The organism is Massilia sp. Root335 (assembly GCF_001425685.1).
Taxonomy (GTDB): domain Bacteria; phylum Pseudomonadota; class Gammaproteobacteria; order Burkholderiales; family Burkholderiaceae_D; genus Telluria; species Telluria luteola.
Genome location: NZ_LMCY01000039.1, coordinates 1 through 49,141 on the forward strand (window position 1 = coordinate 1; position 49,141 = coordinate 49,141).

The 49,141-nt window shown below is 65.7% G+C and carries 47 protein-coding genes; 19 read left to right on the forward strand and 28 right to left on the reverse strand.

All coding sequences use genetic code 11. The annotated features are described in order from the left end of the window. Positions 1-160 precede the first annotated feature (160 nt). The 3 genes from cysK to tcdA are packed head-to-tail and all read right to left on the reverse strand — an operon-like array spanning position 161 to position 2,596. Positions 161-1,093, reverse strand: coding sequence for a cysteine synthase A (cysK, locus tag ASC93_RS21030; protein WP_056447050.1), 933 nt, complete (start codon positions 1,091-1,093; stop codon positions 161-163). A 31-nt stretch (positions 1,094-1,124) separates the two neighbouring features. Then, entirely contained in the window at positions 1,125-1,664 is a 540-nt protein-coding gene (locus ASC93_RS21035; RefSeq protein WP_056447052.1) for an FKBP-type peptidyl-prolyl cis-trans isomerase, read from the reverse strand. A 35-nt stretch (positions 1,665-1,699) separates the two neighbouring features. Then, positions 1,700-2,596 (reverse strand): tRNA cyclic N6-threonylcarbamoyladenosine(37) synthase TcdA, encoded by an 897-nt coding sequence (gene tcdA / locus ASC93_RS21040; protein ID WP_056447055.1) that lies wholly within the window; start codon positions 2,594-2,596, stop codon positions 1,700-1,702. Between the two features lie 97 nt (positions 2,597-2,693). Here tcdA and pdxH point away from each other — a divergent pair, with 97 nt between their 5' ends. Both pdxH and ASC93_RS21050 read left to right on the forward strand, forming a co-directional pair. After that, on the forward strand, positions 2,694-3,884 hold the full coding sequence (gene pdxH / locus ASC93_RS30105; RefSeq protein WP_082548227.1) for a pyridoxamine 5'-phosphate oxidase: 1,191 nt from the start codon (positions 2,694-2,696) through the stop codon (positions 3,882-3,884). A gap of 37 nt (positions 3,885-3,921) precedes the next feature. After that, positions 3,922-5,139, forward strand: a complete 1,218-nt coding sequence (locus tag ASC93_RS21050; protein WP_056447060.1) for a cyclopropane-fatty-acyl-phospholipid synthase family protein — start codon at positions 3,922-3,924, stop codon at positions 5,137-5,139. A gap of 24 nt (positions 5,140-5,163) precedes the next feature. Here the strand turns inward: ASC93_RS21050 and msrA are convergent, their stop codons facing one another. After that, on the reverse strand, positions 5,164-5,703 hold the full coding sequence (gene msrA / locus ASC93_RS21055; RefSeq protein WP_056447061.1) for a peptide-methionine (S)-S-oxide reductase MsrA: 540 nt from the start codon (positions 5,701-5,703) through the stop codon (positions 5,164-5,166). A gap of 121 nt (positions 5,704-5,824) precedes the next feature. Here msrA and ASC93_RS21060 point away from each other — a divergent pair, with 121 nt between their 5' ends. Both ASC93_RS21060 and ASC93_RS21065 read left to right on the forward strand, forming a co-directional pair. Next, complete coding sequence (locus tag ASC93_RS21060) at positions 5,825-6,325, forward strand: flavin reductase family protein (protein ID WP_056447065.1); 501 nt, start codon at positions 5,825-5,827, stop codon at positions 6,323-6,325. 150 nt (positions 6,326-6,475) lie between these two features. Next, positions 6,476-7,669 carry an acyl-CoA dehydrogenase gene (locus ASC93_RS21065; protein ID WP_056447067.1) on the forward strand — a complete coding sequence of 398 codons (1,194 nt, stop codon included), beginning with the start codon at positions 6,476-6,478 and terminating at the stop codon, positions 7,667-7,669. A 127-nt stretch (positions 7,670-7,796) separates the two neighbouring features. On the opposite strand, the gene ASC93_RS21070 is transcribed toward ASC93_RS21065, so the two are convergent. The 12 genes from ASC93_RS21070 to ASC93_RS21125 all read right to left on the reverse strand — a co-directional run bounded on the left by ASC93_RS21070 (position 7,797) and on the right by ASC93_RS21125 (position 20,782). Further along, positions 7,797-8,474, reverse strand: a complete 678-nt coding sequence (locus ASC93_RS21070) for an OmpW family protein (protein WP_056447070.1) — start codon at positions 8,472-8,474, stop codon at positions 7,797-7,799. 56 nt (positions 8,475-8,530) lie between these two features. Next, positions 8,531-9,901: an SGNH/GDSL hydrolase family protein gene (locus ASC93_RS21075; RefSeq protein WP_056447073.1), complete on the reverse strand. Its 1,371-nt coding sequence runs from the start codon at positions 9,899-9,901 to the stop codon at positions 8,531-8,533. A gap of 192 nt (positions 9,902-10,093) precedes the next feature. Continuing rightward, positions 10,094-11,605: a S9 family peptidase gene (locus tag ASC93_RS21080; protein WP_056447076.1), complete on the reverse strand. Its 1,512-nt coding sequence runs from the start codon at positions 11,603-11,605 to the stop codon at positions 10,094-10,096. Between the two features lie 172 nt (positions 11,606-11,777). Further along, positions 11,778-12,815 (reverse strand): L-threonylcarbamoyladenylate synthase, encoded by a 1,038-nt coding sequence (locus ASC93_RS21085; protein ID WP_056447079.1) that lies wholly within the window; start codon positions 12,813-12,815, stop codon positions 11,778-11,780. Continuing rightward, positions 12,812-14,008 (reverse strand): 5-(carboxyamino)imidazole ribonucleotide synthase, encoded by a 1,197-nt coding sequence (locus ASC93_RS21090; RefSeq protein WP_056447082.1) that lies wholly within the window; start codon positions 14,006-14,008, stop codon positions 12,812-12,814. Before ASC93_RS21090 ends, ASC93_RS21085 begins: the two co-directional genes overlap by 4 nt. Then, positions 14,008-14,511 (reverse strand): 5-(carboxyamino)imidazole ribonucleotide mutase, encoded by a 504-nt coding sequence (gene purE, locus ASC93_RS21095; RefSeq protein ID WP_056447085.1) that lies wholly within the window; start codon positions 14,509-14,511, stop codon positions 14,008-14,010. The genes ASC93_RS21090 and purE overlap by 1 nt, the downstream gene beginning before the upstream one ends. Positions 14,512-14,513: 2 nt before the next feature. After that, positions 14,514-15,410, reverse strand: coding sequence for a phosphoribosylaminoimidazolesuccinocarboxamide synthase (locus tag ASC93_RS21100; RefSeq protein ID WP_056447088.1), 897 nt, complete (start codon positions 15,408-15,410; stop codon positions 14,514-14,516). 285 nt (positions 15,411-15,695) lie between these two features. Next, positions 15,696-16,760, reverse strand: coding sequence for a class II fructose-bisphosphate aldolase (fba, locus tag ASC93_RS21105; RefSeq protein WP_056447092.1), 1,065 nt, complete (start codon positions 16,758-16,760; stop codon positions 15,696-15,698). A 165-nt stretch (positions 16,761-16,925) separates the two neighbouring features. Continuing rightward, entirely contained in the window at positions 16,926-18,374 is a 1,449-nt protein-coding gene (gene pyk / locus ASC93_RS21110) for a pyruvate kinase (RefSeq protein WP_056447095.1), read from the reverse strand. 57 nt (positions 18,375-18,431) lie between these two features. Then, positions 18,432-19,637, reverse strand: a complete 1,206-nt coding sequence (locus tag ASC93_RS21115) for a phosphoglycerate kinase (protein WP_056447098.1) — start codon at positions 19,635-19,637, stop codon at positions 18,432-18,434. A 40-nt stretch (positions 19,638-19,677) separates the two neighbouring features. Further along, on the reverse strand, positions 19,678-20,022 hold the full coding sequence (locus ASC93_RS21120; RefSeq protein WP_056447101.1) for an AzlD domain-containing protein: 345 nt from the start codon (positions 20,020-20,022) through the stop codon (positions 19,678-19,680). Continuing rightward, a complete protein-coding gene (locus ASC93_RS21125; RefSeq protein ID WP_056447105.1) occupies positions 20,015-20,782 on the reverse strand; it encodes an AzlC family ABC transporter permease in 768 nt (255 codons plus the stop codon). The genes ASC93_RS21120 and ASC93_RS21125 overlap by 8 nt, the downstream gene beginning before the upstream one ends. A 323-nt stretch (positions 20,783-21,105) precedes the next feature. On the opposite strand from ASC93_RS21125, the gene ASC93_RS21130 reads away from it, so the two are divergent. The 3 genes from ASC93_RS21130 to ASC93_RS21140 are packed head-to-tail and all read left to right on the forward strand — an operon-like array spanning position 21,106 to position 22,973. Then, on the forward strand, positions 21,106-21,300 hold the full coding sequence (locus ASC93_RS21130) for a zinc-finger domain-containing protein (protein WP_036236204.1): 195 nt from the start codon (positions 21,106-21,108) through the stop codon (positions 21,298-21,300). Positions 21,301-21,325: 25 nt separating this feature from the next. Then, positions 21,326-22,366 (forward strand): YheT family hydrolase, encoded by a 1,041-nt coding sequence (locus ASC93_RS21135; RefSeq protein ID WP_056447109.1) that lies wholly within the window; start codon positions 21,326-21,328, stop codon positions 22,364-22,366. A gap of 4 nt (positions 22,367-22,370) precedes the next feature. Next, positions 22,371-22,973: a DUF2946 family protein gene (locus ASC93_RS21140; protein ID WP_056447112.1), complete on the forward strand. Its 603-nt coding sequence runs from the start codon at positions 22,371-22,373 to the stop codon at positions 22,971-22,973. Between the two features lie 172 nt (positions 22,974-23,145). On the opposite strand, the gene ASC93_RS21145 is transcribed toward ASC93_RS21140, so the two are convergent. Further along, positions 23,146-24,741, reverse strand: coding sequence for a M48 family metalloprotease (locus tag ASC93_RS21145; protein ID WP_056447115.1), 1,596 nt, complete (start codon positions 24,739-24,741; stop codon positions 23,146-23,148). A 96-nt stretch (positions 24,742-24,837) separates the two neighbouring features. On the opposite strand from ASC93_RS21145, the gene moaC reads away from it, so the two are divergent. Continuing rightward, positions 24,838-25,338, forward strand: coding sequence for a cyclic pyranopterin monophosphate synthase MoaC (gene moaC, locus ASC93_RS21150; RefSeq protein ID WP_056447118.1), 501 nt, complete (start codon positions 24,838-24,840; stop codon positions 25,336-25,338). Positions 25,339-25,367: 29 nt separating this feature from the next. Here the strand turns inward: moaC and ASC93_RS21155 are convergent, their stop codons facing one another. Both ASC93_RS21155 and ASC93_RS21160 read right to left on the reverse strand, forming a co-directional pair. Then, positions 25,368-26,117 carry a serine protease gene (locus ASC93_RS21155; protein ID WP_056447121.1) on the reverse strand — a complete coding sequence of 250 codons (750 nt, stop codon included), beginning with the start codon at positions 26,115-26,117 and terminating at the stop codon, positions 25,368-25,370. Positions 26,118-26,140: 23 nt separating this feature from the next. Beyond that, on the reverse strand, positions 26,141-26,533 hold the full coding sequence (locus tag ASC93_RS21160; RefSeq protein ID WP_056447124.1) for a VOC family protein: 393 nt from the start codon (positions 26,531-26,533) through the stop codon (positions 26,141-26,143). Between the two features lie 114 nt (positions 26,534-26,647). Here ASC93_RS21160 and pqqA point away from each other — a divergent pair, with 114 nt between their 5' ends. From pqqA to pqqE, 5 genes are read left to right on the forward strand one after another with little or no spacing between them, the layout of a single operon-like run. Next, the gene (pqqA, locus tag ASC93_RS31765; RefSeq protein WP_082548228.1) at positions 26,648-26,797 is read left to right on the forward strand and encodes a pyrroloquinoline quinone precursor peptide PqqA; all 150 of its coding nucleotides are present in this window, start codon (positions 26,648-26,650) and stop codon (positions 26,795-26,797) included. A 50-nt stretch (positions 26,798-26,847) separates the two neighbouring features. Continuing rightward, positions 26,848-27,756, forward strand: a complete 909-nt coding sequence (gene pqqB, locus ASC93_RS21165) for a pyrroloquinoline quinone biosynthesis protein PqqB (RefSeq protein WP_056447127.1) — start codon at positions 26,848-26,850, stop codon at positions 27,754-27,756. Beyond that, a complete protein-coding gene (pqqC, locus tag ASC93_RS21170) occupies positions 27,753-28,442 on the forward strand; it encodes a pyrroloquinoline-quinone synthase PqqC (protein ID WP_056447132.1) in 690 nt (229 codons plus the stop codon). Before pqqB ends, pqqC begins: the two co-directional genes overlap by 4 nt. Positions 28,443-28,453: 11 nt before the next feature. Further along, positions 28,454-28,717 carry a pyrroloquinoline quinone biosynthesis peptide chaperone PqqD gene (gene pqqD / locus ASC93_RS21175; RefSeq protein ID WP_056447134.1) on the forward strand — a complete coding sequence of 88 codons (264 nt, stop codon included), beginning with the start codon at positions 28,454-28,456 and terminating at the stop codon, positions 28,715-28,717. 18 nt (positions 28,718-28,735) lie between these two features. Next, entirely contained in the window at positions 28,736-29,899 is a 1,164-nt protein-coding gene (gene pqqE / locus ASC93_RS21180) for a pyrroloquinoline quinone biosynthesis protein PqqE (RefSeq protein WP_056447136.1), read from the forward strand. Here the strand turns inward: pqqE and ASC93_RS21185 are convergent. Beyond that, a complete protein-coding gene (locus tag ASC93_RS21185; protein ID WP_056447140.1) occupies positions 29,877-31,346 on the reverse strand; it encodes a DUF4214 domain-containing protein in 1,470 nt (489 codons plus the stop codon). The genes pqqE and ASC93_RS21185 overlap by 23 nt on opposite strands. 287 nt (positions 31,347-31,633) lie before the next feature. Between ASC93_RS21185 and ASC93_RS21190 the strand changes: the two genes are divergently transcribed. Together ASC93_RS21190 and ASC93_RS21195 are read left to right on the forward strand one after the other, a co-directional pair. Then, positions 31,634-33,691, forward strand: coding sequence for a S9 family peptidase (locus tag ASC93_RS21190; RefSeq protein ID WP_056447142.1), 2,058 nt, complete (start codon positions 31,634-31,636; stop codon positions 33,689-33,691). Between the two features lie 124 nt (positions 33,692-33,815). Beyond that, a complete protein-coding gene (locus tag ASC93_RS21195; RefSeq protein WP_056447145.1) occupies positions 33,816-34,532 on the forward strand; it encodes a flagellar brake protein in 717 nt (238 codons plus the stop codon). Between the two features lies 1 nt (position 34,533). On the opposite strand, the gene ASC93_RS21200 is transcribed toward ASC93_RS21195, so the two are convergent. From ASC93_RS21200 to recA, 7 genes are all read right to left on the reverse strand, one after another. Further along, a complete protein-coding gene (locus ASC93_RS21200; RefSeq protein ID WP_056447148.1) occupies positions 34,534-35,973 on the reverse strand; it encodes an O-antigen ligase in 1,440 nt (479 codons plus the stop codon). Positions 35,974-36,088: 115 nt separating this feature from the next. Next, positions 36,089-36,517 (reverse strand): pilin, encoded by a 429-nt coding sequence (locus ASC93_RS21205; RefSeq protein WP_056447151.1) that lies wholly within the window; start codon positions 36,515-36,517, stop codon positions 36,089-36,091. Positions 36,518-36,840: 323 nt separating this feature from the next. Continuing rightward, the gene (gene sucD / locus ASC93_RS21210) at positions 36,841-37,722 is read right to left on the reverse strand and encodes a succinate--CoA ligase subunit alpha (RefSeq protein WP_056447154.1); all 882 of its coding nucleotides are present in this window, start codon (positions 37,720-37,722) and stop codon (positions 36,841-36,843) included. A 17-nt stretch (positions 37,723-37,739) separates the two neighbouring features. Then, positions 37,740-38,909: an ADP-forming succinate--CoA ligase subunit beta gene (gene sucC, locus ASC93_RS21215; RefSeq protein WP_056447158.1), complete on the reverse strand. Its 1,170-nt coding sequence runs from the start codon at positions 38,907-38,909 to the stop codon at positions 37,740-37,742. Positions 38,910-38,997: 88 nt separating this feature from the next. After that, the gene (locus ASC93_RS21220; RefSeq protein WP_056447160.1) at positions 38,998-39,555 is read right to left on the reverse strand and encodes a DUF2889 domain-containing protein; all 558 of its coding nucleotides are present in this window, start codon (positions 39,553-39,555) and stop codon (positions 38,998-39,000) included. A gap of 270 nt (positions 39,556-39,825) precedes the next feature. Then, complete coding sequence (gene recX / locus ASC93_RS21225; protein ID WP_056447163.1) at positions 39,826-40,284, reverse strand: recombination regulator RecX; 459 nt, start codon at positions 40,282-40,284, stop codon at positions 39,826-39,828. A 9-nt stretch (positions 40,285-40,293) separates the two neighbouring features. Beyond that, positions 40,294-41,370, reverse strand: a complete 1,077-nt coding sequence (recA, locus tag ASC93_RS21230; RefSeq protein WP_056447166.1) for a recombinase RecA — start codon at positions 41,368-41,370, stop codon at positions 40,294-40,296. A 202-nt stretch (positions 41,371-41,572) separates the two neighbouring features. Between recA and ASC93_RS21235 the strand changes: the two genes are divergently transcribed. The 4 genes from ASC93_RS21235 (at position 41,573) to ASC93_RS21250 (ending at position 46,236) form a co-directional block, all read left to right on the forward strand. After that, the gene (locus ASC93_RS21235) at positions 41,573-42,295 is read left to right on the forward strand and encodes a response regulator transcription factor (protein WP_056447169.1); all 723 of its coding nucleotides are present in this window, start codon (positions 41,573-41,575) and stop codon (positions 42,293-42,295) included. A 74-nt stretch (positions 42,296-42,369) separates the two neighbouring features. After that, entirely contained in the window at positions 42,370-43,869 is a 1,500-nt protein-coding gene (locus tag ASC93_RS21240; protein WP_056447178.1) for a sensor histidine kinase, read from the forward strand. Next, a complete protein-coding gene (locus ASC93_RS21245) occupies positions 43,841-44,152 on the forward strand; it encodes a DUF4212 domain-containing protein (RefSeq protein WP_082548229.1) in 312 nt (103 codons plus the stop codon). The genes ASC93_RS21240 and ASC93_RS21245 overlap by 29 nt, the downstream gene beginning before the upstream one ends. Next, on the forward strand, positions 44,149-46,236 hold the full coding sequence (locus ASC93_RS21250; protein WP_056447172.1) for a sodium:solute symporter family protein: 2,088 nt from the start codon (positions 44,149-44,151) through the stop codon (positions 46,234-46,236). Before ASC93_RS21245 ends, ASC93_RS21250 begins: the two co-directional genes overlap by 4 nt. Positions 46,237-46,259: 23 nt before the next feature. Here the strand turns inward: ASC93_RS21250 and ASC93_RS21255 are convergent. Continuing rightward, positions 46,260-49,141: Ig-like domain-containing protein (locus ASC93_RS21255; protein WP_162251939.1), on the reverse strand; the 2,882-nt coding region annotated here is incomplete at its 5' end.

Consider the following 49,141-nt stretch of genomic DNA (forward strand, 5'->3'; position numbering starts at 1 on the left):
TAAACCAGTCCCTGCAACACCTTCAGCGATTTCCCCTCAAATTATTCCGGACAGCAGTGCGCGGAGGCGGGGACCCAATCTTGCCGGCATCTCGACGACGCAGGTAGAACTTGGGTCCCCGCCTTGCGCAGGGACGACGTATTGATAAGCTTACGAACGTTCAACCCGCCAGGTTCGCATACAACGCCGTACTCAGATACCGCTCGCCGAACGAGGGAATGATGGTGACGATCAGCTTGCCCGCATTCTCCGGCCGCCTGGCGACCTGGATCGCGGCCCACAACGCGGCGCCGGACGAGATGCCGACCAGCAGCCCTTCCTCGCGCGCGGCCGCGCGGGCCGTCTCGAAGGCGTCGTCGTTCTTGACGGCGATGACTTCGTCGTAGCTGTGCGTGTTCAGCACTTCCGGGATGAAGCCGGCGCCGAGGCCCTGGATCGGGTGCGGGCCTTTCGTGCCCTTGGACAGGATGGGCGACGCGTCCGGTTCCACGGCGATGGCCTGGAACGACGGCTTCCTCGCCTTGATCACTTCGGCCACGCCCGTGATGGTGCCGCCCGTGCCGACGCCGGCCACGAGGATGTCGACCTTGCCGTCCGTGTCGCGCCAGATCTCCTCGGCCGTCGTGCGGCGGTGGACGTCCGGATTGGCCGGGTTGTTGAACTGCTGCGGCATGAAGCAGTTCGGGTCGGACGCGACGATTTCCTCGGCGCGGCGGATCGCGCCCAGCATGCCTTCCGGCCCCGGCGTGAGCACCAGTTCGGCGCCGTACGCGCGCAGCAGCATGCGCCGCTCGTTGCTCATCGTCTCGGGCATGACGAGGCGGCAGCGGTAGCCGCGCGCCGCGCACACCATCGCCAGCGCGATGCCCGTGTTGCCGCTGGTGGCTTCGACGATGATGGTGTTCGGGCCGATCCGGCCGGACTGCTCGGCCGCCTCGATCATGGCCAGGCCGATCCGGTCCTTCACGCTGTGCGCCGGATTGTAGAACTCGAGCTTGGCGGCGATGTCCGCGCCGGCGCCCTGCGCCATGCGGCGGATCCGCACCAAGGGGGTATTGCCGATCAGTTCCGTCACGTCGTTCGCGATGCGCATGCAGGTCTCCCGGTTGAGTGATGAGTTGGACTTACTTGACCTTCAGCAGTTCCACGTCGAAGATCAGATCGGAGTCCGGCGGGATCGAACCGCCGCCGGCGCCGCGTTTGCCGTAGGCGAGTTCGCTCGGGATGATCAGGGTGCGCTTGCCGCCCACCTTCATGCCCTGCACGCCCTGCTCCCAGCCCTTGATGACCTGGCGCGCGCCGAGCTGGAACTCGAGCGGTTCGCGGCCCGCATCCAGCGACGAATCGAACTTGTGGCCACGCTGCCTGGCGGCCAGCGGCTTGTAGAACCAGCCCGTGTAATTGACGACGACTGTGCTGCCGTACGTCGCTTCGGCGCCCTTGCCGATCACGTGGTCGATGACCTGCACCTGCGGGCCTTGCGGGGCCTGGGCTGCGGGGGCCGGGTTGACGGGATTGTTCGGGTTGGCGGGAGCGGCGGCGTTGGCGGTGGCCTGGGCCGGGTCCTTGGGACCGGGCAGGCCGTTGCCGGCCTGGGATGCGTCCTGCGCGTTGGCGGCGGCAGCCGCCAGCAGCAGGCCTGCGAGGGCGATACGACGGATCATGGAGCCTCTTTCACGAATCAGTAAAAAAACTGATTCTATGATAGCAAGGCCTCCTCCGGTTGCCCAGCATCGACGGATTCGGTTACAAGTATGGGTTCGGCAACCGGCTGCGGCGCCGGCACGGCCGCATGCGCCTGCTCCGCCAGCTTGCGCAGCAGATGGCCGGCCGCGACCATGCCGAACGTCGCGGTGACGACCATGCTCGACCCGAACCCGGCGCAGTTCAGGCCCGTGATGCTGTTGGCGTCGACGTCGCAGGCGTCGCCGGATTCCGGATAGCGCAGCGGTTCCATCGAGAACACGGCGTCGATGTGGTACTTGTTCTTTTCGCCGCGCGCGAAACCATAGCGGGCCCGCAGGATCTTGCGCACTTTCTTGAGCAGCGGTTCCTGCTCGGTGCGGGCGAGGTCGCGCACCTCGATCTTCGTCGGATCGAGCTGGCCGCCAGCGCCGCCGATGACGACCAGCGGAATCGCATGCTCGCTGCAGTACGCGATGAGCGCGGCCTTGGCCTTGACGCTGTCGATGGCGTCGACGACGTAGTCGAAACGGTGCGTCCCGATCATCTGCGGGATATTGTCCGGATCGATGAAGTCTTCGACGAGCTCGACTTCGCAGTACGGATTGATGAGCGCGATGCGCTGCTTCAGCGCTTCGATCTTGGGCATGCCGACCGTGGTCGACAGGGCCTGGATCTGGCGGTTGATGTTGGATTCGGCCACGTTGTCGAGGTCGATGAGCGTGAGGCGGCCGACGGCGCTGCGCGCCAGCGCTTCGACGATCCAGGAGCCGACGCCGCCGACGCCGACCACGCAAACGTGCGCCGCACGGAAGCGTTCCAGTGCACGCTCGCCGTAGAGGCGGGCAATGCCGCCGAAGCGGCGGCGGAAGTCGACGTCATCGAGGAGAGAGGTGGAAATCGTAGTCGTCATCCAGCCATTTTACCGGACGGAATGGCGCTCCTTGCTCTAAAATAACTTTCAGTCAATCAAAAATTGGGCCGCATCCTGCGTGTCCACAACAGCGACCATGAACAACCTTCTTTCCGACCCCGCGCCCGATTTCGACCAGCCCGTTGCCGTCCTCAAGCATTGCCACGGACGCATCCGCAAGCAGCTGACCACGCTGGAAAAACTGCTGGGCCATCTGCCGGAACACGGTGCCGACGAGCAGGCGCGCCAGGCGGCGACGGCCGTGCTGAAATACTTCGACAAGGCCGCCCACCTGCACCACGAGGACGAAGAACAGGACCTGCTGCCGATGCTGCTCGCCGTCGCCCAGGGCGAGGATGCGGCCACGCTGCAGGCACTGGCGCCCGTGATCCTGCAGGAACACAAGGAGATGGACGGGATGTGGCAAGACCTGCACGAACAGCTGGCGGCCATCGCGGACGGCAGCGGCACGCAGCTGTCCGCCTCCATCGTCCGCCGCTTCGTGCAGAGCTACCAGGGCCACATGGAACGCGAGGAAGGCGTCGTGGCGCCGATGGCGCTGCGCCTGTTCGGACCGGACCAGATGGCGCGCCTGGGCGGGGCCATGCGCCGGCGCCGCGGCCTCGACGCTCCGGCCGCGCCGGACATCGGCGAACGCGTGGCCGACCTGCGCAAGGATTACGGCCAGGCCCGGCTCGACGAGGACGACGTGGCCGCCGATCCGATCGTCCAGTTCACGCGCTGGTTCGAGGAAGCGCTCAAGGCCGAGGTGAACGAACCGAACGCGATGAGCGTGGCCACCGTGGGCGACGACGGGCGTCCGACGTCGCGCATCGTGCTGGTCAAGCAGTTCGATGCGCGCGGTTTTACCTGGTATACGAACTACGCGAGCCAGAAAGGAAAGCAACTGGAAAGCAAGCCTTTTGCAGCTCTGCTATTCTTCTGGAGTGAACTTGAACGGCAAGTGCGAATCGAAGGCAGAGTCGAGCGTACCAGTGCCGACGAAAGCGATAAGTATTTCAACAGCCGGCCCCTGAAAAGCCGGCTGTCGGCGATCGCGTCCGAGCAAAGCGAACCGATCGCGAACCGTGCCGCCCTCGAACAACATTACGAGGCAGTGGCGCGTCAATATGGCGAAGCACCGCCACGGCCACAGCATTGGGGCGGTTTTCGCCTGGTGCCGGAACGGATCGAGTTCTGGCAGGGGCGGCGTTCACGCTTCCACGACCGCATCGTCTACACGCGGCAGGAAGACGGACTTTGGACGCGGCAACGTTTGCAACCCTGAACCGGCGCGTCCGGTTCGGGACTAGCCGGAGATACGCGTGTTCGACCAGATGAAGCTTTCCGCCTGGACTTCAGGCATTCGCAGCAAGTTCAACCTGCCCCTGCGCGTGGAATTGTGGAACGGCGCGCAGGTCGACCTGTCGTCCGACCACCAGCCGCGCGTGAAGATCCGCGTGCCCAACCCGGGCGGGCTGCGCTACCTGCTGGCGCCGTCGCTGGGGAACCTGGGCGAAGCCTATGTCGAAGGCGCGCTCGAGATCGAAGGGCGCGCGGCCGACATGATCCAGGTGGGCTCCGCCCTCGCGGAAACCACGGGCAAGCCGGCGCGCACGAGCCGTGTCGCCAGCGCCGCCCTGCGCCTCGTCTCGCCGCACACGCGCGAGAAAGATGCCGAGGCCATCCGCTACCACTACGATGTCTCCAACGAGTTCTACAGCCTGTTCCTCGACCCGGCGATGGTGTATTCCTGCGCCTATTTCGAGAACGGCGACGAAGACCTGGCCACCGCGCAGCAAAAGAAGATCGACCACATCCTCACCAAGATCGGCGTGCAGCCGGGCCATACGCTGCTCGACATCGGCTGCGGCTGGGGCGCCCTGGTCATCCGCGCGGCCACAAAGTTCGGCGCGCGCTGCGTGGGCGTCACGCTGTCCGAACGCCAGTGCGAGCTGGCGCGCGAGCGCGTGGCCCGGGTCGGCCTGCAGGACCGCATCGACATCCGCCTGCAGGACTACCGCGACGTCGACGGCCAGTTCGACCGCATCACGAGCGTCGGCATGTTCGAGCACGTCGGCGTGGAGCACCTGCCGGAGTACTTCAGCCGGGTCAACAGGCTGCTGGCACCGGGCGGCGTCGTGATGAACCACGGCATCACCACGGCGGACGTCGAGCAGCGCAACAGCCCGTACGGCGGCGGCGAGTTCATCGACAAATACGTGTTCCCGCACGGCGAGCTGGCGCACCTGTCGACCGTCATCCGCACCATGCAGGAAGGCGGCCTCGAGGTGCGCGACGTGGAAAACCTGCGCCGCCACTACGCCCGCACGTGCGCGCTGTGGACCGAGAATTTCGAGAACAACGCCGAGCGCATCCAGGCGACGTGCGATCCGAAGACCTTCCGCATCTGGCACGTCTACCTGGCCGGCTGCGCCTACGGGTTCGCGCACGACTGGATCAGCCTGTACCAGATCGTGTGCGGCAAGGCGGGACAGGAACCGGCGCAGATCCCGTGGTCGCGGCGCTACATGTATCCGTGACCGGCGGGCACGGGGTGCGGCAACTTATTTGACGCGCTCCGTGAACGTCTTGCGGAACTTGGCCACCTTCGGCGCCACGACGAAGGCGCAATACCCCTGCAACGGATGCTGGGCGAAATAATTCTGGTGGTAATCCTCGGCCTTGTACCACTGTTCGTCCGGCAGCACCTGCGTGACGATGGGCGCATCCCACACGGCGGCCATCTCGGCCATCACCTTGCGCGCCGTCGCCTCCTGTTCCGGCGACGTGAAGAAGATGACGGACCGGTATTGCGTGCCGACGTCGTTGCCCTGGCGATTGAGCGTCGTCGGGTCGTGGATGGTGAAAAAGATTTCCAGGATGTCGCGATAGCCGATCACGTTCGGATCGAACTCCAGCTTCACCACTTCGGCGTGGCCCGTCGTGCCCGCGCATACCTGCTCGTAGGTCGGGGCGGGGGTCTCGCCGCCCATGTAGCCCGATTCCACGCCGAGAATGCCGCGCGCTTCGAGATAGACCGCTTCCAGGCACCAGAAACACCCGCCGCCCAGGATGGCCACTTCGGTTGCTGATTGCTGGCTCATACTGACTCCTCGAGGGATAAATAGTTTTCCATGGCTTCACTGTAACCGAAAGTGCACTGTTGTGCAGGATCAACGAGCAGCCGGCCAGAGGGAGACAGGCCATTGGTGGCATAATGCGCGGATGAACACCAGCTCACCTCGCGCTACCACGCGCGGTTTCGATTCCGCCCATTTCCGCCAGGCCCTGTCCCAATTCGCGACCGGCGTTACCGTCATCACGACGCGCCTCGGCGACGGCCATTTCCGCGGCCTGACCGCATCGTCCTTCAATTCGGTGTCGCTGGAACCGCCGCTCGTGCTGTGGAGCCTGTCGAACGTGGCCAACAGCCTGCCCATCTTCACCGGCAACTCGCACTACGTGATCAATGTCCTGTCCGCCGGGCAGGAAGAGCTGGCACGCCGGTTCTCGCGGCGCGGCCAGGACCCGTTCGAGAGCGTCGAGTACGAATTGTCGCGCACCGGCCAGCCGATCCTGAAGGGCGTCTCGGCCTGGTTCGAATGCCACAACCGCAGCCGCTATCCGGAAGGCGACCACGTGATCTTCGTGGGCGAAGTGGAAGACTGCGCCGTGCATCCGCAATCCGCGCTGCTGTTCCATGGCGGGCGCTTCGGCACGACCTGACTTGTTCGTTTAAAAATGAAAATGGCTGTCGCAGTTTGAAAAGATGCGGCAAGGCGGCCTTCCTATAATGGCTCGATCCGGGCGGCCTACCCGTTCGCCCGGCGTCCGCCATTCGACCATTCGACAAGAATATTCTGAGACAGGAGTCCCATGAGCCGTTCCGATACGCCCCGCAAAGCCCATTTTCACTGGGATGATCCGCTGCTGCTGAACGAGCAGCTGCTCGACGAGGAGCGCATGGTGCGCGACGCCGCCGCGGCCTATTGCCAGGACAAGCTGCTGCCGCGCGTTCTGGAAGCCTTCCGCCATGAAACCACCGACGCCGCCGTGTTCCGCGAGATGGGCGAACTCGGCCTGCTGGGCCCGACCATCCCCGAGCAATACGGCGGCCCCGGCCTGAACTACGTCAGCTACGGCCTGATCGCGCGCGAAGTCGAGCGCGTCGATTCCGGCTACCGCTCGATGATGAGCGTGCAGTCGTCGCTCGTGATGGTGCCGATCTACGAGTTCGGCAACGAAGAGACGAAGCAGAAATACCTGCCGAAACTCGCGACCGGCGAATGGATCGGCTGCTTCGGCCTGACCGAGCCGAACCACGGCTCCGACCCGGGCTCGATGGTCACGCGCGCGCGCAAGGTCGACGGCGGCTACTCGCTCTCCGGCTCGAAGATGTGGATCACGAACTCGCCGATCGCCGACGTGTTCGTCGTCTGGGCCAAGGATGACGAGGGCAAGATCCGCGGCTTCGTGCTGGAAAAGGGCTGGAAGGGCCTGTCGGCGCCGGCCATCCACGGCAAGGTCGGCCTGCGCGCCTCGATCACGGGCGAGATCGTGATGGACGAGGTGTTCTGCCCCGAAGAAAACGCCTTCCCGGAAGTGCGCGGCCTGAAGGGTCCGTTCACCTGCCTGAACTCGGCCCGCTACGGCATCGCCTGGGGCGCGCTCGGCGCGGCCGAAGACTGCTGGCACCGTGCCCGCCAGTACGTGCTGGACCGCAAACAGTTCGGCAAGCCGCTGGCCGCCAACCAGCTGATCCAGAAGAAGCTGGCCGACATGCAGACGGAAATCACGCTGGGCCTGCAGGGCGTGCTGCGCCTGGGCCGCATGAAGGACGAAGGCACGGCCGCGGTCGAGATCACGTCGATCATGAAGCGCAATTCCTGCGGCAAGTCGCTGGACATCGCGCGCATGGCCCGCGACATGATGGGTGGCAACGGCATCAGCGACGAGTTCGGCGTTGCGCGTCACCTCGTCAATCTGGAAGTCGTCAACACGTACGAAGGTACGCATGACATCCACGCGCTGATCCTGGGTCGTGCGCAGACGGGAATCGCGGCGTTTTGAATGTTTGGTGGGCTCGGGGAGCCCACCCTACGAATACCGCAGCCGTAGGGTGGGCACCCCGTGCCCACCATGAACAACCGAAAAAAAACCGCCTCGAAGGGCGGTTTTTTTATTGCGCGGAAACGCGTCAGAACTTGTAGCCCAAGGTCAGCACGGTCGAGTTCGGGTCCAGCTTCATGTGCTGGCCCTGGTGCGTCGAGAAGTGCACGTCGGTACGCAGACGGGTCTTCACGAGCGCGGCGTTGAGGAACCATTTCTGGTTGAAGTTCCAGACGGCGCCGATCTGGCCCGACACGGTCCACTTGTTGTCGATGCTGAACGTCGTCGCCGGGCCGCCCGGGTTCGTCAGCGCGGTCATGCGGAACGAGCCGGTTTCCTTGTAGAAGTAGGCATAGGTCACGCCCAGGCCGACGTAAGGACGGAAGGCCGAGGTCGGCTGGAAGAAACGGTATTGCACGAACGCGGTCGGCGGCAAGGCTTGCACCGTGCCCAGCTCGCCCGTGCCGGCGATGGCGCCGGCGCCATACAGGCTGTGCTTGTACGGGGTCGCAAAGGTGAATTCGCCGGTGATGTTGTCGGTGATGCCGTAGTTGACCACGATCACCGGTTCGGTGTCCTTGCCGACGTCGCCCAGCGAGTTGGGGAGGGCCGGGGCGGTGATCGCGCCGCTTTCGACGTGCGGGGTGATCTGGGTGGCGCCGACCGACACGGCCCACTGCCCCTTGACCTGTGCCGCGGCGCTGCCGGCCACGGCCAGCGCGCCCGCGGCAACCAGCAGTTTCACGACGTTGGAACTTACTTTCATGTTATCTCCTGATTCTTATGGTTGGCCTGTCCGCGCGGACAGGCCTGTCGTGAGGATTACAGCCAGCCCTTCGTAGCCATCTGTTCGAGGACGTAGCGCGCGATCAGCCAGTTCTCGAACGGGGTCGGGTGCACGTCGTCGGCGAACATGTAGTGGCTGACGTCGCCGGCGATCACGTTCTTCGCGTTGCAGACGAGCGACGTCGTGCCCAGTGCGTTCGGGCCGCAGGCCGGGGTCGACGTGTTCGTCAGCCCGTACGGGGCCGGGTTGATGACTTCGTCGTGGCTGACGCTCCACAGGTCGACGTACAGGACCTTGGGTTCGGTCGCGACACCGGCCTTGAGCTGGGCGTTGAACGCGTCGACGGCCGTCTTGATCAGGGCCTGGACGGCGGCCGGCTGCGATTTGCCCGACGGCGTCGAAGCCACGTCCGGCAGGTTGTTCACGACGACGTAGTTCGCGCCCTTGGCGAGGATCTGCGTCTTGACGAGGGCCGCCAGCTGGGCACCTGCGGTCCCCATCGCGGTGACGACGCCCGCTGCGTTGGCGGTCAGGTAGTCGGCGCCCGCTTTCTGGCCGGCGGCCGTCGCGTCGGCCTGGGCCTTGACGACCATCGGACCATACACGGTGGCCTGGGCGGCCGCGGTGTTGCCGGCCATGACGGCCGCGGTGACGGCGGCTTGCACGACGGACGTGTCCGTGTGGCCGGCACGCGCCGCTTCCGTCTGGATCGCGAGGCCGATGGCCTGGGCGGCCGTGGCCGGGTTCGTCGCACCGGCGGCCAGCTGCGTCGTCAGCGAAACGGCAAACGCTTGCGAGCCGGCGGCGGTGCCGGCGGCGGTGGCGCTGGCCGACAGTTGGCCCATCAGGAACAGGATGTCATTGCCGCCGGCCAGGACCGTCACCAGCTCGGTGCCGCTGAACTTGCCGCCGGTCTTGGCCAGGTGGTTCGCGATCTGCGTCACCACCGGCACGGTCGTCTGGCCCAGCGGCGAGCCGGCGGCCGCGTTGCCGGGGCCGACCGGATTCGTCACGCGCGAGCCGCCCTGCGCATAGTTGAGACAGTTGGTGTTGAACGTGACGGGCACGGAGAAGCCCTTGGTCGCGTCGCCTTGCAGGCCCGTCTGGGCCGGGCACGGTGCCGGCAGGTTCAGCTGGGCGGCGACGAATTCGGTCCAGTTCTTGCCCGTCAGGTCCGGGCTGATCGCCGTGTTGTCGCCGTTGATCGTGAACTTGCCACCGCCCAGTGCCTTCACGCCGCCGACGGCATAGGTGCCGACGTCCGACAGGCTGTCGCCGAACGATACCTGGGCGCTGAACTTGGTTCCCGGGGTTTGATCGCCGCCGCGGGGGCTGGTGCTGCTGCCGCCGCAGGCCGACAGGACAGCAGCGGTCACCAGTGCGAGCGCGAATGAGGTCTTACGCATTGTGTCTCCTAAAGAAATTTTTCTTCTGCAACGAACGGCCGTGCTATTCGTGTATTAACTAATATGCCAGTGTTCAGCATCGTTGTATAGAGAAAACCTTTGTCGTACGCCGGCAACAACAGCTGGTTTTTTTCCGGTAGAGACGAGGCCGGCAGCGGCCGATTATAGCAACGCTGCCAGCCTGTTTTTGACTCAATGTGACAATGTTGACTGAAAATAATCGCGCGTCGCCGCCATGCAGAATGGGGCCACGAGGCCGGCGTGGTAGGTAGACGACACGGCATCGTCGCCCGAGGCCGCGCGCAGGATCGCCTTGGCGGCCACGAAGCCCGCCTTGGCCGAGCGGTACGGGTCGTTCAGGCCGGGTGTGTCGTCGATGTCCAGCAGCGTGATGTTGCTGCCGCGCGCACTGAAATAGCTCGCCGCCGCCGTCGCGTTAAAGAACGGCACGACGGGATCGGCATGGCCGCCGCACAGCATCGTCGGCGCGCCCGGCATATAGCTGCGCAGGTCATTGCGCACGAGCCATTTGCGCAGGTTGTGGGCCGGAGCACAGGCCAGCGGCGCGGTCGCGCTCTGGTCGCACGGGTGGGATGCCAGGTCGGCCAGGTAGCCGTTGCGGTAATCCGTGCGGATCAGGTTGTTGGCGCCGAAATATTGCGTATAGCCGGCCGCCTGCGGCTGCGAATTCGCGGCGAACAGTGCCGTGGCGGGCAGCTTGCCCTGGTCGACGAGATCGCTGCTGCCGAGGCTGCCCGGCACCAGGTCGGCGATCGTGGCGGCATACGGGGCCTCGTAGATGTCGGACGGCGTCGTGTACAGCGCAGCGCTGGCGTGCTGGCCGGCGTTGACGATCATCGGCACGATCACGGTGGCGCCGTTGCGCGGCGCGCCGCCGAACAGGTCGTCGCCGAAACGGGCGAGCGCGTACGGACCCGACATGCCGGACGCCGCCGTCACGTTGAACTCGTTCGTGCCCAGGTCCTGCATGGCGCGCTGCGTGGCCAGCGCCACATAGCCGCCCTGCGAATAACCGGTGACCATCAGCTTGCCCGAATCCTTCGCGCCGATCGCCGTGAACGAGGTGCGCGCGGCGCGCAGGGCGTCGATCATGTCGGCGGCCTGCGCGACGCGGTCGAGATACGGGTGATAGCCGAGCGAGGAGCCGCTGTAGCCCGTGTAGTTCGGCGCCACGACGATGAAGCCCTGCGCCGCGAACACGGCCGCCGCCAGGCGGGCTTCCGTGTTGTTGGCGATGTCGGCCATGTCGTAGGATTTCTGCAGCGAGGTGCCGTGCGCATACAGCACGACGGGACGCGAGTTGCTGCACGAGTTGCCGCCGCCCGTGGGCACGAAGACGGCGGCGCTGCCATCCGTCGCTTCGCCGGCGCCGCCGACGGTGTTGTAGTGCACGCGGTACACGGACACCGAGCACTGCGGCTGGCCCGCGACGGCGAGGGTGCCCTGCTGTGCCGCTTCGAGGAAGCCGGCCAGCACGGTGGGGGTCAAGGTGGGCAGGCTGGCGCCGCCGATATTGACGGCCACGGAGGCCGCCTGGCCCACGAGGCTGCCGCGGGTCGGGAGGGGCAGCGGATCGGGATTGACGACGCCGGTCGGCGTGCCGCCGGCGGTGGTGCCGCCGCTGCAAGCGGCAAGCAGATAGCCCAGCCCGAGGCTGCAGGCCAGGTTGAACAGGGAACGCATGGATGTCCTTCGACTGACGGATGACTAAAACGGCAAGCGCCGGCGCGCATCGGTGGACAACGAATGGCGGGGAAAGGTCCGCGTGGAGGCGGCGCAGGCGCGCAATGCCCGACACCGGGCATTGCCGCCAAGGATGCACCGGGCGGGCGATTTTGGGAAGATTCCGAACGGATTACAGCGCGGGAGTGTTGTTTATCAACCCGTGCACGATGCCCGTCGAGCCATGCGCGGCGCGGCGCAGGCGGTCGTTGACGCCCAGCCAGGGGCCGTCCTGCGGCGGCGCCTCGACGAGGATGACGTCGGCGGCAGTACCGTCCATCGCCCGCAGCGCCGCGTACAGGGCGTGCGCGAAACCTTCCGGCGAGGCGGGCAGCCGCACGGCCGCGTGGGTGGCCGGCAGGTCCGAATAATGGATCAGGGCGACCTTGCGCCCCGCCGCCTGCAACCTGGACAAGGTGCCGGCCAACGTCGCCGTGTCCTGCATCGCGACGGGCGTGTGCGGCGCGTAATGCGATTCCAGCGTGCCGGAGGCGCGGGGCGCGGCGGCATCCGGACGGGCCGGCACCTGGTCGATCACGGCCGCGATGGCATCGAGCGAGATATGACCCGGACGCAGCAGCACCGGACCGTGCGTGGCCAGCCGGGACAAATCGACGATCGTCGATTCGATGCCGACCTCGCTCTGCCCGCCATCCAGCACGAAGGCGATGCGGCCGCATTCTCCGATGTCGTCGGCGAACTCGTCGCGCACGTGCTGGGCCGTCGTCGGGCTGACGGCGCCGAATTTATTGGCGGACGGCGCGGCGATGCCGCCCTTCCCGCCCTTGAACGCTTGCAGCAGCCGGATGGCGACGGGATGCGACGGACAGCGGATGCCGACCGTGTCCTGGCCGCCCGAGACGGCGTCCGGGATGTGCGGCGCGCGTTTTAAAATCATCGTCAGCGGACCGGGCCAGAAGGCGTCGGCCAGCTGGCGCGCTTCCGACGGGATGTCGGTGGCCCAGTAGTCGAGATCCGCGCCGGGCGCCACGTGCACGATCACGGGGTGATCCTGCGGCCGGCCCTTGGCGGCGTAGATCGCGGCAACGGCGGCCGGGTTCTCCGCGTCGGCGCCGAGGCCGTACACGGTCTCGGTCGGCAACGCGACGAGCCGGCCGGCCTCCAGCGCGCGCGCGGCGGCGTCGATCGCATCCGTCACGGCGCGCTTCACAGCCTGATTTCCAGGATGGCGCAGGCCTGCTCGAAACTCGCCCGGGCTTCCGGCAAGGTGGGCGCGACGAACGTCACGTGCCCCATCTTGCGGCCGCGGCGCGGGTCGGTCTTGCCGTACAGGTGCAGGTTGGCGCCGGGCAGCGCCAGCACCCGGTCCCACGCCGGTTCGCGCGCGCCGTCGCCATCGCCCTCGAACCACACGTCGCCGAGGATGTTCAGCATGACGGCCGGCGAATGCTGGCGCACTTCGCCCAGCGGCAGTTTCGCCATCGCCCTGACCTGCTGGGCGAACTGGCTCGTGATGCAGGCGTCCATCGTGTAATGGCCGCTGTTGTGCGGCCGCGGCGCCATCTCGTTGACGACGAGCGAGCCATCCGTCAACACGAAGAATTCGATGCACAGCACGCCGACATAACCGAGCTCGGCCACGATGGCGCGCGCGGCATCCTGCGCCTTGCGCGCGCATTCATCCGACACGTTCGGGCCAGGCACCGTCGTCGTGAACAGGATGCCGTCGCGGTGCACGTTCTCCGCGATCGGGTAGACGACCGACTGGCCATCCGCCCCGCGCGCCGTCAGCACCGACACCTCATAGGCGAGCGGCAGCATCTTCTCGAGCAGGCAGGTCACGCGGCCCATCGCTTCGAACGCGGCGCGCACGTCCTCGCGCGTGCGCACACGCACCTGCCCCTTGCCGTCGTAACCCATGCGCACGGTTTTCAGGATGCCGGGCAACAGGTCGTCGGCGATCGCGGCGACGTCGGCGTCGCTCGCGATCACCTTGTGCGGCGCCGGCATCACGCCGGACTTGCCCGCGCAGGCGACGAAGAACGATTTTTCCGCGATGCGGTCCTGGGCGACGGAGACGCCATGCGCATCCGGCGCCACGAACACCTGTTGCGCGAGGCGCGACAGGCTGGCGGCCGGAACGTTTTCGAACTCCGTCGTGACGGCCACGCATTGCGCGGCCAGCGCATCCAGGCCGGCGGCATCCTCGTAGCCGGCCTCGACGAGGCGCTCGGCCACCTGGCCGGCCGGGCAATCGTTCGACGGCTCCAGCACGGCCACGCGGTAACCCATCGCCTGCGCGGCGTGGGCGAACATGCGGCCCAGCTGGCCGCCGCCCATCACGCCGAGCCAGGCCGGTTCGGCCGCGGCGGGGAGAAAAACTGGGGACTTCGTATTACTCATCAGTCGTTCACGGGCAGGGTCATGGCCTTGGCGGCGGCGGTCTGTTGCAACCGGAATTGTTCCAGCTGGCCTGCCAGGGCGTCGTCGGTGGTGGCGATGATGGCGATCGCCGTCAGCGCGGCATTCGCGGCGCCGGCTTCGCCGATGGCGAAGGTCGACACCGGCACGCCTTTCGGCATCTGCACGATCGACAGCAGCGAATCTTCGCCGCGCAGGTATTTCGACGGCACGGGCACGCCCAGCACCGGCACGACGGTCTTCGCGGCCACCATGCCCGGCAGGTGCGCGGCGCCGCCGGCGCCGGCGATGATGGCGCGCAGGCCGCGCGAGCGTGCGCTTTCCGCATACGCGAACATCTCGTCCGGCATGCGGTGCGCCGAGATCACCTGCGCTTCGAACGGCACGCCGAACTGCTTCAGCATGGCGCAGGCGTGCTGCATCACGTCCCAGTCGGAACTGGAGCCCATGATCACGCCGACGAGCGGCTTGTTCTGTTCCGCCATCGTCAAACCTTCAGCTTCTCGCCGGTCAGGCGTTCGATGGCTTCGAAGTACTTGGCCTGGGTCTTGTCGATGACGTCCTGCGGCAGCGCCGGTGCCGGCGGGGTCTTGTGCCAGTCGGTCAGGGTTTCCAGGTAGTCGCGCACGAACTGCTTGTCGTACGACGGCGGCGACATGTCCGGCGCGTACGAGTCCGCCGGCCAGAAGCGCGACGAATCGGCGGTCAGGACTTCGTCCATCAGGTGCAGCACGCCGTTCTCGTCGAGCCCGAATTCGAACTTGGTGTCGGCGATGATGATGCCGCGCGTGGCCGCGTAGTCGGCCGCGGTCTTGTACAGCTGGATGCTGATGTCGCGGATCTTGTTGGCCAGTTCCGAGCCGATGCGCTGCTCCATGTCGGCGAAGCTGATGTTCTCGTCGTGCTCGCCCAGGTCGGCCTTGGCGGCCGGGGTGAACAGCGGCTCGGGCAATTTATCCGCCTGGCGCAGGCCGGCCGGCAACTGGATGCCGCAGACGGCGCCGGTGGCCTGGTAATCCTTCCAGCCGGAACCGATGATGTAGCCGCGCACGACGGCTTCGACGAGGATCGGCTTCAGGCGCTTGGCCACGACGGCGCGGCCTTTCACCTGCTCCACTTCCTCGGGTGCGACCACGGATTCCGGCGCCACGCCGGTCAGGTGGTTCGGCACGATGTGGCCGAGCTTTTCGAACCAGAAATCGCTCATCTGGTTCAGCACCATGCCCTTGCCGGGAATCGGTTCGTTCATGACGACGTCGAAGGCCGACAGGCGGTCGGTCGTGACGATCAGGATCTTGTCGTCGCCGACGGCGTAGTTGTCACGGACCTTGCCATGGCCCAGCAGTGGCAGGGAGGAAATAGTGGATTGGTAGAGGCTTTTCATAGAGGGGATATCTTGATAAAGCGAAACCGGCAAAGGTGCCGGTCGGATGGGCGGCGGTTGGGAGAACCGGTGCCAAAGCGATATTTTACGTGATTCCTACGTCATCGTCGTCAAAAGCAAACGATGGGCAGATGGGAGCAACCGTAGAAGCGACCGCAAAACGACCGTCGCCCCTGCGAAGGCAGGGGCCCAATTTCGTGGCACAGCCGAGGAAACTGGATCCCCGCCTGCGCGGGGACGACGATTGTTAGAGTACGTGTCCTCGTCGACAGTACGTGTATTCGATTACTGAACGATCTGCGCCAGTTCGCCAGCTTTATAGCGGTCCGCCATTTTCTCCAGCGGCATCGGCTTGATCTTGGCGGCCATGCCCTCGCAACCGAAGGAGATATAGCGCGCCTTGCAGATCTGCGTGGCCGCTTCGCGGGCCGGCTTCAGGTAATCGCGCGGGTCGAACTTGGACGGGTTCTCGAACAGGTATTTGCGGATCGCGGCCGTCATCGCCAGGCGGATGTCGGTGTCGATATTGATCTTGCGGACGCCGTGCTTGATGCCTTCCTGGATTTCCTCGACCGGCACGCCATAGGTTTCCTTCATGTCGCCGCCGAATTCGCGGATGATGGCCAGCAGCTCCTGCGGCACGGACGACGAACCGTGCATCACGAGGTGCGTGTTCGGGATGCGCGCGTGGATTTCCTTGATGCGGTCGATGGCGAGGATGTCGCCGGTCGGCTTGCGCGTGAATTTATACGCGCCGTGCGACGTGCCGATGGCGATGGCCAGCGCGTCGCACTGGGTGCGCGCGACGAAGTCGGCGGCCTGCGCGACGTCGGTCAGCAGCTCTTCGCGGGTCATGGTGCGGTCGGCGCCGTGGCCGTCTTCCTTGTCGCCCTTCATCGTTTCCAGCGAACCGAGCACGCCCAGTTCCGCTTCGACGGTGACGCCGATCGAGTGCGCGAACTTGACGACTTCCTTCGACACCTCGACGTTGTAGTCGTACGAGGCGACCGACTTGCCGTCCGCTTCCAGCGAGCCGTCCATCATGACGGAGGTGAAGCCCGAGCGGATCGCGGCCATGCAGACGGCCGGCGACTGCCCGTGGTCCTGGTGCATGACGACCGGGATGTGCGGGTAGGCTTCGACGGCGGCGTCGATCAGGTGGCGCAGGAAGGCTTCGCCGGCATATTTGCGGGCGCCGGCCGAAGCCTGCATGATCACCGGGCTGCCGGTCTGGTCGGCCGCGGCCATGATGGCCTGGACCTGCTCCAGGTTGTTGACGTTAAAAGCCGGCAGGCCGTAGCCGTGTTCGGCGGCATGGTCCAGCAGTTGACGCATTGATACGAGTGCCATGGTTTAGCTCCATAGGAATAAAGAAACCTTTCCGGGTCTCACACCTGCTGCGCGCGCGTGCGCCTGGCCTCGCGCGACAGGCGCGTCAGCCATGCACATCACTTTCGTTCGACAGTCCGGCGCGGCCGCGGGTTGCGGCCGCGCGCTCAGGTATTGAGCTCCCTCTTAATCGAATTCCCCGACACGAACGATTTTCAGTGCGTTCGTACCGCCGACCTGGCCCATCGGCTCACCCCACGTGACGACGATCATGTCGCCCTTCTTGACGATCCCGTTGGCCACCATCAGGTCTTCGGCCTGGCGCAGGACGGCGGCGCTGTCGCCGCGCTGCGTCAGGTGGTACGCATGCACGTTACGATACAGCGATACCTTGCGCTGGGTGGTGACGCTTGGCGTCAGGGCGTAGATCGGGGTGTCGACGTGGTGACGGCTCATCCACAGCGCGGTCGAGCCGGATTCGGTCAGCGCCACGATCGCCTTCACGCGCAGGTGGTGCGCGGTGAACAGGGCGCCGTAGGCGATCGACTGGTCGATCCGGGTGAACTGCACGTTCAGGAAGTCGGCTTCGAGTTTGTTGTATTCGGAACGTTCCGCTTCGACGCAGATGGCGGACATCATCTCGACCGTCTCGACCGGCCACTTGCCGGCGGCGGTCTCGGCCGACGTCATGACGGCGTCGGTGCCGTCCAGCACGGCGTTCGCCACGTCCGACACTTCGGCGCGGGTCGGCACGGCGTTGACGATCATCGATTCCATCATCTGCGTGGCGGTGATCGCCAGCTTGTTGGAATCGCGCGCCATGCGGATCATGCGCTTCTGCAGCGCCGGCACGGCCGCGTTGCCCACTTCGACGGCGAGGTCGCCGCGGGCGACCATGATGCCGTCGGAGGCGTCCAGGATTTCCTGCAGCACGGGAATCGCTTCCGCGCGCTCGATCTTCGCGATCATCATCGGCTTGTGGCCCGACGGCTCGCCGGCGATGTTGGCCAGCTGGCGCGCCATTTCCATGTCGGTCGCCGTTTTCGGGAAGGAAATCGCCAGGTAGTCGGCCTGGAAGGTCATCGCGGTCTTGATGTCTTCCATGTCCTTCGCGGTCAGCGCGGGCGCCGTCAGGCCGCCGCCCAGGCGGTTGATGCCCTTGTTGTTGGACAGTTCGCCGCCGACCTTGACGATGGTGTGGATCTCGCTGCCGGCCACGCGCTCGACGATCAGCACGATCAGGCCGTCGTTCAGCAGCAGCGTGTCGCCCGGACGCACGTCGTTCGGCAGGGCCTTGTAGTCGAGGCCGACGCGCTCCTGGTTGCCCAGTTCGCCGTTCTCGCCCCAGCGGGAGTCGAGGATGAAGCGGTCACCATTGTTCAGCAGGATCTTGCCCTCTTCGAACTTGCCGACGCGGATCTTCGGCCCCTGCATATCGGCCATGATCGCCACTTCGCGGCCGCACTCGGCGGCGGCGCGACGCACCAGGTTGGCGCGGTCGATGTGGTCCTGGGCACGGCCGTGCGAAAAGTTCAGGCGCACGATATCCACGCCCGCACGAATCATGCGGACGAGCGTATCGAAGTCGGAGGAAGCGGGGCCGATGGTTGCGACGATCTTGGTGCCACGAGACATTGAACTATCCTTGAAGTGAAAAGCGCAGCCCGTGAGCTGCGCCGGTGACCGGTAGGTTTATTTTGCTGCGCTGCGCTGGAGCAGCATCTCCACGGCCGGGAGCGTCTTACCTTCGAGGAATTCGAGGAAGGCGCCGCCGCCGGTCGAGATATAGCCGATTTGGTCGGCAATATTGTATTTTGCGATGGCGGCCAGGGTGTCGCCGCCGCCGGCGATCGAGAAGCCTTTCGAGGACGCGATGGCCGCGGCCAGGGTCTTCGTGCCTTCCGCGAACTGGTCGAACTCGAACACGCCGACCGGGCCGTTCCACACGATGGTGCCGGCCTTGCCGATCTGTTCGGCGAGCTGGGCCGCGGTCTTCGGGCCGATGTCCAGGATCATGTCGTCATCCGCCACGTCCTTGACGTCCTTGATGGTCGCGGCGGCCGTCGGCGAGAATTCCTTGGCGCACACGACGTCGACGGGAATCGGCACCTGCGCGCCGCGGGCAGCCATCTTCTCGATGATCGTCTTCGCTTCGCCGACGAGATCCAGTTCCACGAGCGACTTGCCGATGTTCAGGCCCACGGCCTTCATGAACGTGTTGGCGATACCGCCGCCGACGATCAGGTTGTCGACCTTGTCGGCCAGGCTCTGCAGGATCGACAGCTTGCTCGACACCTTGGAACCGGCCACGATGGCCAGCAGCGGACGCTGCGGCGCGCCCAGGGCCTTGCCCAGCGCGTCCAGCTCGGCCGCCAGCAGCGGGCCCGCGGCGACCACGGGCGCGAACTTCGCGATGCCGTGCGTGGTCGCTTCGGCGCGGTGCGCGGTGCCGAAGGCGTCGTTGACATAGATGTCGCACAGCTTGGCCATCTTCTGCGCCAGCTCGTCCGAGTTTTTCTTTTCGCCCTTGTTGACGCGGCAGTTTTCCAGCAGCACGACCTGGCCCGGCGCGACGTCGACGCCATCGACCCAGTTCTGCTTCAGCTCGACGGGCTGGCCCAGCAGCTCGGACAGGCGCTTGGCGACGGGCGCCAGGCTGTCTTCCGGCTTGAACTCGCCTTCGGTCGGACGGCCCAGGTGCGACGTGACCATCACGGCCGCACCCGCATCAAGCGCAGCGCGGATCGCGGGAACCGAAGCACGCACGCGCGTGTCTTCCGTAATGTTGCCGGCGTCGTCCTGAGGAACGTTCAGGTCCGCGCGGATGAAGACGCGCTTGCCCTTCAGCGCGTCTTGGTCGATCAGGTCTTGCAAGCGGGTGAAATTGAGAACGGCCATTGTCAACTGTCGAGAAATGTTTAAAAAACGCTATTTTACCTTAGGCCAGCCCTTGGAAAACATGAGAAACGCGCAGGACAGTGAATACCACCATGCCGATAACGATGGTCTGCAACATGTTCCGCCGCCACAGGTAGTAGGCGAGCGCCGCAAGGCCGGCCAGCAGTTTCGGATTCGTGACGGCCAGCTGGATGTCGCCCTGCGGCCCCAGCATGAAATCCGGCGCGACGATCGCCGCCAGCGCGCAGGCCGGCGCATAGCGCAGCAGTTCCTGCACGCGCCGGGGAATCGTCACGCGGTGGCCCACCATCCACAAGCCGCTGCGGGTGCAGGCGGTGGCCACGGCCAGCACGGCGATGACGGCCCAGATGTCCCAGTCAGCCATGGCGCACCTTGCGCCGTCCGCGCGTTTCCTCGACGGCGATGGCGGTGGACATGCCGACGACGACCGCAAGCAGCAACCCCAGCTTGTACGGCAGGCCATGTGCCAGCACGGACACGATGCCCGCCACCAGCACGCCGCACAGGGCCGCGCTGTTGATGATCAGGGGGACCAGGATGCACAGGATGGCGAGCGTGCCGGCAAACCCCAGCTGCCATTCGGTCGGGACGGCGCTGCCCAGGAAGATGCCGGCGAACGTGCCGGCCTGCCACGCGCCCCAGGTCGGATACAGCAGGCCCTTGAGGAACGACAGCTTGCCCCGTTCGGGCGCCGTACGGGGGTAGCGCTGCAGGAAAAGTGCCGTCGTCAGATCGCCGGAAATATAGCCGAGATAAAAACGCTGGAACAGCGGCAGCTTCGCGAAATGGGGGGCGAGCAATGCGGAAAAGATGACGAAGCGCAGGTTGACGACGAACGCCGTGGCAAAGATGACCCCGACGGGCGCACCCGCGGCGATCAACGGAAGCGACGCGAGCTGGGCCGAGCCCGAATACACGACGAGGGTCATGGTGCTCGCCTGCAGCACGGTGAGGCCGCTCTTGACCATCGCGACGCCCAGCACCATGCCCCACGCGACGAGGCCGAACAGCGTGGGCAGGCCGACCTGGAAACCTTCGCGCCAGGCGGCGGCATCGTGGCCGTCGACATCGCCGGCGCTGCCGTCGCCGCGTTGGGCGCCTGAATCCAGGTGTGGGCCGTTCATGTCGCGTTCCTGCAACAAAAGCGGCAAACAGGCATGGCGGACGGGCGGCGTTCGGACATGAAACGATGTAGTGAGAATGCGTGTAGATTTCCTTGCCGGAAATTCTACTCGACAGTATTAAGGCCGCTATTCTACCGGACCATTCCGGCAATCAGGTCGAATCCGTTAGAATCGTGGTTTTGGGAATGCCGAGATACCGGACGCGCGACGACGAGCCGCAAGCGCCATGGATAGCTAAGGTAAGTAAATACGGCGCGCATGGCAAGCCTGCACAGGCCGGTTCTTGGGAATTCCCCTTGCCAAACTAGTTGACGGAGAAATCGATGAACGACAAGACCATCCCGGTCGTGGAACTGGAAGCCAAGGACCTGCCGGCATATTGCCCTAACCCGGCCATGCCGCTGTGGTCGTCCCACCCGCGCGTCTTCCTGGATTTCGATCACGACGGCAACGCCAAGTGCCCGTACTGCGGCACCCAGTACCGCCTGAAGCCGGGCACCGTGCTGGCTCACCACTGATTTCTGTCATGCCTGGGGGCTTGCCGTGAACCCAGCGAGCGCCGCGGCCACCCAGGCCGCCCCAAGCTACCAGGCGCCCTGGTGGCTGCCGGGCGGCGACCTGCAGACGATTTATCCCGCCCTCTGCATCCGCAAACCGGCCGTCGCCTACCGGCGCGAGCGCTGGAACACGCCATGCGGCCAGGATTTCATCGACGTCGACCTCGTCGACGGTGCCACGGCCGGCGCCCCGTTCGTCCTGCTGTTCCACGGCCTGGAAGGGTCGTCGGACAGCCATTACGCACGTTCCCTGATGGCGCTCGTCGCGGCGCGCGGCTGGCATGGCGCGGTCCCGCACTTCCGCGGCTGCTCGGGCGAGGCGAACCTGGCCCCGCGCTTCTACCACTCCGGCGACGCCGAAGAACTCGACTGGATCATCCGCCGGCTGCGTCCCCGCCATGCCGGTCCGTTCTACGTGGCCGGGGTGTCGCTCGGCGGCAATGCCCTGCTGCGCTGGCTGGGTGAACAGCGCCATGGCGCGGGCATCGTCGACGCCGCCGTGTCCATCTCCGCCCCGCTCGACCTGGCGGCCGGCGGCGCCGCGCTGTCGTCCGGCTTCAACCGCCTGTACACGCGCATGTTCCTGCAGACCCTGAAGCCGAAGGCGCTGGCCAAGCTGGAACGCTTTCCCGGCCTGTTCGACCGCGACCGCCTGCTCGCCGCAAACGATTTATACAGTTTCGACAACGTCGTCACCGCCCCGCTGCACGGCTACCGCGACACCGACGATTACTGGCACCGCGCCAGCGCCCGCCACGTCCTGCACGACATCGTCGTCCCGACCCTCGTGCTGAACGCGCGCAACGATCCGTTCCTGCCGGGCCGCCACCTGCCGCAGACGGCCGCGCCCGCGGTGACGCTGGACTATCCGGCAACGGGTGGCCATGTCGGCTTTTCCACGGGCCCCTTTCCGGGACGCCTGGACTGGCTGCCGCAACGCATCCTGACCTTTTTCGACGACACGGCCGGCCGCCCCGATCCGCACGCCACGCGCGCGCCGGCGCCCCCGCGGCTGTGCCAAGCTTGAACCCATGGACGACATCGTAAAACAGGCAATGGCCAAATGGCCGAACGTGCCCTACTGCTACGGCTGGCTGGCACTGGACGCGCGCGGCGCCTGGCGCATGCGCGACGAAGCGTCCCAGCGCGCCGGCACACCGGGCGACAAGCTCACGAACGCGGCGCTGGTCGGCTTCATCGCCCGCAATTATTTGCCGGATGAGCGCGGCTGCTGGTATTTCCAGAACGGTCCGCAGCGCGTCTACGTCAACCTCGAGACGACGCCGTTCATCGCCCGCACCGACCCCGCGCAAGGCCTCGTCCTGCACACGGGCCAGCCGCTGGATGCCCCGGCCGAAGCCTGGCTGACGGACGCCGGCGGCATCGTGCTGCGCGCCGGGCAGACGGTGGCCCAGGTGGACGACCGCGACGCGGCGCAACTGCTGCAGGCATTCGAACTGGATGGCCGTCCCGCGGCGGACGAGGACGTGATGGCGTGGCTGGAAGGCGGCGCGGGCGGCCTGGCCCTGCGCTGGCAGGACCGGCGCATCGCCGTCGGGCGGCTGATGGCGGACGAGATGCCGGAACGCTTCGGTTTCGTGCGCCGGCCGGATTTGCTGCAGCCGAAGAGTTAGTCATCGTCGTCCCCGCGAAGGCGGGGACCCAAGTACTGTGCCGTTACGCACGCAAAATTAGGCCCCCGCCTCCGCGGGGGCGACGGTAGCGGTGGCGGTGGCGGTAACGATGACAGCGGCAGCAGCAACGACAGCAACGACAGCAACGACAGCAACAGCAACGTCGTTCAGGCTACCGATCCCTGTCCTTCTTCTCTTTCTTCTCGTCCTTCTGGCGCTCGTTCAACTCCCGCTCGCGCGCATCGATCACGGCCTGGTCGTAGAACGACACGTCCTTCGCCTTGCGCGCGAGATTGAGCTGGTCGACGGCCGCCGGCACCGCCCCCGTCAGCACATACGATTCGGCCAGCGCCATGTGCTGCAAGGCGATCTTGCCCTGGGCCGCATATGTCTTGGCCAACTGATCGTAGAGCTTGGGCTCCTCGCGGTATTGCTGCACCTGGTCGCGCAGGAACTGGCCGGCCTTGTCCAGCTGGCCGTCCGCGATCAGCGCGTCGGCGTACTGGCGCGTCAGCATGCGCGACAGCGGGAATTTCTGGTACGCGGCTTCCGCTTCCTGGACGGCCTGGTGGACGACTTGCGGCGGTTGCCCGGGCGCCAGCTTGATCTCGATGCCGAGGCCGGCAAACATGGCGCTGCCGTCCGTACCGCTGCGCTCGCTCGAAAACACCCCGGGACGCGGCTTCGTCGACGCCTTCGCCTTGTCGAGCCAGCTCTGCGCCGTCTTGAGATCGCCCTGCTTCAGCGCGAGGTACGACAGGCCGTACATCGCGGCCGTCTGCTGCTGCGTGTTCGGCTGGGCCAGCTGGCTGTCGAACGTGGATTTCGCTTCGTCGCGGCCTTTCTGGCTTTCGTCCTGCAGCACGCGCACGCGGGCGCGCACGAGGTGGAATTCGATGCTGTCCGGCCGGATGCGGATAGACTTGGGATTCTCGCGGATACGCGCCTGGATGTCGGCGATGCGCTCGCCCGTCAGCGGGTGGCTGCTGAGCCAGGCCGGCGCCTCGCCATACACGCGCGTCGTGCTCTGCAAGCGCTTGAAGAAATTGACCATGCCCGACGTATCGTAACCGGCCGCGCGCATCGTCTGGAAGCCGACGCGGTCCGCCTCGCGCTCGGCGTCGCGGCTGAAATTCAGCTGGCGCTGGATGGCCAGGCCCTGCCCGCCCATCATGACGCCCATCGCCGCATCGGCCCCGCCGCCGGCCTTGCCGACCAGCGCCGCCAGCAGCAGCGCGGCCAATGGCAACAATGCATCCTGCTTCTGCTGGCCGATCATGCGGGCGATGTGGCGCTGCTGCACGTGGCCGATCTCGTGCGACAGCACGGACGCCAGCTCCGACTCGCTCTGCGCCGAGAGCAGCAGTTGCGAGTGGACGCCGATGAACCCGCCGGGCAGCGCGAACGCGTTGATCATCGGATCGCGCACGGCGAAAAAGAAGAAATCGGCATTCGTCTCGCCGCGCGCGCCGGGCGCGAACGACACGAGGTTTTCGCCGAAGTTGTTCAGGAACTCGATGATCGCGTCGTCGTCCAGGTAATCGGGATCGCGCCGGATATCGTTCATGATCTCTTCGCCCAGCTTGCGCTCCATCACGGGCGACAGGTCGGCACGCGCCGTGTCGCCGAGCGTGGGCAAGCCGGTCGAATCGGCGCTGCCGTGCAGGACCGGAACAGTGGGGGCGGCGAGCGCGCCGGCGGTCGCCACGGCCAGGCTGACGGCCGCGGCGAGACGGCGCCACGGGCACCTTGGTGAAAGCTGCAACATCGCTGAAATCGGGTTAGGTTTCACGATGCTATGATAACCGCTTCCCGGCCATTGCTACTGCCGGGCCATATTTTGTTACTTTGCTGCCTGAACAACATGACAACATCCACCGACGCCGCCAGCCCCCTGACCCACTTCGACGCCACCGGCCAGGCCCACATGGTCGACGTCGGCGCCAAGGACGCCACCCACCGCATCGCCGTGGCCGCCGGCACCATCCGCATGCAACCGGCCACGCTGGCACTGGTGACGTCGGGCTCGGCCAAGAAGGGCGACGTGCTGGGCGTGGCGCGCATCGCGGCCATCATGGCGGCCAAGCGCACGAGCGACCTCATTCCCTTGTGCCATCCGCTGGCGATTACCCGGGTCGCGGTCGATTTCGAAATCGATGCCGCGAACAACAGCGTGCATTGCCGGGCGCAGGTCGAGACCTACGGTAAAACCGGGGTCGAAATGGAAGCGCTCACTTCCGTCCAGGTGGGCTTGCTGACCATTTATGACATGTGCAAGGCCGCGGATCGCGGGATGGTCATGACTGATGTGCGCGTGCTGGAAAAGCATGGCGGGAAGTCGGGGGACTGGACGGCACGGATATGAACGCCCCACGGACGTCGACAAAGACACGATCAGTCAGTCGTTTTCTTGAATAGCTTGTCCTTGTTGTGTTCGATACATTCGTGGATCGGCTCCGCAGTTAATATCGTCATAAAACCGAGTTCGACAGGCTCATTGTTTTTGCCGAGACTCTCGGTCACCAGACCCAATGCCATCGTTCCGACGCCGACCGGCAGGCTCTCGTTAAAACGCACGATTGCGGGGCCGCCGCTGAAACCTCCGCGGGCCATCGAGGACACGATGTAATGGTCGAACGCGTGGTCATAACGTTTTACGCACGCATTGACCTCCCCTAACGTAGCGACAAGGATAGGTTCGCTCGAGAATGGCACTGGCGGGAATCCCATGATCAGGCACTGATCGAGCAGGAAATCGTAATTCCCGTAAGGCAGTTCTTTGCAGTGAAATCCCAGTTCGATCTCGGTGGGCGGATACCAAACCAGCGTAAAGCAAGCAATATCAATGTTCGGATCAGGATGAAAAAACGGTCCCGTCAACGGCAATTGCCTGCGAGGTAAATCGTCGCCCACTTCATCCAGCCGGTCACCCAGATTTTTTTCCGAGGGCACCTCGACAACATGGTTTACGCAGAGGATCTTTTGGCCGTCAACGACATGACGCGCAGTGACGTAGATCCCCTCCCCTACGTGAAAAGCCGAACCAATGCCTCGCGTACCATCAGGACTTTCCACGTCTACAAAAGCAACCGCCGGCCCGCACTCCCTGAATACCTTCCGATCCCATCTGTCGTAATTCGACATATCGCTCCTTACCGTCTTTTAATTCAGGATAATACCTGCAACCGCGTCCCAATCCACCAATAATTCCCCTGCTCATCCCGCACACCGGCCGACCGGTCCCCATACGGCAGATCGCGCGGCTCGGCGAGACTGACCGCGCCCCGGTCCAGCGCCCGTGCATAGACCTTGTCGACCTCCTCGACATACACATGCACCGATGACACCGGCAATTCCGCCCACGGCCGGAACCCCACCATCAGCACCGAGTCGCCGATCCGGACCTCCGCGTGCCGGATCGTGCCCCCGGCGTCGATCTGGCGCCGCAACTCGACCGCGCCGAACGCGTGCGACAGAAAATCGAGGACGGCGCGCACATCCTTGACGAGCAAATAGGGTGACACCGCGTTATAGCCATCGGGTTTGTAGCGATCGTCCATAGCGTCTCTCCATGATTAGAACTGGACAATTCTGTCACAGCTGTACCGTCCTGGAATACGACTGTTCATCTTTGACACATCCGCGCTTCGCTATACACACGGCGGACAAGTGGCATGGATATTGCGAACTCCTCCTTGACTGCGCGCCGCGCGCAATCGACACGACATTCACTCATCAAGGAGACAACCATGGCCTGGAGCAAACCGGAATTCATCGACTGGCGTTTTGGTTTTGAAATCACGCTGTACATCGCGAACCGCTGACGCAGGACCCGCGGCAGCACGCGCCGCCGCGGGCTTTAACGGATCCATCCATGAACATCGTCGTATTGGGCTCGGCAGCCGGAGGCGGCTTCCCGCAATGGAATTGCAACTGCCGCAATTGCGCCGGGCTGCGTAACGGCACGGTCCGCGCGACGGCGCGCACGCAGTCGTCGATTGCGGTGTCGAGCAACGGGACCGACTGGGTATTGATCAATGCATCGCCGGACATCCTCGCGCAGATCCGCGCCACGCCCGCGCTGCAGCCGGCGCGCGCGCGACGCGATTCCGGCATCGCCGCCGTCATGCTGATGGATGCGCAGATCGACCACGTCGCCGGCCTGCTGATGCTGCGCGAAGGAAAAGAGCTGCCGCTGTACTGCACGGCGCCCGTCTGGCGCGAGCTCAATGGCGCGCTGCCGCTCGTGCCCGTCCTGTCGCACTACTGCGGCGTGCGCTGGCACGCATTGTCGATGGAAGGCGGCGTGCGGGTGCCGGGCATCGACGGCATCCGCTTCACGCCGCTGGCGCTGGCAAGCAAGGCGCCGCCGTATTCGGATCATCGGGAGCATCCGGAAGCGGGCGACAACATCGGCCTGCTGATCGAGGACGTCGGCACGGGCAAGTCGGCATTCTATGCACCCGGGCTCGGCGCCATCGATCCGCGGGTGGAGGCGGCGATGCGCAAGGCGGACTGCGTGCTCGTCGACGGCACGTTCTGGGATGCCGACGAAATGATCGCGCCGGGCTTGTCCGGCAAGACGGCGGCCGATATGGGCCACCTGCCGCAATCGGGCGAGGGCGGCATGATCGCGGTGCTCGACGGGATCGGCACGCGGCGCAAGGTACTCATCCACATCAACAACACGAATCCGATCCTGGACGAAGACGCCGAACAACGCGCCGTGCTCGCGCGCCACGGCATCGAAGTCGCGTTCGACGGCATGGAGATCGCACTATGAACACCGCCCCATGGAGCCGCGACGAGTTCGAAGCGCAATTGCGCGCGCGCGGTGCCGGTTACCACATCCACCATCCGTTCAACGTCAGGATGAACGACGGGCTGCTGCGCGCGGACCAGATCCGCGGCTGGGTCGCCAATCGGTTTTATTACCAGGTCAATATTCCGCAAAAGGATGGCGCCATCATCGCCAATTGTCCCGACCGCGCCACGCGGCGCCGGTGGGTGCGCCGCATCCTCGACCATGACGGCTTCGGCGGCGACGACGGCGGCATCGAAGCCTGGGTGCGGCTCGGCGAGGCCGTCGGGCTCGCGCGCGAGGCGTTGTGGTCGCAACGGCACGTGGTGCCCGGCGTGCGCTTTGCCGTCGATGCCTACGTCAACTTTGCGCGCCAGGCGCCATGGCAGGAGGCCGTCTGCTCGTCGCTGACGGAAATGTTCGCGCCCAGGATCCACAAGGACCGGCTGGCCAACTGGCCGGCGCATTACGCGTGGATCGATCCCGACGGCTTGCAGTATTTCCGCAGCCGCGTTTCGCTGGCCGAACGCGACGTCGAACACGGCCTGGAAGTGACGCTCGGCCATTTCACTACGCGCTCCCAGCAAGAGCGCGCGCTGGAAATCCTGCAGTTCAAGCTCGACATCCTGTGGGCCATGCTCGACGCCATCGAAAAAGCATATCCATGACGAGGACTCCCATGCACACCGTTCCCGACCAACCCGCCCTGTCGCGCCTGTTCCGCATGCAGTGGGAAGAGGCGCAGGGCCAGTACGTGCTCCTGTATCCGGAAGGTATGGTGAAGCTGAGCCGGAGCGCGGCCGAAATCCTGAAACGCTGCGATGGCCGGCGCACGGTGCCGGCCATCGTCGGCGAGCTGGAGCAGGCGTTCCGGTGCGGCGGCCTGCACGGCGACGTCATCGACTTCCTGCGCGTCGCCGGCGCGCGCGGCTGGATCATTTGAGCATTTGAGGAGGCTGCCATGAACGATCGCCCACCGATCGCCCCGCCGCTGTGGCTGCTGGCCGAGCTGACGTATCGCTGCCCGCTGCACTGCCCGTTCTGCTACAACCCGGTCGGCTACGCCAACGACCGCACCGAACTGTCGACCGAGCAGTGGATCGACGTGATGCGCCAGGCACGCCGGCTCGGCGCGGCCCAGCTCGGATTTTCCGGCGGCGAACCGCTGCTGCGCGACGACCTGGAAGAACTGGTCGGCGAAGGCCGCCGGCTGGGGTTTTATACGAACCTCATCACGTCCGGCATCGGCCTGACCGAAGCGCGCCTGGCCAGCATGAAGGCACTGGGGCTGGACCACATCCAGCTGTCGTTCCAGGATTCCACGCGCGAGATGAACGATTTCCTGTCGAGCACGAAGACGTTCGACCGCAAGGCGCGCGTCGCCAGGCTGATCAAGCAGTACGACTATCCGATGGTGCTGAACGTCGTCCTGCATCGCTTCAACCTCGACCACGTGGAGAAGATCATCGCCATGGCGCTCGACATGGGCGTCGAATACCTGGAGCTGGCCAACACGCAGTATTACGGCTGGGCGCTCGTCAACCGGGCCCAGCTGATGCCGACGCGCGCGCAGGTCGATCACGCGGAAGCCGTGGTCAATGCGTGCCGCGCGCGGATCGGCAACCGGATGCGCATCCTGTTCGTCGTGCCCGATTATTTCGAGGAGCGGCCGAAGGCGTGCATGAACGGCTGGGGCTCGGTGTTCCTCGGCATCGCGCCGGACGGCACGGCGCTGCCCTGCCACGCGGCCCGCTCGTTGCCGGGCATCGCCTTCCCCAACGTGCGCGGCGCCAGCGTGAAGGACATCTGGCATGCCAGCGACGCCTTCAACCGCTACCGCGGCGACGCCTGGATGAAAGACCCGTGCCGCACCTGCGACGACAAAGCCAGGGACTTCGGCGGCTGCCGCTGCCAGGCCTACGAGCTCACGGGCGACGCCGCGAACGCGGACCCCGTGTGCGCGAAGTCGGCGCGGCACGGTGACTTGCAGACGATCGTCGTGCACGCGCAGCGCGCGCAGGCGGAGGACCCGTGGCAGCCCGCGCAGGCGATCGTGTTCCGGTCGGACGCCAGTTCGCGCAAGGCGGAGGCCGTAGGCGCCGTCACCCGTGACCGTAAGGCGTGAACTCGAACCCGTTGCCGATCACGCCGATGAGGCCGTCCCTGTTCTCGGCGCTGTCGCTGATGGCGGCCAGGACGTCGGCGGTGCCGGCCGCTTTGCTGTCGAGCACGCCGGTCCAGAAATCCAGGCCGCCCGCGTCCGCCGTGCGGTGCAGGATGTTTTCATAGTACCGGGTGACCAGTTCGCGGTTCGACGCCACGCCGTCGTACGCTTTGTGGTATTCCGCTGAATCGAGGAACCCCTGGGCCACGTTGGCCAGGGTCTGGCCGTGGTCCATCGCGTTGATCCAGAAACCCAGCCCGCCTGAGTCCGGGACACGGTTGAGCGCGGCCTGGTAGATGCGGTAGACCTGGCCGCCGTTGCCGTCGATGTCCAGCGCGACGGTGGCGTCGCTGAACGCGATGCGTTCGACGCCCGTCAGTTGCGAGATCGTGCCCGCCTTGTCCGTGACCGTGTACGTGGTTCCCGTCGTTCCGATCCGCTGGACGGTTGCCTCGGCATGCGTCATCGACAGGTGGACCGTGTCGGTCCCGGCGCCGCCGTCGACGGCATGCGCATCGCCGAGCAGCGTGATCTGGTCGTTGCCGTCGCCGGCCATGACACCCAATTGTCCGCCGCCCCCCTTGAGCGTGATGCGGTCGTTGCCGGCGCCGGACTGCACCATGACGGCATCGTACAGGTGGGCGGGCAGGTCGACGGCGATGTCGTCGTCGCCGCCGAACAAGCCTGGGTCGCTCAACAACGCTTCATCCAGCCCCTGGTGCGCGTTCACGTTGGCGGACAGGCCCACGAATTCCATCTCGCTGCCGTCGCGGTACAGCTCCTGGTATGCGGTCACGATGCCGTCGACCACATCCGCGCTGGCGGTATCGATGTGGAAGTTGCCGTCGACGTTGCTCATGAGGAGGAACTCGTCGGCGCTCACCCGCACGTTAGAAAACGTGCCGCTCACGTCGCCGGCCGGGGTCAACGTCATGTTTCCATCGAGCGCAATCGCGACGTTGCCGAATACGGGGTCATAGCCGGGACTGCCCGGGAGCAGCTTGGTCGCGACGCTCAGGCCCGCCAACCGATGGCCTTGCGCGGAAGCCGTTGCGGAGAGGGTATCGCCCGTGAGCGTGTAATCGAAATTGAACGTGCCGGTGCCGGACATGAGAATCGCACCGTACTGGTCGAACGTGTAACCGGTGGCGCTGGCGTGGCCGCTGGTGGCGAGCGGATCGTCGCGCACGACGTTCGAGTAGATTTCCACCGCGCCGCTCGAGTAGTGGACGTACAGCGCCGAACCGTTCAGCGCCCAACTGACGGGCTGACCGGGATCGGGCAGATTGCCGGGCGAGACATTCTTCAGCAGCCCGCCCAGCGAGGTATTGAATGCGGCGTTCTGTTGTTCCAGCGTGTGTTGCTGGTCGACGACGGCTTGGGACAATTTGATCGTGGCGTTGGCCATTGGCTCATCCTTGTTGGCGGTGGGCGGCCTTCGATTGTAATGAAATTAACTGCCCAAAAAGTCACGAAAAATATCTTCCTATCAATCTGAAGGCGGCCGCCACGACGGGCGCGGACGATTGGGAAGCGTTCTGATCGCACCAGAAACACAGCGTTCGCATGCGACACCGCCCCCTTTCATCCGGGGGCTTTTTTTCAGACCGCTCTTTCCACGTGTTAAATTGCTGCCTTTCACCGGCCGCGCCGATCTGGCAGGCCGTATTCACAAGCCACAAGCGAGAGGACAGGATGAAATTAGGTATGCTGGCGCTGGCCGCGGCCCTGACGGGCACGGCACTCGGCGCGACCGCCGCACCGCGCGGTTTCACGGTCGAAGACCTGGTGACGATGGAGCGGGTCGGCAGCCCGGCGGTGTCGCCGGACGGCGGCCGCGTCGTCTACACGGTACGCACGACCGATATGGGCAAGAACCGCGGCCATACCGACCTCTATCTGGTCGACCTGAACGCCGCGCATCCGGTGCCGCAACGCCTGACGTCGGATGCCGCCAGCAGCACGGACCCGGAATGGTCCCCGCGCGGCGACGCGATCTATTTCATCTCGTCGCGCTCGGGCTCTGGCCAGGTCTGGCGTGTGCCGGCGCTTGGGGGCGACGCCGTCCGCGTGACGGACCTGCCGCTCGACGTCGACGCCTTCCGCGTCGCGCCGACGGGCGACCGCATTACCTTGAGCATGGCCGTGTTCCGCGACTGCGCCGACCTCGCCTGCACGAAAGCGCGCGTGGACGCGAAGGAACAGGACAAGGCCAGCGGCAAGATCTACGACCGCCTGTTCGTGCGCCACTGGGACACCTGGTCCGACGGCCGCAACGCCGTGCTGTACTCGGCGCCGCTGGATGCGTCCGGCCGCGTGAACGGTACGCCCGTCAGCCTGTCGGGCTCGCTCGACGGCGACGTGCCGTCGAAGCCGTTCGGCGACCGCGAGGAGTTCCGCTTCAGCCCGGACGGCAAGACCGTCGTCTTTTCGGTGCGCATCGCCGGCAAGACCGAGGCATGGTCGACCAACTTCGACCTGTACACGGTCCCGGCCACGGGCGGCACGCCGCGCAACCTGACGGCCGACAACAAGGCCTGGGACACGAAGGGCGTGTTCTCGCCGGACGGCCGCACGCTCGCCTATCTCGCCATGACCCGCCCCGGCTTCGAGGCGGACCGCTACCACGTCGTGCTGCTCGACCTCGCCACCGGCAAGAAGCGCAACGTGGCCGACAGCTGGGACCGCTCGCCGGGCAGCCTCCAGTGGACGGCCGACGGCAGGACGCTCGTCACGGATGCCGACGACGTCGGCCAGCACCGCCTGTTCGCGATCGACGTCGCCAGCGGCAAGGTGACCCCGCTGACCGACAAGGGCGCGATCGGCGGCTACGACGTGCGCGGCAACACCATCGCCTACACCCAGGCGAATCTGGCGTCCGGCGCGCAATTGTTCAGCATGCACCTGGGCACGAACAAGCCGGTGCAACTGACCCATCTGAATGAACAAAAGCTGGCCGACGTGCGCTTCGGCGAGTACGAGCAGTTCTCGTTCAAGGGCGCCAACGGCGACACCGTCCACGGCTACGTGACGAAGCCCTGGAATTACGAGCCGGGCAAGCAATACCCGATCGCCTTCCTCGTCCATGGCGGCCCGCAGGGCAGCTTCGGCAACGCCTGGAGCTACCGCTGGAATCCGCAGGTGTACGCCGGCGCCGGCTACGCCACCGTGTTCATCGATTTCCACGGCTCGACCGGCTACGGCCAGAAATTCACGGACGCCATCAGCGGCGACTGGGGCGGCAAGCCGCTCGACGACCTGAAAAAAGGCCTGGCCGCGGCCGAGGCGAAATATCCCTGGCTGGACCGCTCGCATGCGTGCGCGCTGGGCGCCTCGTATGGCGGCTACATGATGAACTGGATCGAAGGCAACTGGTCCGACGGTTTCAAATGCATCGTCAACCACGACGGCGTGTTCGACACCCGCGGCATGGCCTATTCGACCGAGGAACAATGGTTCACCGACTGGGAAAACGGCGGTCCGTACTTCACCGTGCCGGAAAACCATGAGCGCTTCAACCCGGTGCTGTACGTGAACAAGTGGAAGACGCCGATGCTCGTCGTGCATGGTGGCCGCGACTTCCGCATCCCGATGGCCCAGGGCCTGTCCGCGTTCACCGCACTGCAACGCCGCGGCATCGAAAGCCGGCTGCTCGTGTTCCCGGACGAGAACCACTGGGTCCTGAAACCCGCCAACTCGCTGCTGTGGCATCACACCGTCATCGGCTGGCTGGACCAGCACCTGAAACAGTAAATCCGCACGGCCCGGCCGAGTGGACCCCGAGAACGCCTGCTCCAGCAGGCGTTTTTTTCATTTCCGAGCTGCCAAAAGATTTTCCCCGGTGCTACTATGGCCGGCTTCGAGGATTGAAAAAACCATGAACGACCCGCAAGCGGAACGCGAGCTCAAGCCCCAGGAATTCGAATTCGAATCGATGAACCTGCAGGTCGGCGTACGCCTGCAATTCATCACCCACCGGCGTCTGAAGCCGGTGCAGCATTTCTCGACGCTGATCGGCTGGCTGAAGGACGACTACCTGATCGTCAAGATCCCGACCGACAACGGCGTGCCGATCCCGCTCGTCGAGGGCGAGCGCCTGACGATGCGCGTGTTTTCCGGCATCCACGTCTGTTCGTTCGCCTGCACGGTCGAGCGCGTTTTCGGCCGGCCGGTGCTGTACGCCCACATCTCGTTCCCGCGCGCGATCCAGGGCACGAGCCTGCGCACGGCCATGCGGGTGAAGGTGGACATTCCCGCCAAGATCATCCCGGCAAACACTGCCGTGCCCGGCGCCGACTGCCTGTTGACGAACCTGAGCGTGAACGGCGCGCGGATCGAATCGAAGAAAAGCCTGCCCCAGGACGAAGACGAAATCGACCTGGAATTCGCCCTGCTGGCCCCGCCCAACAACCAGGAAATCCGCGTGCGCGCGCGCGCGGCCGTGCGCAACATCAGCGCACTGTCCGGCGGGCGGGAGCAGGCCGAGGGGTTTGCGTATGGCGTGCAGTTCGTAGACCTGGATCCGGTGCACTACACGCTGTTGCAGAACCTGACGTATGAGGCGTTGCTGGCGGATCGGCAGAAGATCGTTTAAATCAGAAGTAGCCGGGCTTCCACAGACGCGGCCATTCGGTGCCGGTGTTGAGAGCCTTCTGGGCCGGCGTCAGCGCCTCGTTGCGCAGCTTGGCCAGCGCTTCCGGCCATGCGCCTGCGACCACCCCCGCCATTGCCACGATGACGCAAGCCGTGCCCGCGGCACGCCGCACGGCGCCCGGCGCGGCGGCCGGCATTGCCGGGCCGACGGTCCGCTGCCAGCCGATGGCACAGCCGAGATACAGTGCGATCGCCAATTGACTTTGCGGCATGACGAAAAGACCCGAGACGAGGCCGTCGACGAGGATTGCCACGGCTCCCAGGATCAGAGCGGCAAAGATGGCCTGGTTGTCCGCATCGTCACGGCCGATATGCGCACCGGCCCGCAGCAAAGCGCGCAACCCGAACGCGACGGCGGTCAGGAGGCACAGCAAAGCGGGCAGTCCCCATTCGGCACCGATCTGCAACAGCCAGTCGTGCGGATGGGCGGCAATATGCAGTTGGCCGGTGTAATGCGCGAAATGCATCGGCCCAACGCCGAGCCACGGATGTTGCCCAATCAATGCGAACGCAAGATGCCAGAGTGGCCAGCGTGCCGATGTCGGATCGGCCGCCGTGCGCTCGACTGCATACGAAAACGAGTGCATGCCTTCAACGCCGAGCAAGGCCGGCACGACGACCAGGAAGATCAAATACGCAAGCAGGCCCAGCGCCATCGTCACGGCGACCTGCCGCAGATACGGCACGGCTCGGCGCTGCGCCAATACGGCGGTGGCGATGCAGCCGGCCGCCGCGCCCAGCAGCGTACCGCGGCCGTTCGTCGCGAACAGGGCCATCCACCAGTACGTTGTCACCGCCAGCCAGAGCCAGCGGAGTTTCGACGATCGCGGCGTCAGGCAGCACAGCAGGATGAGCAAGGGCAGCGTCGAGGTCTGCGTGTGATTGAAGAAGCGGATGTTGCTGAAGTTGGTGGTGAAATCATCGAGCGCCAGAGGAATGCCGAGGCTGAGTCCGGCGACATAAGCGACGATGAACAGGAGCACATACGGCGCGCACGCGGCCGCCAGGCAGCGGGTGACCAACAGGATGGACGGTTGTCCGTTGCGGGCGGTCTCCGCGGCGACTGCGGATGCCAGCAGGTAGAGCAGGAACAGGTTCGCGACCTCGAACGCGGCGAAGCGTGGTGCAAAGGCGAGCGCGATGCCGACGATGCCGAGTACGAAAAACGCCGCCAGCGCCTTGCCGGAGGTGCCAAGGAACACGTCGGCTGGCGTCATACGATTGTCTAGCAGGACGATCGAGGCGCCCAGCAATACCGTACCGATCTCGACGAGGCGCTGATGGTTGTGGCCGGCCACCACCATGAAGTTGGCAAGCAGAGCGAGGCACAGCAAAGTCAGGAAGCGCGTCCGCTGCAGCGCTTGCAGATGCAGACCACTCATCAATGGATAGGCTTTTGTCCTCGGCACGCTCGGCCCCGCTTGGTCCGGAAATAAAAAAGCCGCCCAGCTTACACTGGGAGGCTCCTTGGCGCTATGTCCGCTGGGTCAGGACAGATCAGCTACCGCCGCACGAGGTGCCGACGATTTTGGCTGCGTCGGTCGTGATGTCGTGGGAGCAGGTCCACACGCCGTTAGCGTCACGGCCCAGCGTGATGATGTGAGTGGCGACCGAGGTCGGGCCGCCGATGATCGTGCAGGTCAGGCCACCGTTGGAAGCAACAACGGCCATGGAGCAATTCTTCGTGGTGGCTTGCAGGCCGGCGTCAGCAATGGTCGGATCGGCGCCTTCGTTCATCTTCACATCGAAGCCAGTCTTACCAGCCGACACTTCCGACAACGCAGCCGCAAACTTCGACTTGGCAACGTAGTTCTGGTAAGCCGGGATGGCCACGGCGGCCAAGATGCCGATAATCGCGACAACGATCATCAGTTCGATCAGGGTGAAGCCGGCTTGGGCTTTCTTGACGATTTTAGGTGCTTTCATGATGTCTCTCCAGGTTGGGGCACTGCAAAATTAAAAGGTATTTCGTATCCAGTACTGCTTGCTTCTGCCCCGTACTATATGCAACCGGCGTGCCAGGTTATTTCCATACGGAATCGTTAGCACGGTGCCATCAAATTGTGGTTTTTCGCGCATTTTTCGCCTTGTCGTATGACAATTTTTGTCACCGGGCACAGCAAAAATTGTCATGCATACGAAATTCATCAAGTTGCGACAAAAATTGTCAGCTTGTCGTGCCAGGCGCCGCGACAAAAAAAACGGGACGCACGAATGCGTCCCGTTTCATCGACTGCGAATCCGGAGGATTACAGCATTGCCTTCAGCAGACGAGCCATTTCAGACGGGTTCTTGGTAACCGTGATACCGCAGGCTTCCATGATTTCCAGCTTGGCTTGCGCGGTGTCGGCACCGCCCGAGATCAGCGCGCCGGCGTGGCCCATGCGCTTGCCCGGCGGCGCGGTGACACCGGCGATGAAGCCGACGACCGGCTTCTTCATGTTGTCCTTGATCCAGTAAGCAGCGTTCGCCTCGTCCGGACCGCCGATCTCGCCGATCATGATGACGGCGTCCGTGTCCGGATCGTCATTGAACATCTTCATGATGTCGATGTGCTTCAGACCATTGATCGGGTCGCCGCCGATGCCGACCGCCGACGATTGGCCCAGGCCCAGCGCGGTCAGCTGGCCGACGGCTTCGTACGTCAGCGTGCCCGAACGCGACACGACGCCGATGCGGCCCTTCTTGTGGATGTGACCCGGCATGATGCCGATCTTGATCTCGTCCGGGGTGATCAGACCCGGGCAGTTCGGGCCCAGCAGCAGGGTCTTCGAACCGGCCTTGGCCATGCGGTCCTTGACTTCCATCATGTCACGGACGGGGATGCCCTCGGTGATGCAGATGGCCAGGTCCAGCTCGGCTTCGACGGCTTCCCAGATGGCGGCGGCGGCGCCTGCCGGCGGGACATAGATCACGGAGACGTTCGCGCCCGTGTTCTGCTTGGCTTCCTTGACGCTCGCGAAGATGGGGATACCCTCGAAGTCCTCACCGGCTTTCTTCGGGTTCACGCCTGCGACGAAGGCTTCACGGCCGTTCGCGTAGTCGCGGCACATGCGCGTGTGGAATTGGCCGGTCTTGCCGGTGATACCTTGGGTGATGACTTTGGTGTCTTTGTTAATCAGAATCGACATTTTATTTCCTTCGCGAATTAAGCTTGGCCAGCTGCAGCGGCAACGACTTGCTTCGCTGCGTCTTCCATGGTGTCAGCCGAGATGATCGGCAGGCCGGAATCGGCCAGCATCTTCTTGCCCAGGTCTTCGTTGGTGCCCTTCATGCGCACGACCAGCGGCACTTGCAGCGACACGGCCTTCGAAGCGGTGATCACGCCTTCGGCGATCACGTCGCAGCGCATGATGCCGCCGAAGATGTTGACCAGGATGGCTTTCAGGCCCGGGTTCTTCAGCATGATCTTGAAGGCTTCCGTGACCTTCTCGGCGGTTGCGCCGCCGCCGACGTCCAGGAAGTTGGCCGGCTCGCCGCCGAACAGCTTGATGGTGTCCATGGTGGCCATGGCCAGGCCGGCGCCGTTCACGAGGCAGCCGATGTTGCCGTCCAGCGAAATGTAGGCCAGGTCGAATTTCGAGGCTTCGACTTCAGCCGGATCTTCTTCGTCCAGGTCGCGGTAGGCGACGATTTCCGGATGACGGAACAGGGCGTTCGAGTCGAAGTTGAACTTGGCGTCCAGGGCGATGACCTTGCCGTCGCCGGTCAGGATCAGCGGGTTGATTTCGGCCAGCGATGCGTCGGTGTCCCAGTAGGCTTTGTACAGGCCTTGCAGGTTCGCGCGCGCGGCGGCGATCGAGGCTTCCGGCACGCCGATCTTGGCGGCGATGCTGTCAGCGTCGGCATCAAGCAGGCCGACGGCCGGATCGATGGCGATGGTGTGGATCTTTTCCGGGTTGCTGTGCGCGACTTCTTCGATGTCCATGCCGCCTTCCGACGAGGCCATCAGCACGACGCGCTGGGTGACGCGGTCGGTGACCAGCGACACGTACAGTTCTTTCTTGATGTCGGCGCCTTCTTCGATCAGCAGGCGGCGGACTTTCTGGCCTTCCGGACCGGTCTGGTGGGTGATCAGCTGCATGCCCAGGATCTGGTTCGCGTATTCGCGCACTTGTTCCAGCGACTTGGCGACTTTCACGCCGCCGCCCTTGCCGCGGCCGCCAGCATGGATCTGGGCCTTGACCACCCAGACCGGACCGCCCAGCTCTTCAGCTGCCTTGACAGCCTCGTCGACCGACAGGCATGGAATGCCGCGCGGAACGGTCACTCCGAATTTTCGGAGGATCTCTTTGCCCTGATACTCATGGATTTTCATGCTGGCTTCCCTTCTTCTGTTACTGATGTAGTTTAGAAATGCGAATGGATAAATAAAGCGACAGATCCGGAGTCTACTCCGGACGACACTACCCCGGCACCGCCTTGAGCGACCAGCGCGGATAGTACGTTTCGACGGCGGGGCCATCGAGGCGCAGCGCGTGGCAGCGGTCCAGTTCGTAAGGCCGCTCGGTCGAGGCATCGACCGAACGGTTGGCCATCGCGTCGTCGGCGAAGGCCTGGATTGCCGCGGTGGGCAGGACTTGCGCGAGTTCGGTCAGGTGGGTGCAGCCGAGTACCCCGGACAAGCGGTCCTTCAGATGCAATCGGAAATGTTTCAGCAGCGACAAGCCAATCAGCTTTTTATAAGCAGGAGCGATGGTGTCGCAGAAACCAGGATAGGGTACGGCATCGGACGCCGCTTCGGCGTCGACGATGGTCATGTCGCGGTCGATGGTCACGCGCAGCTTGAGTTCGTGCACCGGCAAGCCGGCCGGGCGAGGACCGGAAGGCAGGGCAATGTCGTGCGTCTTGGTGTCGCGGATGCAGGCGTCGAGGTCCCACAGGCCATCATCGCGCGCGAACACGTCGACAGTGATGGCGCGCGTGTGCCGAGGCTTACGCGGAGCGGGTGGAGACAGGGGCATAAACACCAATGCCGGAATGCGGCGAAAAAATTTGCAGCCGTTGTGCCTGATGCACGTTGCCGCAGCTTCTACGGCAACAACCGCTCTTGCGGCGCTGCTTAAACCATGAAAGTTTAGCACAGGGTGCCGGGCTGTGCACCGTCTCCCCGGTTACAGAAGGGTTTTTGCAGGGAAGATAATGGAAGATGTTGCGAAGTTGTGATGCCGAAAGCGCAAGCTTATCAGTCATAAACCGGACGACAGTCCGTCATTCACAACGGTGAGATGAGGTCAAAAATCGTCTTCGTCGTCACGACCCTGCAGCGCGGCACGCACCGCACTTTGGGAAAAACCACGTTGCAGCAGGAAGCGCATCTGTTTGCTGCGTTCTTCGGCATCTTGCGGGACCGTGCCGAACTTGCGGCGCCAGACTTCCCTGGCCCGTTTGACTTCGGTGTCCTTGAGCCCGGACTTGAGCTCGTCGAACGCTTCGCCGTTGACGCCATGCTGCTGGAGTTCGGCGAGCACCCGCGCGTTGCCGTAGCGGCCGGCGCGCCGGTTCACCAGCGATTCCGCGAAACGCTCCTGCGACAGCCAGTTGTTCTTTTCGAGGAAATCGAGGAGGGCTTCGACGTCGTCCCCCTCCTCGGCATAACGAGACAACTTGCGCGCCAGTTCAATCCGGCTGTGCTCGCGCGTCGACAGATACTTCAACGCGCGGGCCTTGAGGCTCAGCTGCTGGCGCACCATCAGGGACGATTACTCGTCGCCGACGGATGCCAGTTGGGCGGCATCGCCACCGGCCGGGACCGGCCCCAGTTCGCGCACGCCGAGGGCGGCGCGAACCTTGTTCTCGATCTCGCGCGCCAGTGCCGGACGTTCCTTCAGGTAGATGCGGGCATTGTCCTTGCCTTGGCCGATGCGTTCGCCACCATAGCTGTACCACGAACCGGACTTCTCGACGATCTTGTTGTCCACGCCCAGGTCGATGATCTCGCCTTCGCGCGACGTGCCTTCGCCATACAGGATGTCGAAGTGCGCTTCCTTGAACGGCGGCGCGATCTTGTTCTTGACGACCTTGACCTTGGTTTCGTTACCGATCACTTCGTCACCCGTCTTGATCGAGCCGGTACGGCGGATGTCCAGGCGCACGGAGGCGTAGAACTTCAGCGCGTTACCGCCGGTCGTCGTTTCCGGGCTGCCGAACATGACGCCGATCTTCATGCGGATCTGGTTAATGAAGATGACCAGCGTATTCGTACGGTTGATCGAGCCGGTCAGCTTGCGCAGTGCCTGGGACATCAGGCGGGCTTGCAGGCCCGGCAGCGAATCGCCCATGTCGCCCTCGATCTCGGCGCGCGGCGTCAGCGCCGCCACCGAGTCGATGACCACCATGTCGACGCTGCCCGAACGCACGAGCGCGTCCGTGATTTCCAGCGCCTGTTCACCCGTGTCCGGCTGCGAGATCAGCAGCTCGTCCAGCTTGATGCCCAGCTTTTGCGCATAGGTCACGTCGAGCGCGTGCTCGGCGTCGATGAACGCGCAGGTGCCGCCCAGCTTCTGCATCTGGGCGATGGTCTGCAGGGTCAGCGTCGTCTTGCCCGACGATTCCGGACCGTAGATCTCGACGATACGGCCACGCGGCAGGCCGCCGACGCCGAGTGCGATGTCCAGGCCCAGGGAGCCGGTCGATACAGTCTGCACTTCCTCGACGGGCGCATTGGCATCCATGCGCATCACCGAGCCTTTGCCGAACTGCTTCTCGATTTGCGCCAGTGCTGCGGCCAGCGCCTTGCCCTTCTCGGCAGCATTTACTACAGATTTCTTATCGTCCATAACTTTCTTTCTGTCCTAGAGTGAACCAAGGTGTGGGCCGCTCGCGCGAATTCAATAGGAAGTACTGTATAAAAATCCAGTGGTCTTGGCAAGCGTTATTTACAGTCGTGTGACAATCCGTTGACCGATTCGACTTGGCGCGCGTTATCCAACACAATATACGAAATAGCAAAGTCCAAAGCCAAAACCCGGGAGAAGTGTGATGCGTATTCTACTTGCCGAAGATGACAGCGTGCTCGCCGACGGATTGACGCGCTCGCTGCGCCAGTCCGGCTACGCGATCGATTGCGTGAAGAACGGCCAGGATGCGGACACCGCGCTGTCGACCCAGGAATTCGACCTCCTGATCCTCGACCTCGGCCTGCCCCGGCTGTCCGGCCTGGACGTGCTGCGCCGCCTGCGCGCGCGCGGCTCGCTCCTGCCCGTGCTGATCCTCACGGCGGCCGATTCCATCGAGCAGCGCGTGGGCGGCCTCGACGCCGGTGCCGACGACTATATGCCGAAACCGTTCGCCCTGTCGGAACTGGAAGCGCGCGTGCGCGCCCTCACCCGCCGCGGCCAGGGCGGCGGCTCCACCGTGATCCGCCACGGCCCGCTCGTGTACGACCAGGTCGGCCGCAGCGCCTACATCAACGACCAGATGCTCGACCTGTCGGCGCGCGAGCTGGGCCTGCTGGAAATCCTGCTGGCGCGCACCGGCCGCCTCGTGTCGAAGGAACAGCTCGTCGACCACCTGTGCGAATGGGGCGAGGAAGTGTCGAACAACGCCATCGAAGTCTATGTGCACCGCCTGCGCAAGAAGATCGAGACGGGCGGCATCCGCATCGCCACCGTGCGCGGCCTGGGCTACTGCCTCGAGCGGTATTCCGACAGTCCCCGCGACGGCGCCCGCAAGAGCGCCGAAGCGGCCAGCGGCCACAAGTGAAACGGTTCAAGCGGCGCGCGGCCGGGCCGGCGCCGCGCGCCGCCGCGCAACAGTTCGAGCCGCCGCTCGAGCCGCTGTATGTCCCGCCCAGGCCCGAGTCGGAAGAAAGCATCCAGCACTCGCTGTTCGGCGAAATCCTCGACTGGATGCTGGCCCCGCTGCTGTTGCTGTGGCCGATGAGCATCGCGATCACGTACCTGGTCGCGAAGTCGATCGCGAACCAGCCGTTCGACCATGCGCTGGAAGACAGCGTCACGGTGCTCGCGCAGCAGGTCAAGGAAGTGGACGGCAAGGTGGTCGCCCACCTGCCCGGCACCGCGCGCGACATCCTGCGCGCCGACGACGTCGACAGCGTGTATTTCCAGATCAGCGGCCCGCGCGGCGAGATCGTCGACGGCGACCGCGACCTGCCGCTGGCCCCCGCCGACGACGCCGAGCGCAGCGGCCGTGTGCACTTCCGCACCGAGAGCATGCACGGCGCGCCGGTGCGCATCGCCTATGCCTGGGTCAACCTGCAGCCGCTGCTGGACGCGTCCGAGGAGCCGCGCCTGGCCCTCGTGCAGGTGGCGGAAACGCTGGAGAAACGGGCGCAGCTGGCCAACGAAATCATCAAGGGCGTGATCCTGCCCCAGTTCATCATCCTGCCCGTGATCCTGGCCCTCGTCTGGTTCGCCCTGTCGCGCGGGCTGTCGCCGCTCGCGCAGCTGCAGGAACGCATCCGCGCGCGCCTGCCGGACGATCTGTCGCCGATCGATTCGCGCCAGGTGCCCGAAGAGATCTCGCCGCTCGTGGGGTCGCTGAACGACATGCTGGCGCGCCTCGCGCACACGATCGCCGCGCAGAAGCGTTTCATTGCCGACGCCGCGCACCAGATGAAGACGCCGCTGGCGGGCATGCGCATGCAGTCGGAGCTGGCGCTGCGCCAGGTCGACCCGAACGAGATCCACCGTTCGCTCGAACAGCTGGCCAAGAGTTCGGAATCCGCCACGCGCCTCGTCAACCAGCTGCTGGCGCTGGCGCGCGCCGAGAACCAGCCGCATGCGGGCCTCGCGCTGGAACCGCTCGATCTTGCCGCCCTGGCCCGCGACGTCGTGCAGGACTGGGTGCAGGCCTCGTTCGCGCACGAGATCGACCTCGGCTACGAGGTCATCGGCGACCCGCCGGAAATCGGCGGCAGCGCCATGATGCTGCGCGAGCTGCTGTCGAACCTGATCGACAACGCGCTGCGCTACACGCCGGCCGGCGGCAGCGTCACCGTGCGCGTGCGCGGCACCAATCTCGGCCACGGCAGCCAGTCGCTGCTCGAAGTGGAGGACACCGGTCCCGGCATCGCGCCGTCCGAGCGCCACCGCGTGTTCGAGCGTTTCTACCGCATCCTCGGCTCCAGCGTGCCCGGCTCCGGCCTGGGCCTCGCCATCGTGCGCGAGATCGCGCAGCAGCACGGGGCCGAGATCGAGATCTTCAACAACCCGCGCAGCACGCACAAGAAATTCCCGGGCAGCCTGTTCCGGCTGACCTTCCCGCCCACCGTCACGCCTGTCCCCGATGCCGACCGAGACCGTCCCTTCCTCTGACCCCGACCGCAAGCGCGCGCGCATCGTCGCCGCGCGCGCCGCGCACTGGGCGCGCGCGCGCCGCCTGATCGCGCTGCTGCTGGCGCTGTGGCTCGCCACGAGTTTCGGCACCGTGTTTTTCGCGCGCGACCTCGCGCACATGTCCGTGTTCGGCTGGCCGCTGTCGTTCTACCTCGCCGCGCAGGGCGCGTCGCTCATCTACCTCGCCATCATCGGCGCGTACGCCTGGCGCATGCGCATCCTCGACCGCGATTTCACGCGCATGCTGCAGGAGCGTCCATGACCGGCGCCGCGCCATCGGCCGCGGCCGCGCCACCCGCAAAAGCGCGCAGCTATTTCCGCCGCCTGGCGCGCTACTACCTGTGGTTCACGCTCTGCTTCGGGCTGTTCCTCGGGGCGCTGGCGATCCTGGAAAACGAGGGCATGCCGCGCCAGTGGATCGGCCACCTGTACATGTTCGCCACCATCGTGCTGTACGCGATCATCGGCGTCGTCAGCCGCACGTCGAACGTGTCCGAATACTACGTGGCGGGACGGCGCGTGCCGGCACTGTTCAACGGCATGGCGACGGCGGCCGACTGGATCTCCGCGGCCAGCTTCATCAGCCTGGCCGGCACGCTGTACCTGCACGGCTTCGACGCCCTCGCCTACGTGATGGGCTGGACCGGCGGCTACTGCCTCGTCGCGCTGCTGATCGCGCCCTACCTGCGCCGCTTCGCCCAGTACACGATTCCCGATTTCCTCGCGGCGCGCTATGGCGGCGACACCGGCACGCGGCGCGGCAACGTGGTGCGCGCGCTCGCGGTCGGCGCCACCATCGTCGTCTCGTTCACGTACGTCGTCGCGCAGATCTATGCGGTGGGCCTGATCGCGTCGCGCTTCACGGGCGTCGATTTCTCGGTCGGCATCTTCCTCGGTCTCGCCAGCATCCTCGTGTGCTCGTTCCTGGGCGGGATGCGCGCGATCACGTGGACGCAGGTGGCGCAGTACATCATCATCCTCGTCGCCTTTTTGATCCCGACGATCTGGCTGTCCGTGAAATTCGCGGGCAACCCCGTGCCGCAGGTGGCGTACGGCTCCGTGCTGCCCAAGCTGGCCAAGCGCGAGGCCCAGTTGGCGCTCGACCCGCGCGAAGCCGAGGTGCGCCACGCTTTTCGTGCCCGCGCCGACGACTACGAGGCACGCCTGGCCGGCCTGCCGCATTCCTGGGAAGCCGGCAAGATCGACGCGCAGCACCGGCTGGACAAGGCGCGCAGCCACAGCGCGTCGCTGGGCGAAGTGCGCACCGCCGAGCGCGAGCTGCTGGACTATCCGCGCACGGCGGAGGAAGCCGTGCACGTGTGGAGCGAACAGCGCGCCGCCAACCTGGCGCGCGCCCAGCCGCCCGAGCCGCACGCGGAACCGTTCCCCGGCAAGACGCGCCAGGAATCCGACATCCGCCGCAACAACTTCCTCGCGCTCGTGTTCTGCCTGATGTTCGGCACGGCCGCGCTGCCCCACATCCTGATGCGCGCCTACACCACGCCGTCCGTGCACGAGACGCGCGTGTCCGTGTTCTGGACGCTGTTCTTCATCCTGCTGATCTACCTGACGATGCCGGCGCTGGCGGTGCTCGCCAAGTACGACATCTACACGGCCCTCGTCGGCACCGGCTACGACGCGCTGCCGACCTGGGTCTCGTACTGGGCCAACGTCGACAAGGCGAACCCGTTGATCAGCATCGTCGACGTCAACCACGACGGCATCGTGCAGCTGGCCGAGATCGCGATCGACGGCGACATGCTGACCCTGGCCACGCCCGAAATCGGCGGCCTGCCGTACGTGATTTCCGGCCTGGTCGCGGCCGGCGGGCTGGCGGCGGCGCTGTCCACGGCGGACGGGCTGCTGCTGGCGATCTCGAACGCGCTGTCGCACGACATCTACTTCAAGATCGTCGACCCGGGCGCCTCCACGCAGAAGCGCGTGACGATCTCCAAGCTGCTGCTGCTCGCCGTCGCCTTCATCGCGGCCTATGTCGCGTCGCAGAAGCCGGCGGACATCCTGTCGCTCGTCGGCGCCGCGTTCTCGCTGGCCGGGTCGACCATGTTCCCGGCGCTGGTGGCGGGCGTCTTCTGGAAACGGGCCAATTTCGCGGGCGCGATCGCGGGCATGGCGACCGGTTTCATCGTGTGCACCTACTACATGCTGCACACGAACCCGATGCTGGGCGGGAGCCTGGATGCCGTCTGGTTTCACATCGCGCCCATCTCGGCGGGCGTGTTCGGCGTGCCGGCCGGGGCGCTGGCGCTCGTCGCGGTGAGCCTGGCGACAAGGCCGCCGCCGCGCGAAAGCGGCGGGCTCGTGGACCATATCCGGGCGCCGGAGTAGCGCGCCCGGCCGGCCCGCCCGCGTCACATGCTGAAGTTCCAGTCGAGCGGCGTCCCCTGCTGCCCGACCGTCTCGACCGACTGCAGCATCGAGTCCGCCACCTGGGTGAGCGTGGCGCCGTGCTGCACGGCCGCCGTCCAGAAAGCCAGGCCGGCCGTGTCGGCGGCGCGGTCGAACAGGCCGGCGTACAACAGGCCGACGTCGTGCCCGACGTCGCCATTGAAGCCGCCCTGCGTGGCCAGGCGTTCGGCCGAACCGATCATGGAGATCGCGATCGCGCCCAGGCTGGCGCCCTGGTCGTGCACGGTCGCCCAGAAATCGAGGCCGTAGACGTCGGCCTGGCGTCCCAGCACCGCCTGATACAGGCCGGTGAGCGGCGCCAGGTCCGCGCCGGTCTGCACGCCGACCGTGGCATCGGAAAACTGCAGGTGCTCGACGTTGACGACGAGCGCCTTCGCCTCCGGCGCCGCCTTGCTGCTCACGATCAGGTAGTCGTTGTGGGTCTCGATGTCGAAATCGGCGCGGGCGCCCGCGAACACCGCGGTGTCGGCGCCGGCGCCGCCGTGCAGCACCGTGGTGGCCGGTGCCGCCTGCGCGCGTGCCGCGCCGCTGGCGGTTGCCACCGGCGTCGGCGCGCCAAAGCTCATCGTATCGTCGCCGCCGCCGGCGAACACCTGGGTGCTGCCGCCAGCCGCCAGCGTGAAATGCTGGCTGGCCGCGTCGCCGCTCAGCATCTGCGTACCTGCCTGCGCCACGATATTCGCCGCGCCGACGACCGCCGCGAATTCGACGTCCTGCAGCGCGATCGTGCTGCCGGACGCCAGGCCCGCGGCCTGGATCACCAGCGCCACGTGCTGCTGCGGATCGGCGCTGCCGTTCAGCGTCAGGACGCCGTTCGGCGCCGTGCTGCTCACCGGCGTGACGGTCTCCACCAGCAGTGAGTGGCTTGCCGCCAGCTGCGCCAGATAACTCTGGCCATTGTCGACCATGTGGCCCCGGTCGCCGCTGCCGTCGGACGCGGTCGCCGCCTGGATCGCGGCGATCAGTCCCGTGCCCGCGTTCGCGACCGTCGTGTTGGCGCCGCCGCTGGCGCTCAGGCCGTAGCCGATCGCCAGCTGGGCCACCAGCAGGTTGGTGCCGGCGGCGCTGGCCAGCGGAATGTCCGCCACGCCGGCGGCGCCGGTCGACTCGGCCCGGTCGGCGCCCACGATCGGGACATCGACCTGGCTGCCGGACGCGCCGCCCGCCAGCACCACCGGCACCGTCACCACGCGCACGCCGTCCACCAGCGGGTCGGGCGCGTCGACGATGCTCAGGGCGAAGCCGCCGCCCGCCGCGGACACGTTGCCGGCGGCGTCCGTGTCGGTCGCGCTCAGCGTGTGCGCGCCGACGTGCAGCGTCTGCGCCAGGATGCTCCAGTGGCCGTTCGCATCGGCGTGCGTCGTGCCCACCACGGTCGTGCCGTCGTACAGCGTGACGAGGTCGTTCGCCGCCGCACTGCCTTCGAGGGTCGGCATGGCATACGTGATGCCGTCGCCGCGCGTGCCGGTGTCGGACTGCGCCTGCAACTGCGGGGCGCCGGGTGCCGCCGGGGCGGCCGTGTCGACCGTCAGCGTGAAGGCCGGGCTGGCGGCGGACGCATTGCCGGCCGCATCGACCTGCCTGATGCTCAGCGCGTGCTCGCCGTCGGCAAGCGCGGACGCCGTGATGCGCCACGTGCCGTCGGCGCCGGCCTGCACCGAACCGAGCGCCGTGAGGCCGTCGGTGTCGTACAGCGTCACTAGCGCCAAGGCCTCGGCCGTGCCGCTGAAGGTCGGCGCATTGACCTGGGTGACGTGGTCGCCGGCGGTGCCGCTGTCGCTGGCGGCGGCCAGTGCCGGCACAGCCGCGGTGGCGGGTGCGAGCGTGTCGACCGTGACGGTCAGCGCCGCGCCTTGCGTCGAGACGTTGCCGGCGGCGTCGAGCTGGGTTGCGCGCAACGTGTGGCTGCCGTCGGCCAGGGCGGCGCTGGTGATGCTCCAGGCGCCGGCGGCATCGGCCGTGGTGGTGCCCAGCACCGTCGTGCCGTCGCTGTCGTACAGCGTGACGGCGGCAAGCGCTTCCGCCGTGCCGCTGACGGTCGGCGTGGTGTCGCTCGTGACGCCGTCGGCGGACGAGGCGCCGGTGTCGCTGGCCGCTTGCAGTTGCGGCGCCGGCGCGCCCGGCGCCAGTGTGTCGAAGTGGATCGTCGGGGTCGCGCCCGCGCCGCCCGTGTTGCCGGCCACATCGGCATAGCTGCCGGCACCGACCGTGATGCTGGCCGTGCCCGCATTCGTGCCCGCGTCCGGCGTGAAGGTCGCCGTGCGTGTCGTGCCCGTGCCGCTGATGGCGGACAGCGTACCGCCGCTGACGGTGACGTCGCCCACGCTGCCGTCCCAGCTGAAGGTCGCGCCGGGGTCTTCGCTGAAGGTGAACGTGATCGTGGCGGTGCCGCCGATCTTCAGCGCACTGACGTCGCTGCTGATCGTGACGGCCGGCGCGCTCGTGTCCAGCACATAGGCTTGCGTGGCGACCGGGCCGGCATTGTCGACGGCGTCGACGACGCGCACCTGCAGCGTGCCGCTGCCGGCCAGCGTCGTACCCAGCGACCACGTGGTGCCGCTGACCTGGGCCGTCGTCCAGTTCGCGCCATTGTCGAGCGAGACTTCGACGTGTTCGTCGCTCGCCAGCGGCGCGCCCAGGGTGCCGCTGACCGTCTGCGCGGCGACGTTGGTGATGAAGTCGGTGCCCGACCTGCCGCCATCGGCGGAGAACGCGATGGCGCCCACGGTCGTCGTCGGCGCCGTCAAGTCGACGGTGAACATCAGGCCGCTCGATGCGCCGCTCACGTTGCCGGCGGCATCAAGCACGGTCGTCGTGACCGTGT

Bases quoted from the DNA above. Each gene is read 5' to 3' on its own strand.
- ASC93_RS21035 (WP_056447052.1), bottom strand. From the start codon at position 1,664: ATGATCCGTCGTATCGCCCTCGCAGGCCTGCTGCTGGCGGCTGCCGCC.
- sucD (WP_056447154.1), bottom strand. From the start codon at position 37,722: ATGTCGATTCTGATTAACAAAGACACCAAAGTCATCACCCAAGGTATC.
- sucC (WP_056447158.1), bottom strand. From the start codon at position 38,909: ATGAAAATCCATGAGTATCAGGGCAAAGAGATCCTCCGAAAATTCGGA.
- ASC93_RS21195 (WP_056447145.1), top strand. From the start codon at position 33,816: ATGAACGACCCGCAAGCGGAACGCGAGCTCAAGCCCCAGGAATTCGAA.
- ASC93_RS21130 (WP_036236204.1), top strand. From the start codon at position 21,106: ATGAACGACAAGACCATCCCGGTCGTGGAACTGGAAGCCAAGGACCTG.
- ASC93_RS21145 (WP_056447115.1), bottom strand. From the start codon at position 24,741: ATGTTGCAGCTTTCACCAAGGTGCCCGTGGCGCCGTCTCGCCGCGGCC.
- pqqC (WP_056447132.1), top strand. From the start codon at position 27,753: ATGAACACCGCCCCATGGAGCCGCGACGAGTTCGAAGCGCAATTGCGC.
- pqqB (WP_056447127.1), top strand. From the start codon at position 26,848: ATGAACATCGTCGTATTGGGCTCGGCAGCCGGAGGCGGCTTCCCGCAA.
- purE (WP_056447085.1), bottom strand. From the start codon at position 14,511: ATGGCGGAACAGAACAAGCCGCTCGTCGGCGTGATCATGGGCTCCAGT.
- ASC93_RS21080 (WP_056447076.1), bottom strand. From the start codon at position 11,605: ATGCGTTCCCTGTTCAACCTGGCCTGCAGCCTCGGGCTGGGCTATCTG.
- pqqA (WP_082548228.1), top strand. From the start codon at position 26,648: ATGGATATTGCGAACTCCTCCTTGACTGCGCGCCGCGCGCAATCGACA.
- pyk (WP_056447095.1), bottom strand. From the start codon at position 18,374: ATGTCTCGTGGCACCAAGATCGTCGCAACCATCGGCCCCGCTTCCTCC.
- ASC93_RS21245 (WP_082548229.1), top strand. From the start codon at position 43,841: ATGCCGACCGAGACCGTCCCTTCCTCTGACCCCGACCGCAAGCGCGCG.
- recA (WP_056447166.1), bottom strand. From the start codon at position 41,370: ATGGACGATAAGAAATCTGTAGTAAATGCTGCCGAGAAGGGCAAGGCG.
- pqqD (WP_056447134.1), top strand. From the start codon at position 28,454: ATGCACACCGTTCCCGACCAACCCGCCCTGTCGCGCCTGTTCCGCATG.
- ASC93_RS21185 (WP_056447140.1), bottom strand. From the start codon at position 31,346: ATGGCCAACGCCACGATCAAATTGTCCCAAGCCGTCGTCGACCAGCAA.
- ASC93_RS21115 (WP_056447098.1), bottom strand. From the start codon at position 19,637: ATGGCCGTTCTCAATTTCACCCGCTTGCAAGACCTGATCGACCAAGAC.
- ASC93_RS21205 (WP_056447151.1), bottom strand. From the start codon at position 36,517: ATGAAAGCACCTAAAATCGTCAAGAAAGCCCAAGCCGGCTTCACCCTG.
- ASC93_RS21065 (WP_056447067.1), top strand. From the start codon at position 6,476: ATGAGCCGTTCCGATACGCCCCGCAAAGCCCATTTTCACTGGGATGAT.
- ASC93_RS21220 (WP_056447160.1), bottom strand. From the start codon at position 39,555: ATGCCCCTGTCTCCACCCGCTCCGCGTAAGCCTCGGCACACGCGCGCC.
- ASC93_RS21125 (WP_056447105.1), bottom strand. From the start codon at position 20,782: ATGAACGGCCCACACCTGGATTCAGGCGCCCAACGCGGCGACGGCAGC.
- ASC93_RS21060 (WP_056447065.1), top strand. From the start codon at position 5,825: ATGAACACCAGCTCACCTCGCGCTACCACGCGCGGTTTCGATTCCGCC.
- ASC93_RS21090 (WP_056447082.1), bottom strand. From the start codon at position 14,008: ATGAGTAATACGAAGTCCCCAGTTTTTCTCCCCGCCGCGGCCGAACCG.
- pqqE (WP_056447136.1), top strand. From the start codon at position 28,736: ATGAACGATCGCCCACCGATCGCCCCGCCGCTGTGGCTGCTGGCCGAG.
- ASC93_RS21235 (WP_056447169.1), top strand. From the start codon at position 41,573: ATGCGTATTCTACTTGCCGAAGATGACAGCGTGCTCGCCGACGGATTG.
- pdxH (WP_082548227.1), top strand. From the start codon at position 2,694: ATGAACAACCTTCTTTCCGACCCCGCGCCCGATTTCGACCAGCCCGTT.
- ASC93_RS21190 (WP_056447142.1), top strand. From the start codon at position 31,634: ATGAAATTAGGTATGCTGGCGCTGGCCGCGGCCCTGACGGGCACGGCA.
- ASC93_RS21120 (WP_056447101.1), bottom strand. From the start codon at position 20,022: ATGGCTGACTGGGACATCTGGGCCGTCATCGCCGTGCTGGCCGTGGCC.
- ASC93_RS21160 (WP_056447124.1), bottom strand. From the start codon at position 26,533: ATGGACGATCGCTACAAACCCGATGGCTATAACGCGGTGTCACCCTAT.
- ASC93_RS21100 (WP_056447088.1), bottom strand. From the start codon at position 15,410: ATGAAAAGCCTCTACCAATCCACTATTTCCTCCCTGCCACTGCTGGGC.
- ASC93_RS21200 (WP_056447148.1), bottom strand. From the start codon at position 35,973: ATGAGTGGTCTGCATCTGCAAGCGCTGCAGCGGACGCGCTTCCTGACT.
- cysK (WP_056447050.1), bottom strand. From the start codon at position 1,093: ATGCGCATCGCGAACGACGTGACGGAACTGATCGGCAATACCCCCTTG.
- ASC93_RS21250 (WP_056447172.1), top strand. From the start codon at position 44,149: ATGACCGGCGCCGCGCCATCGGCCGCGGCCGCGCCACCCGCAAAAGCG.
- tcdA (WP_056447055.1), bottom strand. From the start codon at position 2,596: ATGACGACTACGATTTCCACCTCTCTCCTCGATGACGTCGACTTCCGC.
- ASC93_RS21140 (WP_056447112.1), top strand. From the start codon at position 22,371: ATGGACGACATCGTAAAACAGGCAATGGCCAAATGGCCGAACGTGCCC.
- msrA (WP_056447061.1), bottom strand. From the start codon at position 5,703: ATGAGCCAGCAATCAGCAACCGAAGTGGCCATCCTGGGCGGCGGGTGT.
- fba (WP_056447092.1), bottom strand. From the start codon at position 16,760: ATGGCACTCGTATCAATGCGTCAACTGCTGGACCATGCCGCCGAACAC.
- ASC93_RS21155 (WP_056447121.1), bottom strand. From the start codon at position 26,117: ATGTCGAATTACGACAGATGGGATCGGAAGGTATTCAGGGAGTGCGGG.
- recX (WP_056447163.1), bottom strand. From the start codon at position 40,284: ATGGTGCGCCAGCAGCTGAGCCTCAAGGCCCGCGCGTTGAAGTATCTG.
- moaC (WP_056447118.1), top strand. From the start codon at position 24,838: ATGACAACATCCACCGACGCCGCCAGCCCCCTGACCCACTTCGACGCC.
- ASC93_RS21075 (WP_056447073.1), bottom strand. From the start codon at position 9,901: ATGCGTAAGACCTCATTCGCGCTCGCACTGGTGACCGCTGCTGTCCTG.
- ASC93_RS21070 (WP_056447070.1), bottom strand. From the start codon at position 8,474: ATGAAAGTAAGTTCCAACGTCGTGAAACTGCTGGTTGCCGCGGGCGCG.